At 74.3% G+C, this 57,671-nt stretch carries 46 protein-coding genes and 1 pseudogene (1 of these 47 running past the window's edge); 22 read left to right on the forward strand and 25 right to left on the reverse strand.

Annotation, left to right across the window (positions count from 1 at the left end; translation table 11 throughout):
- Positions 1-325: 325 nt before the first annotated feature.
- Positions 326-565 (reverse strand): helix-turn-helix domain-containing protein, encoded by a 240-nt coding sequence (locus tag Q5530_RS11170; RefSeq protein WP_415362094.1) that lies wholly within the window; start codon positions 563-565, stop codon positions 326-328.
- Positions 566-608: 43 nt separating this feature from the next.
- Between Q5530_RS11170 and Q5530_RS11175 the strand changes: the two genes are divergently transcribed.
- Positions 609-1,349, forward strand: coding sequence for an AfsR/SARP family transcriptional regulator (locus tag Q5530_RS11175; RefSeq protein ID WP_415362095.1), 741 nt, complete (start codon positions 609-611; stop codon positions 1,347-1,349).
- Here Q5530_RS11175 and Q5530_RS11180 read toward each other — a convergent pair.
- The 6 genes from Q5530_RS11180 to Q5530_RS11205 form a co-directional block, all read right to left on the reverse strand.
- Positions 1,340-2,521 carry a glycoside hydrolase family 88 protein gene (locus Q5530_RS11180; protein WP_415362096.1) on the reverse strand — a complete coding sequence of 394 codons (1,182 nt, stop codon included), beginning with the start codon at positions 2,519-2,521 and terminating at the stop codon, positions 1,340-1,342. The two genes, Q5530_RS11175 and Q5530_RS11180, sit on opposite strands and share 10 nt — an antisense overlap.
- A gap of 37 nt (positions 2,522-2,558) precedes the next feature.
- On the reverse strand, positions 2,559-3,251 hold the full coding sequence (locus Q5530_RS11185) for a hypothetical protein (protein ID WP_415362097.1): 693 nt from the start codon (positions 3,249-3,251) through the stop codon (positions 2,559-2,561).
- Positions 3,248-4,162 (reverse strand): carbohydrate ABC transporter permease, encoded by a 915-nt coding sequence (locus Q5530_RS11190; protein ID WP_415362098.1) that lies wholly within the window; start codon positions 4,160-4,162, stop codon positions 3,248-3,250. Before Q5530_RS11190 ends, Q5530_RS11185 begins: the two co-directional genes overlap by 4 nt.
- Complete coding sequence (locus Q5530_RS11195; protein ID WP_415362099.1) at positions 4,162-5,085, reverse strand: carbohydrate ABC transporter permease; 924 nt, start codon at positions 5,083-5,085, stop codon at positions 4,162-4,164. The genes Q5530_RS11190 and Q5530_RS11195 overlap by 1 nt, the downstream gene beginning before the upstream one ends.
- An 80-nt stretch (positions 5,086-5,165) precedes the next feature.
- A complete protein-coding gene (locus tag Q5530_RS11200) occupies positions 5,166-6,470 on the reverse strand; it encodes an ABC transporter substrate-binding protein (RefSeq protein WP_415362100.1) in 1,305 nt (434 codons plus the stop codon).
- An 82-nt stretch (positions 6,471-6,552) separates the two neighbouring features.
- Positions 6,553-8,538, reverse strand: coding sequence for a DUF2264 domain-containing protein (locus Q5530_RS11205; RefSeq protein ID WP_415362101.1), 1,986 nt, complete (start codon positions 8,536-8,538; stop codon positions 6,553-6,555).
- A gap of 409 nt (positions 8,539-8,947) precedes the next feature.
- On the opposite strand from Q5530_RS11205, the gene Q5530_RS11210 reads away from it, so the two are divergent.
- The gene (locus Q5530_RS11210) at positions 8,948-10,054 is read left to right on the forward strand and encodes a substrate-binding domain-containing protein (RefSeq protein ID WP_415362102.1); all 1,107 of its coding nucleotides are present in this window, start codon (positions 8,948-8,950) and stop codon (positions 10,052-10,054) included.
- A 9-nt stretch (positions 10,055-10,063) separates the two neighbouring features.
- Here Q5530_RS11210 and Q5530_RS11215 read toward each other — a convergent pair whose 3' ends face one another.
- On the reverse strand, positions 10,064-10,834 hold the full coding sequence (locus Q5530_RS11215) for an SDR family oxidoreductase (protein WP_415362103.1): 771 nt from the start codon (positions 10,832-10,834) through the stop codon (positions 10,064-10,066).
- Positions 10,831-11,670, reverse strand: coding sequence for a 5-dehydro-4-deoxy-D-glucuronate isomerase (gene kduI / locus Q5530_RS11220; RefSeq protein WP_415362104.1), 840 nt, complete (start codon positions 11,668-11,670; stop codon positions 10,831-10,833). Before kduI ends, Q5530_RS11215 begins: the two co-directional genes overlap by 4 nt.
- A gap of 129 nt (positions 11,671-11,799) precedes the next feature.
- Between kduI and Q5530_RS11225 the strand changes: the two genes are divergently transcribed.
- The 10 genes from Q5530_RS11225 (at position 11,800) to Q5530_RS11270 (ending at position 21,158) form a co-directional block, all read left to right on the forward strand.
- The gene (locus Q5530_RS11225) at positions 11,800-12,936 is read left to right on the forward strand and encodes a substrate-binding domain-containing protein (protein ID WP_415362105.1); all 1,137 of its coding nucleotides are present in this window, start codon (positions 11,800-11,802) and stop codon (positions 12,934-12,936) included.
- 164 nt (positions 12,937-13,100) lie between these two features.
- Positions 13,101-14,531, forward strand: a complete 1,431-nt coding sequence (locus Q5530_RS11230; protein ID WP_415362106.1) for an RICIN domain-containing protein — start codon at positions 13,101-13,103, stop codon at positions 14,529-14,531.
- Positions 14,532-14,834: 303 nt separating this feature from the next.
- Positions 14,835-15,554, forward strand: a complete 720-nt coding sequence (locus tag Q5530_RS11235; RefSeq protein WP_415362107.1) for a spermidine synthase — start codon at positions 14,835-14,837, stop codon at positions 15,552-15,554.
- A 205-nt stretch (positions 15,555-15,759) separates the two neighbouring features.
- The gene (locus tag Q5530_RS11240; protein ID WP_415362108.1) at positions 15,760-16,611 is read left to right on the forward strand and encodes a hypothetical protein; all 852 of its coding nucleotides are present in this window, start codon (positions 15,760-15,762) and stop codon (positions 16,609-16,611) included.
- A gap of 107 nt (positions 16,612-16,718) precedes the next feature.
- Complete coding sequence (locus tag Q5530_RS11245; RefSeq protein ID WP_415362109.1) at positions 16,719-17,240, forward strand: YbaB/EbfC family nucleoid-associated protein; 522 nt, start codon at positions 16,719-16,721, stop codon at positions 17,238-17,240.
- Positions 17,241-17,255: 15 nt separating this feature from the next.
- Positions 17,256-17,609, forward strand: coding sequence for a type VII secretion target (locus tag Q5530_RS11250; RefSeq protein ID WP_415362111.1), 354 nt, complete (start codon positions 17,256-17,258; stop codon positions 17,607-17,609).
- Positions 17,609-18,472: a hypothetical protein gene (locus Q5530_RS11255; RefSeq protein WP_415362112.1), complete on the forward strand. Its 864-nt coding sequence runs from the start codon at positions 17,609-17,611 to the stop codon at positions 18,470-18,472. The genes Q5530_RS11250 and Q5530_RS11255 overlap by 1 nt, the downstream gene beginning before the upstream one ends.
- 76 nt (positions 18,473-18,548) lie before the next feature.
- Entirely contained in the window at positions 18,549-19,946 is a 1,398-nt protein-coding gene (locus Q5530_RS11260) for an FAD-dependent monooxygenase (protein WP_415362113.1), read from the forward strand.
- Positions 19,943-20,545, forward strand: coding sequence for a TetR family transcriptional regulator (locus Q5530_RS11265; RefSeq protein WP_415362114.1), 603 nt, complete (start codon positions 19,943-19,945; stop codon positions 20,543-20,545). The genes Q5530_RS11260 and Q5530_RS11265 overlap by 4 nt, the downstream gene beginning before the upstream one ends.
- 244 nt (positions 20,546-20,789) lie before the next feature.
- Positions 20,790-21,158, forward strand: a complete 369-nt coding sequence (locus tag Q5530_RS11270; RefSeq protein ID WP_415362115.1) for a DUF3040 domain-containing protein — start codon at positions 20,790-20,792, stop codon at positions 21,156-21,158.
- 3 nt (positions 21,159-21,161) lie between these two features.
- On the opposite strand, the gene Q5530_RS11275 is transcribed toward Q5530_RS11270, so the two are convergent.
- A complete protein-coding gene (locus Q5530_RS11275; protein WP_415362116.1) occupies positions 21,162-21,323 on the reverse strand; it encodes a hypothetical protein in 162 nt (53 codons plus the stop codon).
- A 321-nt stretch (positions 21,324-21,644) separates the two neighbouring features.
- Here Q5530_RS11275 and Q5530_RS11280 point away from each other — a divergent pair, with 321 nt between their 5' ends.
- Positions 21,645-23,282 (forward strand): cellulose-binding protein, encoded by a 1,638-nt coding sequence (locus tag Q5530_RS11280; RefSeq protein WP_415362117.1) that lies wholly within the window; start codon positions 21,645-21,647, stop codon positions 23,280-23,282.
- A gap of 71 nt (positions 23,283-23,353) precedes the next feature.
- On the opposite strand, the gene Q5530_RS11285 is transcribed toward Q5530_RS11280, so the two are convergent.
- Positions 23,354-24,379: a substrate-binding domain-containing protein gene (locus Q5530_RS11285; protein ID WP_415362118.1), complete on the reverse strand. Its 1,026-nt coding sequence runs from the start codon at positions 24,377-24,379 to the stop codon at positions 23,354-23,356.
- A gap of 318 nt (positions 24,380-24,697) precedes the next feature.
- On the opposite strand from Q5530_RS11285, the gene Q5530_RS11290 reads away from it, so the two are divergent.
- The 4 genes and pseudogenes from Q5530_RS11290 to Q5530_RS11305 all read left to right on the forward strand — a co-directional run bounded on the left by Q5530_RS11290 (position 24,698) and on the right by Q5530_RS11305 (position 29,742).
- Entirely contained in the window at positions 24,698-25,744 is a 1,047-nt protein-coding gene (locus tag Q5530_RS11290) for a LacI family DNA-binding transcriptional regulator (RefSeq protein WP_415362119.1), read from the forward strand.
- Positions 25,745-25,867: 123 nt separating this feature from the next.
- Positions 25,868-26,378 (forward strand): annotated as a pseudogene (locus Q5530_RS11295) (2Fe-2S iron-sulfur cluster-binding protein).
- Entirely contained in the window at positions 26,375-27,361 is a 987-nt protein-coding gene (locus Q5530_RS11300) for an FAD binding domain-containing protein (protein WP_415362120.1), read from the forward strand. Before Q5530_RS11295 ends, Q5530_RS11300 begins: the two are co-directional and overlap by 4 nt.
- Positions 27,358-29,742, forward strand: coding sequence for a xanthine dehydrogenase family protein molybdopterin-binding subunit (locus tag Q5530_RS11305; protein ID WP_415362121.1), 2,385 nt, complete (start codon positions 27,358-27,360; stop codon positions 29,740-29,742). The genes Q5530_RS11300 and Q5530_RS11305 overlap by 4 nt, the downstream gene beginning before the upstream one ends.
- 32 nt (positions 29,743-29,774) lie before the next feature.
- On the opposite strand, the gene Q5530_RS11310 is transcribed toward Q5530_RS11305, so the two are convergent.
- The 3 genes from Q5530_RS11310 to Q5530_RS11320 form a co-directional block, all read right to left on the reverse strand.
- On the reverse strand, positions 29,775-30,506 hold the full coding sequence (locus tag Q5530_RS11310) for a polysaccharide deacetylase family protein (protein WP_415362122.1): 732 nt from the start codon (positions 30,504-30,506) through the stop codon (positions 29,775-29,777).
- Between the two features lie 114 nt (positions 30,507-30,620).
- Positions 30,621-31,490, reverse strand: coding sequence for an AraC family transcriptional regulator (locus tag Q5530_RS11315; protein WP_415362123.1), 870 nt, complete (start codon positions 31,488-31,490; stop codon positions 30,621-30,623).
- Between the two features lie 188 nt (positions 31,491-31,678).
- A complete protein-coding gene (locus Q5530_RS11320) occupies positions 31,679-33,280 on the reverse strand; it encodes an ABC-F family ATP-binding cassette domain-containing protein (protein WP_415362124.1) in 1,602 nt (533 codons plus the stop codon).
- Between the two features lie 267 nt (positions 33,281-33,547).
- Between Q5530_RS11320 and Q5530_RS11325 the strand changes: the two genes are divergently transcribed.
- On the forward strand, positions 33,548-34,495 hold the full coding sequence (locus Q5530_RS11325; protein ID WP_415362533.1) for a methyltransferase: 948 nt from the start codon (positions 33,548-33,550) through the stop codon (positions 34,493-34,495).
- 7 nt (positions 34,496-34,502) lie between these two features.
- Here the strand turns inward: Q5530_RS11325 and Q5530_RS11330 are convergent, their stop codons facing one another.
- The 4 genes from Q5530_RS11330 to Q5530_RS11345 form a co-directional block, all read right to left on the reverse strand.
- Positions 34,503-35,993, reverse strand: a complete 1,491-nt coding sequence (locus Q5530_RS11330) for a helix-turn-helix domain-containing protein (protein ID WP_415362125.1) — start codon at positions 35,991-35,993, stop codon at positions 34,503-34,505.
- A 306-nt stretch (positions 35,994-36,299) separates the two neighbouring features.
- Positions 36,300-37,547, reverse strand: a complete 1,248-nt coding sequence (locus Q5530_RS11335) for a type III PLP-dependent enzyme (protein ID WP_415362126.1) — start codon at positions 37,545-37,547, stop codon at positions 36,300-36,302.
- Complete coding sequence (locus tag Q5530_RS11340; RefSeq protein WP_415362127.1) at positions 37,544-39,109, reverse strand: AMP-binding protein; 1,566 nt, start codon at positions 39,107-39,109, stop codon at positions 37,544-37,546. Before Q5530_RS11340 ends, Q5530_RS11335 begins: the two co-directional genes overlap by 4 nt.
- 57 nt (positions 39,110-39,166) lie before the next feature.
- Complete coding sequence (locus tag Q5530_RS11345; RefSeq protein WP_380639957.1) at positions 39,167-39,412, reverse strand: acyl carrier protein; 246 nt, start codon at positions 39,410-39,412, stop codon at positions 39,167-39,169.
- A gap of 202 nt (positions 39,413-39,614) precedes the next feature.
- On the opposite strand from Q5530_RS11345, the gene Q5530_RS11350 reads away from it, so the two are divergent.
- Entirely contained in the window at positions 39,615-40,316 is a 702-nt protein-coding gene (locus Q5530_RS11350) for an MOSC domain-containing protein (protein WP_415362128.1), read from the forward strand.
- Between the two features lie 183 nt (positions 40,317-40,499).
- Here the strand turns inward: Q5530_RS11350 and Q5530_RS11355 are convergent, their stop codons facing one another.
- From Q5530_RS11355 to Q5530_RS11375, 5 genes are all read right to left on the reverse strand, one after another.
- Positions 40,500-41,672: a right-handed parallel beta-helix repeat-containing protein gene (locus Q5530_RS11355; protein ID WP_415362129.1), complete on the reverse strand. Its 1,173-nt coding sequence runs from the start codon at positions 41,670-41,672 to the stop codon at positions 40,500-40,502.
- 328 nt (positions 41,673-42,000) lie between these two features.
- Positions 42,001-43,404: an MFS transporter gene (locus Q5530_RS11360; protein ID WP_415362130.1), complete on the reverse strand. Its 1,404-nt coding sequence runs from the start codon at positions 43,402-43,404 to the stop codon at positions 42,001-42,003.
- A gap of 479 nt (positions 43,405-43,883) precedes the next feature.
- The gene (locus Q5530_RS11365) at positions 43,884-44,534 is read right to left on the reverse strand and encodes an SRPBCC domain-containing protein (protein WP_415362131.1); all 651 of its coding nucleotides are present in this window, start codon (positions 44,532-44,534) and stop codon (positions 43,884-43,886) included.
- A 321-nt stretch (positions 44,535-44,855) separates the two neighbouring features.
- The gene (locus tag Q5530_RS11370) at positions 44,856-45,305 is read right to left on the reverse strand and encodes an enediyne antibiotic chromoprotein (protein ID WP_415362132.1); all 450 of its coding nucleotides are present in this window, start codon (positions 45,303-45,305) and stop codon (positions 44,856-44,858) included.
- A gap of 59 nt (positions 45,306-45,364) precedes the next feature.
- A complete protein-coding gene (locus Q5530_RS11375) occupies positions 45,365-46,936 on the reverse strand; it encodes an FAD-binding oxidoreductase (protein ID WP_415362133.1) in 1,572 nt (523 codons plus the stop codon).
- 289 nt (positions 46,937-47,225) lie between these two features.
- On the opposite strand from Q5530_RS11375, the gene Q5530_RS11380 reads away from it, so the two are divergent.
- The gene (locus tag Q5530_RS11380) at positions 47,226-48,440 is read left to right on the forward strand and encodes a hypothetical protein (protein WP_415362134.1); all 1,215 of its coding nucleotides are present in this window, start codon (positions 47,226-47,228) and stop codon (positions 48,438-48,440) included.
- A gap of 90 nt (positions 48,441-48,530) precedes the next feature.
- On the opposite strand, the gene Q5530_RS11385 is transcribed toward Q5530_RS11380, so the two are convergent.
- Both Q5530_RS11385 and Q5530_RS11390 read right to left on the reverse strand, forming a co-directional pair.
- Entirely contained in the window at positions 48,531-49,820 is a 1,290-nt protein-coding gene (locus tag Q5530_RS11385; protein ID WP_415362135.1) for an aminotransferase class V-fold PLP-dependent enzyme, read from the reverse strand.
- Positions 49,817-50,557: a crotonobetainyl-CoA--carnitine CoA-transferase gene (locus Q5530_RS11390; protein ID WP_415362136.1), complete on the reverse strand. Its 741-nt coding sequence runs from the start codon at positions 50,555-50,557 to the stop codon at positions 49,817-49,819. Before Q5530_RS11390 ends, Q5530_RS11385 begins: the two co-directional genes overlap by 4 nt.
- A 674-nt stretch (positions 50,558-51,231) precedes the next feature.
- Here Q5530_RS11390 and Q5530_RS11395 point away from each other — a divergent pair.
- Both Q5530_RS11395 and Q5530_RS11400 read left to right on the forward strand, forming a co-directional pair.
- The gene (locus tag Q5530_RS11395; protein WP_415362137.1) at positions 51,232-56,688 is read left to right on the forward strand and encodes a carboxyl transferase domain-containing protein; all 5,457 of its coding nucleotides are present in this window, start codon (positions 51,232-51,234) and stop codon (positions 56,686-56,688) included.
- Positions 56,689-56,973: 285 nt separating this feature from the next.
- Positions 56,974-57,671, forward strand: the 5' portion of a protein-coding gene (locus Q5530_RS11400) for an anti-sigma factor RsbA family regulatory protein (RefSeq protein ID WP_415362138.1). 253 nt of this gene lie beyond the right edge of the window; the window shows 698 of its 951 coding nt (coding positions 1-698); its start codon is at positions 56,974-56,976; its stop codon lies off the right edge, out of view.

The raw sequence follows: 57,671 nt of genomic DNA on the forward strand, positions 1-57,671 counted from the left end.
GTCGGCTGAGCTGCGGTCGGCTGAGCTGCGGTCGGCTGAGCTGCGGTCGGCTGAGCTGCGGTCGGCTGAGCTGCGGTCGGCTGAGCTGCGGTGGCGCGACCGGTCGGCGCTCATCGCTCGCGATCTCCGCTGGGGCGGCCGGAGCTGGGGCGGCCAGAGCTGGAGGGGCCGGAGCTGGAGGGGCGAGGGCCGGGGTGGCGGCCGGGGTCACGACGGCCGGAGCCGGGGTGGCGGCAGGGGGCCCGGCGGCCTGGGAGGCAAGGGCCGACGCGCCGGCCGGGGCGGCGAGGGCCGGAGCGGCGGCGAGCGCGGCGCGGGCGGCGGTTCAGGCCGCGACCGTCTCGGCCGTGGCGTCGGCGGCCCGCAGGAACGCCACCACCACCTGCCTGCTGGGCGGGGTGGTGCGGGTCAGGGCGGTGTTGAGCGTGGAGGTGGGCAGCACGTCACCCGCCCGCGCCGCGCGGCGCTCCAGCTCCCGGTAGCTCAGACCGGTGCGGCGGCGCAGCTCGGCCAGCGCGGCGACGAACTCCGCCGGGTCGTCGGTGTCGGGACGAGGGCACCGCACGGGGCGACCCGGGCCCGGGTCGGGGGTCCGCCTCCTCGGCGGGGTGGAGGTGCTCGTGGACGGCCGGGCGCTCGACCTCGGCCACGCCGTGCGGCGCCACGTGCTGGGCGTGCCGGCGGCCGACGCGAACACCGTCGTGACCGCCGACCGGCTGGCGGACCGGGTGTGGGGGCACCGGCGGCCGCCCGGCAGCCGCAGCGCCGTCTACAGCTACGTCTCCCGGCTGCGCCACGTCCTGGCGCCCGTCCGGGGGCTCGACCTGGTCCGCCGGTCGGGCGGCTACGTGCTGGAGATGGACCCGGCGGTCGGCGACCTCCGCGCCCTGCGCGCGGCCTTCGCGGGCATCCGCGCCGGGGCCCCGGACAAGGACGCCCTGCGCACCGCCCTGGACCTGTGGGGCGGCGACGCGCTGCCCGCCCTCGACAGCCCCTGGGCGGACGACCTGCGCGCCACCGCCCGGCGGCAACGGCTCACGGTCCTGCACGTCCACGCCGACCTCGCGCTGGCCGCCGGCGAGCACGACCGGATCGCCGCGACCCTGGCCCGGCACGCCGCCGAGAACCCCCTGGACGAGCGCCTGGCGGCCCAGTACGTGCTCGCCGCCCACCGCACCGGCCGGCGGACCGAGGCGCTCGCGCACTACGACCGCTTCCGCCGGCACCTCGCCGAGGTGCTGGGGATCGGCCCCTGCCACGAGCTGCGGCACCTGCACCAGGTGATCCTGACCAGCGACCAGGCGGGACGGGCGCTCGACCCGTCCCACCCCCGGGCGGCTCACCAGTAACCGCGCCACCCGGACTCCAGGTGCCGGAACAGGGCTTCCAGGTAGAAGTAGTCGCCCCACAGGTTCCCCTCGTCCACCCCGACCAGCTTGGGCTTGTCGTAGACGCCGTGCCGGAGCAGGGCGTTGGACGTGTCGTCGTGGGCGGTCGAGTACGAGGTCGCGAGGCTGGTCAGGATGGCGTCGCCCTCGGCGCGGTAGCGCGCGGCGGCCCGCTCGTCCACGTGGTCGGCCAGCTCGTACAGACCGCACACGGCGATCGCGGCGGCCGAGGAGTCGCGCTCCTGCCCGCTGCCGTCGGTGAACACCAGGTCCCAGTAGGCCACGCGGTCCTCGGGCAGCCGGGTCAGGAAGTGGTCGGCGCAGCGCCGGGCCGCGTCGAGGAACGCCTCCTGCCGCGCGTGCCGGTAACCCAGGGCGAACCCGTAGGCGCCCCACGCCTGCCCGCGCGCCCAGCACGAGCCGTCCCGGTGGCCCTGCTCGGTCGCGCCCCGGAGAGGTTCGCCGGTGTCCGGGTCCCAGTAGTAGGTGTGGAACGTGGTGCCGTCCGGGCGGATCACGTGCCGTTCGAGCTGCTCGGTGTGGCGGACGGCGGCCCGCGCGAACGACCGGGAACCGGTGGCCTCGGCCGCCCAGTACAGCAGCGGCAGGTTCATCAGGCTGTCGATGATGGTGCGGCCGCGCTGGAGCGGGTCGCCCAGGTCGCCCCACGCCTGCACGATGCCCGCCGGCTCCAGGAACCGGTCCATGAGGTGGTCGGCGGCCCTGAGGGCGGCGTCGCGGGCGCGCGAGTGCCCGAGCAGCCGCCACGGGGCCACGCAGGACAGGGTGTAGAGGAAGCCCAGGTCGTGGGTGTCCAGGTCGATGCCGCGCTCGACGCGCTCCGCGAAGCTGTCGACCTGGGTCCGGGCGGCGAGCAGCACGGCCTCGTCCCCGGTGCGCTCCCAGACCAGCCACAGCATCCCCGGCCAGAACCCGGTGGTCCACCCGGCGTTCGCGCCCTCGGGCCGGCCGCCGCGCGGGGTGCGCGGCCGGTAGACGCCGCCGGTCGTGGTGTCGTCGGGGTACCAGCGGCCGAAGTCGGGGATGTTGCCGCGGACGGTCGCCGCGGCGGCGTCCCAGGCCGCGGCCAGGACATCGGTGGGGGGTGCGGCGCGGTCTGCTTCCGCGGACATGGTTCTCCCTCGGGACGGGTTGCGGCGGGCGCGGGGTTCAGCGCGCCGCGGCGGAGCGCGGGTCGGGCCGTTCGGCGCCGGCGCGCAGGGGGCTCAGGGTCGCCCGGCCGCTCACGCCGACGACGTGCAGCACCGGGCCGGTGAGCAGGGTGAGCGCGGGGACGGGCGCGGCGGCGACCGCGGCCGCCAGCACCCACAGGGCGGCCAGCGACACCAGCGTGAGGTGGGGCCGGCGGACGGCCAGGAACAGGCAGGCCCGGACCAGGCGGCGGACCGGCACGTCGGGTTGCTCGACCACCCCGGTCAGCGCCACCAGCGCGGTCGCGGCGGTGAGCACGACCAGCACCGCCAGGACCGGGGTGGCGACGGCCCCGATCGGCGTGCCCCAGGCCGCGCGCAGGTCCACGGCCAGCACCAGCAGGGCGGCGGTCGCGGCGCCGGACACGGCGGCGGCCCGGCGGGCGTGCCGGCGCCAGGCGCGGCAGAACCCGCGCAGGACCGGCGAGCCGTCGTCCCGGGCGATCGAGGCGCCCACGGCGTGCGCGGCGGCGACGGCCGGTCCCAGGACCGGGGCCGTGAGCACCAGCAGCGGCCAGGTGGTCGCGACCGGGGTGAACAGCAGCACGGCCAGGAACGGCGCGCTCGCGGTCACCACGAGGACGCCGGTGGCCAGCAGGCCGTGGACGGTGCCGAACACCCGGGCGTAGGTCTCGTGCGACACGGCCGTCACCCCTTCACCCCGCTGGTCGCGATGCCCTCGACGAAGTACCTCTGCCCGAGCAGGAACACCACCGCGACGGGCAGCACGGACAGCACCGAGCCGGTCATGATCAGCGCGTGCTCGGCGTTGTACTGGCTGACGAACGACTTGAGCCCCAGCTGGATCGTCCACAGGTCGGGGTCGCGCAGGTAGATCAGCGGCCCCAGGTAGTCGTTCCAGGTGGTCACGAAGGTCAGCAGCGCGAGGCTGGCCAGGGCGGGGACCGACAGCGGCAGCATGATCCGGAAGTAGATGCCGTACTCGCTCAGGCCGTCCACGCGCGCGGCCTCGCACAGCTCGTCGGGGATGGTGGCGTAGTACTGCCGCATCAGGAACACGCCGAAGGCGCCGAACGCCTGGAGGGCCACGATCGCCCACGGCGTGTTGGTCAGCCCGACCTCCGACATCAGGATGAACTGCGGGATCATGTACGCCTGCCACGGCACGGCGATCGTGCCGATGTAGAGCACGAAGAGCAGGTTGCGGCCCGGGAAGCGGGTCTTGGCGAACCCGTAGGCGGCGAAGCTGCCGGTGAGCAGCTGGAGCGCGGTGACGACCACCGACAGGAACACCGTGTTCCCCAACCACCCCAGCAGGTCCGACACCCGCCAGATCTCGACGTAGTTGGCCCACCGCGGCGAGTCCGGGAACCAGCTCACCGGGACCGAGAAGACGGCGTTGTCGGTCTTCAGCGAGGAGGAGACCATCCAGAAGAACGGCAGCAGCAGCGCGGCCGCCGCCACCGCGAGGACGGTGTGGCCCAGGACCCGGCCGGGCGCGGGGAGCCGCCCGGTGCGGCGGCGCGGCGGCGTCCCGGGTCGCGTCCCCGGGTCGACCGCGCCGGGCGGGGCGAGGTCGGGCAGCGTGTGCGGCGCGGCCATCAGGGGTTCCTCCTGCGGTTGACGGCGAACTGCACGACCGTGACCGCCGTGCAGAGCAGGAACAGCACGACGGAGATGGCGGAGGCGTAGCCGAACCGGTTCTCCACCAGGCCCTTCTGGTAGATGTACTGGGACAGCACCAGCGTCGACTGCCCCGGGCCGCCGTTGGTCATGACCAGGATCAGGTCGAAGACCTTGAAGCTGCCGATGGTGAGCATGACCGTGACGAAGAAGGTCGTGGGGCGCAGGCACGGCAGGGTCACGTTGCGGAAGCGCTGCCAGGCGGTCGCGCCGTCGATCCGGGCCGCCTCGTGCAGCTCCGGCGGCACGGTCTGGAGCCCGGCCAGGAACAGCAGCATGTAGTAGCCCATCTCCCGCCAGACGCTGACGACGACCACACCGGGCATGGCCCAGTCCGAGGACGCGGTCCAGCCGGGCGGGTCGTCCACCCCCACCAGGCCCAGGAGCTGGTTGACCGGTCCGGCGTCCCGGCTGAACAGCAGGTTCCACGCGATCGCGATGGCCACGATCGAGGTGACGTAGGGGAAGAACGCGGCGGTGCGGAAGAACGCCACGCCGCGCAGCTTCCGGTTGAGCAGCAGGGCCAGGCCCAGCGACAGCGCCAGCGTGAGCGGGATGTGGAACGCCGAGTAGTACAGGGTGTTGAGCAGGGCGCGGTGGAAGCTCGCGTCCCGGGCCAGGCGGGTGAAGTTGTCCAGCCCGACCCACCTGGCGGTGCCGAAGACGTTCCAGTTGGTCAGGGAGATGTAGAACAGCGCGACGACCGGGCCCAGGGTGAGCAGGCCGAAGCCGAGGAAGTTGGGCAGGACGAACGAGGCGCCCTGGAGTGACCGGCGCGCCCGGTACCACCGCTTGCTCCGGTCCGCCGGGGTGCGCGGACCGCCGACCGTCGTGGTGCTCATCGGCTCTGTGCTCCTGCGTGGGTGGGGTGCGGGAGGGGACCGGCGCGGGACCGGCGCCGGGGCACCGGACCCGCACGGGGTCAGCGGGACCCGAGCACCTCGCTGCGGGCCCGGTCGCCCGCCTCGCGCAGGGCCTCGTCCACCGGCGTGCTGCCGGACATGATCGCCGAGTGGGTGTCCTGGAGGATGTTCTGCAACGCGGCGGTTTCCGGTGAGACGGGGTTCTCCGCGCGGGTGTCGTGCGTGGTGAAGGCGAACCGGGACAGCTCGTCGCCCGGCACGCCCCGGACCGCGAAGTACGCCTGCGTCACCGGCTCGGTCAGCGTGGCGGGCGTGATGCCGATGGACGCCAGCGCGGTCGCGCCGCCCTCCCCCGCCACGAAGGACAGGAACTCCTTGGCCGCCGCCACCTCGCCCTCGTCGATGGCGGGGTTGATGCCGAGGCCGGTGGGGTCGCCGAAGGTGACCGGCCGGTCCTCGGTGCTGCCGTCGCGCTGCGGCGCGGGCGCGAAGCCCCACCGGAAGGGCTGCGCGTCACCGGACTCCTGCTGGGCGAGGAGGGTGGCGACGTACCAGCTGCCCATCACCATCATCGCGGCCTGCTGCGTGCCGAACTGCGCCTGGTACTGGAGGGTGTTGGTGGTGGCCGTGCCGTAGTCCACCTGCGCGCCGGACGCCTGCTGCGCCAGGGCGCGCTCGTAGTAGGGCTTGAGGTAGCCGTAGTCGCCGCTGTTCAGGTCCGCGCCGGGGGTCTGGGCCAGCGCCAGGCCCTGCACGGTGGACTGCCACACGTGCTGGTAGGCGGCCTTGGCCGGGGAGCCCGCGGCCTTCAGGCCCGCGGTCAGGTCGGCCGAGGCCCGCTCGTACTCCGCCCACGTCCAGGTGTCGGTGGGCGGCGCCACGCCGGCGGCGGCGAAGAGGTCCTCGTTGTAGTAGAGGTACCAGGAGTCCTGGCGGTAGGGCACGGCGTAGGCCACGCCGTCCACCTGGTAGTTGCCCAGGCCGTTGACCCGGTCCCCCAGGCCCGCCGCGACGTCGGACACGTCCAGCAGCTGCTCGCCGCTCTGGTAGGTGATGAAGTTCTTGAGGGTCTTGAGCGCGTACACGTCGGGCGCGCTGCCGGCGGCCAGGTCCGCGGTCAGCTGGGTGTCGTAGTTGGCGGCGTCGTACTCCTTGAACTCCACCCTCACGTCCGGGTTCTCCGCCTGGAACGCCTCGGCGAGCTTCGTGAACTCGGGGGTCGAGTTGAGGCTCCACGCGCTCAACGTCAGGGTGACCGGGCCGCCGCTGTCGGCGGTGTCGCTCCCGCCGCACGCGGTGGCGGTGAGCGCGAGGGCGGTGACGGCGGCCGTGAGGGCGGTCCGCCTGGGGTGCCGGTGTCGCATGGTCCTTCACTTCCTGGTCGGCCAACGGGAGGGCGGGTGCCGGCGCCGGGTGTGCGGCGCCCCGCCGGTCAGGGCAGTCCGGTCAGGGCAGTGCGGTGCGGGTCCGCACGCCGTCGGGCCACCGGGTGGCGACCCAGGTCGTCGATCCGTCGCGGTCGAGCCGCAGCCCGGGTTCGGCGGACCGGGGTCCGTCGTCGCGGGCCAGGTCCAGCAGGACGGCGCACCACTCGCCGGGCAGGACGGGGAAGTCCGCCCGGGGGACCGCGGCGACCGGTCCGAGGGGTCCGGCGTCGGCGCGGACGGACACGCCCGCGCCGGTCGCCCGGCCGAGCAGGACGGTGAGCGCCGACCGGGTCCCGCCGTCGGCGCGCACGGCCGGCGCCGGGCCGGGGGCGAGGTCGAGTTCCGCGCCCGCGACGGGCCACCCGGACAGCCGCAGCGCCGCGGGAGGGCGGTCCTCGGCGAGGTCGTCGACCCGCACCAGGCGCACCTCCCACGGGCCGCGCACGAGCGAGTGCACCGTGGCGGTCCCGGCGTCGTGGTGGCGGCCCGTCCAGCCCGACCCGTGGTGGACCTGCTCCTCGTCGGGCTCCAGCCAGCGCACCACGCCGGACGAGGAGCCCAGCCCCACGGCCACGCCGTCGGCGTCGACGACCCGGGTGGGGCTCGCGGCCATGCCGGACCGGTGGGACGCCCGGCCCTCGGCGTCGAGCAGCACCACGGCCTGGTCGTACGGGTCGGCCCAGCTCCCGGGGTCCAGCGGGGGGCAGGTCGCGGTGGAGTAGCCGAGGCGGGCGTACAGCGGGGAGTCGCCGCGGGTGTCGCCCGGGGTGGCGTGGTCGGTGCCGTGGTTGACCACCCGGACCACGCCGTCGGCGGCCGTGCCGGTGACCAGCCAGCCCGGTGCCGTGATCGCCCGCACGAAGTCGCCGCGCTCCACGGGCAGCGGCTGCTCGTCGGCCGTCCACACGGGGTGCTCGGCGGGCAGCACCAGCCCGAGCATCCCCTTCACCGCCCAGTACGGCGATCCCGGACCGGAGTAGGACTGGGCGATGCGCGGCCACGGGCCGTGCCAGCCCAGCGACAGCAGGCCGCGCTCGTCGGGGGCGCCGCGGTCGGTGAAGTGGCGGACCACGGCGGTCGCGGCGCGGCGCAGGACGCCGGGCGGGGTGGAGGGGACCTCGGCGAGGACCCCGACCCAGAAGGGCGCGGCGGCGGCGAAGCGGTAGGTCAGGCTGCGGCCCTGCACCAGCGGCGAGCCGTCCGCGCCGACCAGGTGGACGGCGTCGAGCAGGAAGCGGTCGAGCAGCCCGGTGTCGCGGGCGCGGCGGTCCTCGGCGAAGCCGGCCGCGCCGGGCATCCGGGCCCACAGCTGCGGGTAGAGGTGCAGCGCCCAGCCCACGTAGTGGTCGAACGCGCGCTCGTGGCCGTCGGCCATCCAGCCGTCCTCACGCCGGAAGCCGTCGTGGGTGGCGAGGTCCTCCTCCACGTCGGCGGCCGACCAGGGGCCGCCGACCGAGCGCAGGAACGCCTGCACGACCAGGCGGAACCACACCCAGTTGATGCGCGGGTAGGTCGGGTCGCCCACGGCCGGGGCGAGGTAGTCCACGACCCGCTCCCGCACGGCCGGGTCGAGCCGGTCCCACAGCCACGGCCGGGTCAGGTCCAGGGCCAGCGCCAGCGAGGCGGCCTCGACCTTCGCCTGCCCGTGCTCGTCGAGGCGCACCCAGCGCTCCGGAGAACGGGGGTCCGTGCCCGCCGCGATGCCCTCGGCGTACCACTCGGCCAGGTTGTCCGGGTCCGCGCCGTGTTCGCCGGCGAGCCGGAACGCGGCGAGCAGGAAGGTGCGGGCGAAGCCCTCCAGGCCGTCCACGTCGGCGCCGTAGCCGCCGGTCGGGCCGGGCAGCGAGATCCGCGCGTGGCTCGGGGAGCCGTGGGGGCGCACCGCGCGCAGCATCCCGTCTGCCGTGGCCGCCCACTGGTCGCGGGTCCACTGGTCACGGGTCCACTGCTCGCCGGTCCGCTCGGCGGCTGCTTCGGCGGCCCTCGGGAGGGGTTCCGGCGGCATGTGCCCGTCCTTCGTCGTCGGAAGACGTTCGATCACACGATGCGCAGTTACTTTCGTTTTTGATCGCTTTGCTCGTCAAACAGTAAATACGTGCACGAGCGATCGTGTCAAGGGTCACAGGGAGCCGGACCGTCCCGACCGGCCGCGGTACCGGGGCGCGCCCGGACCTCCGGCCCGGCCTGTCGGCGCGGGGGATCACCACCGGCCGGCCACATAATTGGACCCACGTCCGAACAACGGGAGGATCCGCGGTGACGAGAGCGCGCACGGGGAACGGCACGGTCGGCGCGGACCGGGTGCCGTCCGGGCCGGCGACAGCGCCCGGCGTGCCATCGCCCGGCGTGCCATCGCCCGGCGTGCCATCGCCCGGCGTGCCATCGCCCTGGGGCACCACTGCGGCGGGAGCGCCGTGAACCCCGAGTCCCGCACGCTCGCCGCGAGCCGGCGCGCGTCGATCCTCGAAGCGCTGCACCGGGACGGCGTGGTCCGGATCTCCGACCTCAGCGAGCGGATGGGCGTCACCCCCGTGACGCTGCGCCGCGACATCGCGCACCTCGCCGGGGAGGGCCTGCTGCACCGGGTGCACGGCGGCGCGACCCTGCGCACCGCCGACACCCCGTTCCCCGGCGCGGCGCCCTTCGACGCCGCCCGACCCCCGCACCTCGGCTCGGCCGGGATGCTGGTCCCCTCGCTGGACTACTACTGGCCGGAGGTCGTCCGCGGGGCCGAGGAGGAGGCGTCCGCGCAGGGGTTGCGCATCCTGCTGCGCGGGTCGTCCTACGAGAGCGCCGACGACCGGCCGCAGCTGGAGCGGTTGCTGGACCACGAGGACGTGTGCGGGCTGATCGCCGCGCCGAGCCTGACCGCGCCGTCCTCGGCCGCCACGATCGAGTGGCTGAGCACCATCGACACCCCGGTCGTGCTCGTCGAGCGCCTGGCGACGGTCGGCCCGCGCCAGGCGGTCGTGGAGTCCGTGGTGTCCGACCACGCCCTGGGCGCGGCCATGGCCGTGCACCACCTCGCGTCCCTGGGGCACCGCAGGATCGGCGTCGTCACCAGCGAGCACAGCCCCACCTCGCCGCACGTGCACCGCGGCTGGCTGGACGCGTGCGCGGAGACCGGCCTCGACCCGGCGTCCACCGTGGACACCGCCGTCCCCCGGCCCGGTGTGCCCGGCTGGGACGCCGCGCTGGACGCGGTGCTCGACGGGCTGGCGGCGACCGGGACCACGGCGGTGCTCGTGCACGCCGACACCGAGGCGATGGCCCTGGTCCAGCGCGCCGAGCAGCGCGGCGTCCAGGTGCCCGCCGGGTTGTCGGTGGTGGCCTACGACGACGAGGTGGCGGCGCTGTTCACCCCGGCGTTGACGGCGGTGCGCCCGCCGCGGCGCTCCATCGGGCGGGCGGCGCTGGCGCTGCTGGCGGCCCGGCTGCACGACCCCGACCGGCCGACGCACCGGGTGGTGATCACCCCGTCCCTGCGCGTGCGCGGTTCGACGGCCCCGCCGGCGGGCTGACCGGAGGGGTCATCGGGCCAGCCAGCCCCCGTCGACCGGGAACACGGTGCCGTGGACGTAGTCGGCCGCGCGGGAGCAGAGGAACAGCACGGCGCCGGCGATGTCGTCGGGCTCGGCCCAGCGGCCGGCCGGGATGCGCTCCAGGATGGACCGGGTGCGGTCCGGGTCCGCGCGCAGCGCGCCGGTGTTGTCGGTGGCGACGTAGCCGGGGGCCACGGCGTTGACGTTGACGCCGCGGTGGGCCCACTCGTTGGCCAGCGCCTTGGTCAGCCCCGCCACGCCCGCCTTCGACGCGGTGTAGCCGGGCACGGTGATCCCGCCCTGGAAGCTCAGCACCGACGCGATGTTCACGATCCGCCCCGAGCCGCGCGCCAGCATCGACCGGCCGACCTCGCGCGAGAGCACCCACGTGGCGCGCAGGTTGACCGCCAGCACGTGGTCGAAATCGGCGTCGGCGTGCTCGGCGGCGGGGGCGCGGCGGATCGTGCCGCCGTTGTTGACCAGGACGTCCACCTCCCGCGCGGCCAGCAGCGCGCCCAGCTCCGCCACCTGCCCGGGGTCGGCCAGGTCGGTGCGCACCGGGGTGAACACCCGGCCCTCGCCCTCCACCGCCGCCCGCGCCGCGCTGTCGCCCTCCGGCATCGAGGCGCTGACGCCGATCACGTCGGCGCCCGCGGCGGCCAGCAGCCGCGCCACCGCCAGGCCGATGCCCCGGCTCGCGCCGGTGACGGCCGCGACCCGGCCGGTCAGGTCGAACAGGCCCGACACCTCCGGGTTCACCGCAGCACCGCCGCGGGGTGCGGGTCCATGTCGTCGAAGGACTGGTTCTCCCCCGCCATGGCCCACACGAAGCTGTAGGAGGCGGTGCCCACGCCGCTGTGCAGCGACCACGGCGGCGAGATCACCGCCTGCCGGTCGGCCACCACCAGGTGCCGCGTCTCGGTCGGCTCGCCCAGCAGGTGCACCACCCGGGCGTCCTCGGGCAGGCCGAAGTACAGGTACACCTCCGTGCGCCGCTCGTGGGTGTGCGCGGGCATGGTGTTCCACATGCTGCCCGGGTGCAGGGCGGTCACGCCCATCACCACCTGGCAGCTGCGCACGCCGTCCTCGTGGACGTACTGGGTCAGCGTCCGGCGGTTCGAGGTCAGCGGGTCGCCCAGCTCGCGCACCGTGCCACCGCCCGGCTCGACCAACACCGTCGGGTACGCGGTGTGCGCGGGCGCGGAGAACAGGTAGAAGGCGGCGGGCGCGTCGGTGTCGTCGGAGGCGAAGGACACCTCTGCGGCGCCCCGACCGACGTAGAGGCAGGCGGTCGGCGCGAGCCGGTACTCCTCACCGTCCACGGTGACCGTGCCCGCGCCGCCGACGTTGACGATCCCGGCCTCACGCCGCTCGAAGAAGCGCTCCGCCCGGATCTCCGGGAAACCCGGCAGGCTCAACGGGCCGGTGCGCGGCACCACGCCCACCAGCACCACCCGGTCGTGGTGGCTGTGCACCGCCCGCACCTCGTCGTCGGCGAACAGCTCCTCCACCAGGTAGTGCCCCCGCAGCTCGTCCGTCGTCATCGACGGCACCTGCTGCGGCGCGGTCGCGTAGCGCTGCTCCACGAGCCTCACCCTCTCTCGCTGATCGTTTCACCGCTTGTCGACAAGAAACAGTCAATCCCAGTCACAAAGCGGAGGCAAGACTGTACGGTTTGTTGTTACGATCAGTTTCGATCACCAATCCGAGACGAGCAGGCGGTCATGGCGGACACACCCGGAGCGGACGCCAGGGGCGCGATGCTGCCCGCCGCGCGGCGGCAGTGGCTGCTGGAGCACCTGGCGGGCCGGGGCGTCCTGCGCATCACCCACATCGCCCGGATCATGGGCGTCACGCCGGTGACCGTCCGGCGGGACGTCAACGACCTGGCCGGCGAAGGTCTCGTCGAGCGCGTGCACGGCGGGGTCAGGCTCGTCACCGGCGCGTCCGCCGCCCTCCCCGGGCGCAGGCCGGACGCCACGCCCGCCATCGGGATGGTCGTGCCCTCGCTCGACTACTACTGGCCCGAGGTCATCCGCGGCGCGCAGGACGCCGCGCAGGAGAACTGCGCCCGGCTCGTCCTGCGCGGCGCGTCCTACCGGGTCGACGAGGTGCGCCACCAGGCGGAGTGGATGATCGGCAGCGGCGCGGTGGACGCGCTGCTCGTCGCGCCGCCCACCCGGGGCGCGGAGGCCGAGGAGCTCGTCTCGTGGCTGACGGCCCTGGCCGTGCCGGTGGTCCTGGTCGAGCGCTCCGCGGTGTCGGGCCCCTACCGCCGGCACGTCGAGTCCGTGCGCACCGACCACGCCGCGGGCGCCGAACTGGCGGTGCGCCACCTGCACGGCCAGGGCCACCGCCGCATCGGGCTCGTCGTCAGCGCGAGCAGCCCCACGTCCGGCCAGGTCCGCGACGGCTGGCACCGGGCAACCGCCGACCTCTCCCTCCCGCCCGCCCCGGAGGTGCTCGTCGCGGCCTACTACGAGCCGGGCTGGGGCGTGGACGTCGACCAGGTCCTGGACCTGTGCGCCGAGCAGGGCGCCACCGCGCTCGTGGTGCACTCCGACCGGGAGGCGGTGTCGCTGGTGCAGCGGGCCGAGGAGCGGGGCGTGCGCGTGCCCGGTGACCTCGCGGTCGTGGCCTACGACGACGAGGTGGCCAGGTTCGCCCACCCCTCGCTCACCGCCGTGCGCCCGCCCAAGTACGCCATCGGCGGCACCGCCGTGCACCTGGCGCTCGACCGCCTGGCGCACGGCGCGGACCGACCCGTCCGCCGGGTCGTGCTCAGCTCCGAACTGCTCGAACGGGATTCGACCGGCGTCCCCGCGCGAACCCCGCGCCAGGCCACCGGCAACCGTCCCTGAACGTTTTTCTTCGCTTCTCTGCGCCGATTTCCGTTTTTCTTCTCCGGCGACCTGATCACGGCTGGCTCGTGTCCTATTTTTCACTTCGCCCCTTGCTGCCGTCGGTCATGTCCTCTTAACCTGACTGAGATCGGAATCACACACCCTCCCTGCAAGGAGTTGCCGTGCCACAACGCCGTGGCTCCACCGCCGTGCTGTCGGCGGTCCTGCTCGGGAGCGCCCTGCTGGTCACACCGGCCGAGGCGGCTCCCGTCACCATCGCCAACGGAACGCAGTTCACCGACACGTCCGGGCAGGTCGTGCACGCGCACGGCGGCGGTGTCATCAAGGTGGACCAGCACTACTACTGGTTCGGCGAAAACCGGAACGCGGACAACACCTTCCGCGCGGTCTCCGTTTACCGGTCCACCGACCTGCGCACCTGGGAATTCCGGAAGGACGTGCTGACCCAGGCGTCGAACCCCGAGTTGGCGGTGGCCAACATCGAACGACCGAAAGTGATCTACAACAGTTCGACCGGCCGTTTCGTGATGTGGATGCACAAGGAGAACGGCAGCGACTACGGCGAGGCGAGGGCGGCCGTGGCCAGCTCCGCCACCGTCGACGGGGACTACACCTGGCACGGCAGCTTCCGCCCGCTGAACCACATGTCGCGCGACATCACCCTGTTCCGCGACGACGACGGCACCGGGTACATGATCTCCGCCGCCCGGGAGAACGCCGACCTGCACATCTACCGGCTCACCGCCGACTACCGCCAGGTCAGCACCAGGGTGCACGTGCTGTGGCCCGGCTCCTGGCGCGAGGCGCCCGCGCTGTTCAAGCGCAACGGCGTGTACTTCCTGCTCACCTCCGGCGCCACCGGCTGGGCCCCCAACCAGCAGAAGTACGCCACGGCGAGCAGCGTGGCCGGCACGTGGAGCGCGCTGGCGAACGTCGGCGACGGTACCGCCTACAACTCGCAGACCGCGTTCGTGCTGCCCGTCCAGGGCTCGCAGACCACCTCCTACCTGTACCTGGGCGACCGGTGGGCCGGCGCCTGGGACGGCCGGGTCAACGACTCCCGGTACGTGTGGCTGCCGCTGAGCTTCCCCAGCAGCACCACCATGTCGATGAGCTACGCGTCCCGGCTGACCATCGACACCGCCACGGGCACCGTGACCCCGGTGTCCTCCCCCGCCTACGCGCTGGCCGCCCGGCACAGCGGCAAGTGCCTGGACGTCCCCTCCTCCAGCCAGGTCACCGGGGCGCAGGTCAAGCAGTACCCCTGCAACGGCGGCAACAACCAGAAGTGGGAGGCGCAGAGCACGGGTGACGGCCACTACCGACTGGTCGCCCGGCACAGCGGCCTGTGCCTCGACGTGGACGCCGGCTCCACCGCCGACGGAGCCGTGGTCAGGCAGTGGACGTGCGGCAGCGGCGCCAACCAGCAGTGGCAGTTGCAGGACGCGGGCAACGGCTACGTCCGCGTCGTGGCCCGCCACAGCGGCAAGTGCCTGGACGTGGTCAGCGCCTCGACCGCCGACGGCACGCTGATCAAGCAGTACGCCTGCAACGGCGGCAACAACCAGCAGTGGACCAGGGCGAACGCCTGACGCGCGCGTGCCGGGGCGGGTGGTCCCGACCGCCCGCCCCGGTTCCCCCGTGCTCCCGATCGGTGCGGCACCCGCGCAGACGTGCCGCACCACCGGCGGGCCGGTGGTGTCCACAACGGACGTGCAACCCGGCGGGCTGCCGACTGCCGGCCGACCACCGCCCCCCGACCTCGCGATCACCTTGCGATCGGCCTCCCCGCGACCGGCGCGCGCCGCTGCTGCGATCATGGCGCCGCCCGGCCTCGGTCCCCGAGGACCACCGCGGTGCTCGGCAACGACCGACGAGGGAAGAGGGACGACCGGATGGGTGCGCGTTTCCAGGAGCTCGACTGGCGCCGGACACCGCTGGGCGAACTCGTCCTGCGCCGCCGCTGGGACCCGGTCTTCGACCGGGAGGTCCACGAGATCAAGCTCAACGACGAGTTCCTGATGTCCAGCCTGTTCACCGTCTCCGAGGTGGAGCTGGCGCGCAAGGCCCTCGCCGGCCTCACCGGGCCGCTGGACGTCCTCGTGGGCGGTCTCGGGCTCGGCTACACCGCGCGCACCGTGCTGGAGCACCCGGGCGTGCGGTCCCTGCTGGTCGTCGACGCGCTCGCCGAGGTCATCGACTGGCACCGCCGGGGCCTGGTGCCCGGCGGGACCGAGCTGGCCGGCGACCCCCGCTGCACGCTCCTGCACGCCGACCTCTTCGCCCTGGCGCGCTCCGCCGACGGGCTCGACCCGGCCACGCCCCACCGGCGCTTCCACGCGGTGGTCGTCGACGTCGACCACTCGCCCCGGCACCTGCTGCACCCGGACAACGCCGATTTCTACGGCTCCCCCGGCATCCACCGCCTCACCCAGCGGCTCCACCCCGGCGGCGTGTTCGCCCTGTGGTCCAACGAACCCCCCGACGACGGCTACACCGCAGCGCTGGCCGAGCACTTCGCCCACGCGGTCGCCGAAGTGGTCCGCTTCCCCAACCCCCTCCAGGGGCGCGACGCGACCAGCACCGTCTACCTGGCGACCACGTCGGCCGGGTGACCGCCGGCCGGACCCCCGGTTTGCGCCGGCACCCCGCGGTGCGGCATCTTGGCGCGCGACGTCGAGGAGTCCGGTCGGCACACCCACTCGTGACCGCGGTGGGCTGTTCGACGTGGACGGAGGACCCCATGCGTTTCCGGTCGACGTGCCGGCCCTCACCGCACCGGACCACCCGGTGGTCCAGGCCCCCGCGGGCGGTGGCGGCATGAGGGTGCTCCCGGGCGCGATCCCCGGTGTGACCGACCCGGGCGCGGTGGCGGCGCTGCAACCGCGGTGGGCGCGGACGACGCGGCTGCTGCGGTGGTCGGCGGTGGTGCTGCCGTGGACCGTGGCGGGCGTCTGCGCGGTGTTCGCCGTGGTGGCCGGGTCGTGGTGGGCGGTGCTGCCGGTGTCGGCGGCGGTGGCCGCGGCCTGGGTCGGGGTGCTGCGGCTGCGGCGGGGGTCGGCGGAGCCGTCGTCCTGGTTGGCCTCGGCGTTCCTCGTCGCGGGGTGCCAGGTGCTGCTCGGCGTCGTCCCCGGGTCCGGGCTGGCGCTCTCGCACTCGTCCTCCTCCGGCGGGCGGGCCGCCGCGGGCGTGCTGTTCGTCGTCGCCTGGGCGTGCGCGATCTCGTCCTGCGTCCTCGCCCACCGGGCGAACCGGGCCCTGACCACGCCCGTGGTGCCCGAGCTGGGCGCCACCGAACTCACGCTCACGCTCGCCGTGCGGTTCGCGCTCGCCACGCCGGACCTGGCCTCGGCGCGGCTCGACGTCGGGGAGGACCGGCTCACCTGGTCCGCCCGCCTGCACCGGGGCCGGGGCGCCGGCCCGCGCGCCGAGCGCGTCGTGCCCTTCGCCCACCTGCGCGACGTCGTGGTGATCGCGCTGCCGCCGCGCCCCACCCCCGTGACCTGGCTCCAGCTCCCGGACGGCACCGTGCTCCACGCCCCGCCCGGCCCCGCGCTGCTGGTGCGCACGGCCGCCGGCGAGTGGGTGCTGCCCGTGGACGACGCCCCGCTGGTGCGGGAGCTGGTGCTGACCCGGCGGAACCGCTGGGCGCGGCGGCCGGCCACCCCCTGATCGGGCGAACCTGGCGAAAAGCCCGCGAGGTCACCGGCGAGCGGTTAGCGTGCGAACCCGCCACGACCACCGCGACGACGTCCCGCGACCATCCGGAAAGGACTCCTGTGATCAACCCCGACCCCGCGAAGGCGGCGGAGGACCTGGACAGGTGGGCCGCCGGTCTTGAGCAGCGGGCGCAGCGGTACCTGCGGCTGCAACAGCAGATGAACGCCACCAGCGCCAGCGCCTCGTCGCCCGACGGCACCGCCCGGGTCACCGTGGACAGCAACGGCGTCCCCACCGACATCGCGCTGACCGACCGCGCGCGGGGCGCCGAGCCGGCGGCGATCTCGGCCCAGGTCATGGCCGCGATGCGCAACGCCCAGGCGAAGCTGCGGCAGCAGGTCCAGGACCTGGTCGCGGCGACCGTGCCGGTGGACGACGCGCCCGCGCGCAACATCGTCGCGCAGTACCGGGAGCGGTTCCCCGACGAGGTCGTGGAGCCGGACGCCGGCCGCGAGGTGCACCGGGAGCTGCGCATCGGCCAGGTCGAGGACGACGCGCCGCCGCCGCAGCCGCCACCGCGCCGACCGCCGGGCGGCGACGGACCCGACGACGGCTGGGAAGACCGGTCGTTCCTGCGCTGAGGAGGGTGAAGGACCATGGGAGACGGGTTCACCGTCGACTCCGGGGAGCTGGCCGCCCAGGCCGGCGCGCTCGACGGGTTCGCGACGCGGGCGGACACCGCCACCGACGCGGGCCGCCACGTCACGAGCCTGGACGACGCCTACGGCCTGCTGTGCCGGCCGTTCGCCGACCTGCTCAAGGACCCGCAGCAACGCGGGGTGGACACCCTCCAGGCCACCTCGGAGAGCCTGCGCCAGCTGGTGACCGACCTCGGCGACACCGCGAAGACCTACCGCGAGGCGGAGGAGAAGGTCTCGGCGGTGCTGCGGGCGCTGGTCAGGTCGCTGGAGGCCGTGTCGGCGGCGCCGCGCGTCGGGGGAGGCAACTGATGGTCGACGTGGACGGCTCCAGCACCAACCCGCTGGTGGACGAGCGGTCGGACCTGCGGAACAACTACCTCCAGGACCTCAACCCCCTGGAGAACATGGGCGCGCCCGACGCCGAGCAGGGCACCGGTTTCATGACCGGCATCACCGCGTTCGAGGCGGGGTGGACCATCGCCCAGGGCATCGACCAGAACGACCTGGGCCTGATCATCTCCGGCGTGGCGGCGGGCGCCCTGGACGTGGCGAGCGCGGCCGTCGACCCGATCGCCTACGTCGCCGGGCAGCTGTTCTCCTGGATGCTGGAGCACGTCGAGCCGGCGCGGGCCGCGCTGCACGCGGTGACCGGCAACCCGGACATGGTCAAGGGCTACGCCCAGACCTGGACCAACATCGAGCAGGAGATGCTCGCGCTGGGCGAGGAGTTCCGGGAGACCGCGCGCGGCGGGGTGCCCTCCTGGACCGGGGACGCCGCCGACGGCTACCTGCGCAAGGCGGAGGCGATCGCGGGCATCGCCCAGGGCGCGGCGGGCGGCGCGCACGGCATCGCGGGCATCACCCTGGCGATGGCCGAGGTGGTCGGCGGCATCCGGGTGGCCATCCGGGACCTGCTGGCGACCCTGGCGGGCGCGCTGGTGAGCTGGGCGATCGAGCTGGCCTGCACGCTGGGCGCGGCGGCGCCGGTGGTCGTGGCCCAGGCCACCGCCAAGATCGCGCAGGTGGTGCGCCTCGTGGCGAACATGCTCAAGGCGCTGGGCAAGGCGCTGTCGAGCGCGCTGACCTGGCTGGTCCAGCTGCGCGACCTGTTCGACGGCTTCTGGCGCGCCCTCAACGAGCTGAAGAAGAGCCAGGCGACCGCACCGGCGTGAAATCCGGCGCCCGTTCCGACTGGGCTCGCGGCGAACTGTTATTGACTAACACTTGTTAGTGACTAACACTACCCTCATGGCAGTGGTGGTGGTGGTGGGCGCCGGACCGACCGGCTTGGCGGCGGCGTGCGGGTTGGCGGTGCGGGGCGTGCCCGTCCGCGTGGTGGACGCGGCGGACGGGCCGGCCCGGACGTCGCGGGCGCTGGGCCTGCAACCGCGCGGCGCGGAGGTGCTGGACCGGCTCGACGCCCTGGGCGACCTGCCGGAGCGGTCGGTGGGCGTCGAACGGGTGGTCGTCCACGTCGGTGGCCGCCGCGTCGGGGAGCTGCGGGTCGGGGAGCCGACGGAGCTGGTGCGGCGACCCGGTCTGCTGGTGTCCCAGGCCGAGGTGGAGGCCCGGTTGCGGCGGCGGCTGGACGGGCTGGGCGTCCGCGTCGAGTGGGGCACGCGCGTCGAGGGCCTGGCGCGGGAGGACGGCCGCGTCGTGCTGGCCACGTCCGCCGGCCCGGTCGACGCGGGGTGGGTGGTCGGGTGCGACGGCGCGCACAGCGTGGTGCGCGCGGCCGCCGGCATCGGGTTCCCCGGCGTGTCGCTGGTCGAGGGCTTCGTGCTGGGCGACGCGCGGGTGGACCTGCCGCTGCCGCGCGACGCCGTGGGCGTGTGGGTGCGCGGTGGCGGGATGTTCTCCGCCTTCCCGCTGCCCGGCGGGGTGTGGCGGTTCATGGCGCCCGCGCCCGGCACCCTGGTTGCCGACGTGCCGGCCGTCCTGGCGCGCCTGGCCGAGCGGCACGCCGGGCTGCGGATCGGGCCGGCGGCGGAGTGGGTGTGGACGTCGGTGTTCCGCATCCACCGGCGGCTGGCCGACCGTTACCGCCGGGGCCGGGTGCTGCTGGCCGGGGACGCCGCGCACGTCCACAGCCCCTTCGGCGGCCAGGGCATGAACACCGGTCTGGGCGACGCGGAGAACCTGGCGTGGCGGCTGGCCCTGGTGGTCCCGGGCCGGGCCGGTCAGGGCCTGCTCGACGGCTACGAGGCCGAGCGCCGGCCGGTCGCGTCCGACGTGCTGGCCTCCACCAGCGGCCTGACCGGCCTGGTGCTCGGCGAGTCCGCGCCCGCCCGCGCGGTGCGCGACCGGGTGCTGTTCCCGCTCCTGGGGCTCCCGCCGGTGCGGAGGCTGGTCTGGGAGCACGCGTCGCAGCTGAGGACGGGCTACGCCCGCTCGCCGTTCGGCCGACGACCGCGCGTCGGCGACCGCGTCGCCGGGGCCGCCCGGCTCACCGGGTTCCGCTGGACCCTGGCGGCCCCGCCGGACAGCGGGTGCGCGCCGGTGGCCCGGGAGGTGCTGGGCGACGTGCGCGAGGTGCACCGCGACGGCGAGGCGCTGCTGGTGCGCCCGGACGGGCACCTCGCGTGGCGCGGCCGGGCCGAGCCGGACGCGCTGCGCCGAGCGCTGGCGGTCATGCTTGACCGGTGACCACGGACCAGACCCGGCCCGCCGGGGGACTGCGCGAGCAGCGCAAGGCGCGCACCCGTCGCGCGATCCGGGAACACGCGCTGCGCCTGTTCCTGGCCCAGGGCTACGACGAGACGACGGTGGAGGAGATCGCCGCCGCGGCCGGCGTGTCGCACATGACCTTCTTCCGCTACTTCCCCACCAAGGAAGCCGTGGTCGAGGACGACGACTACGACCCCCTGATCGCCGCCCTGGTGCGCGAGCGGCCCGCCGGGGAGGACCCGGTCACCGCGCTGCGCACCGCCCTGCGCACCGGCCTGGACGCGGTACTGGCCTCCGACCGGGACGCCCTGTACACCCGCACCCGCCTGATCGTCACCACCCCCGCCCTGCGGGCGCGGCAGTGGCTCAACACCGACGCCACCGGATCGCTGCTGGCCGGAGCGCTGGCCGAGCGCGAGGGGGTCCGGGTGGACCTGCGGCTGCGGGTGATCGCGGCCGCCACGACCGCCGCCCTCGTCACCGCCCTGAACGCCTGGGTCGACGGCGGGGGCGCGCGGGACCTGCGGGACCTGGTCGACGAGGCGTTCGCGGCCCTGGGCTCGGGACAGCGGTCCTGAACGGCGCGCCGCCACCACCGACGAGCGCACCGGACTCCTGAACCCCGGCGCGGCGGACCGACTTCCCGAGCGGGAACCGCAGTCCTGCGGCCGGGGAGTCGCTGCTTGCCGGTGTCCGGCAAGGAACGGGGCTTCCGCTCGGCCGCGTTCGCCCCTTTTGCCCACCGCCCGGCCAGGAGAGCATCAAGGGGAACGGCGGCCGAGGTGTCGGCCGCCGAGCCGGGGGGCGAGGGGAGGGGCCGACATGCGGTGGTCGCTGTGGCTCGTGCTGATCGGATTGCTGCTGGCCTCGCTCACCCGCACCCCACCGGTGGCCACCGCCCTCGCCACGGGCCTGGTCACCGCCGGGTTCGGCGCGCAGCGCCGCTTCCGCGACCGGCTCCCCCACCACCGCTGCGGCGTGGCGGGGTCGGGACGCGCCGCGCTCCTCCTGGCGCCCGTCGTGCTGAGCCCCCGGGAGCGGGAGCTGTTCCGGGCGATCGAGGGTCGGCTGGAGACCGAGGACCCGGATTTCGCGCGACGCCTGCGCTCCCTGACCCGGCCGCGCACCGCCCCCGGACCGGGCGAACCCCTCCCGCCGGACGCCGACGGCCCGAACCGCCGCGACGCCTGACGCTCAGCGCCCGCCCGTCCGGTAACGCGCGAGCAGGAGCAGCACCACCCCCGCCAGGGCACACCCCAGCCCCGTGAACACCGCCGCGCGCGGCCCCTGCTGGATCGCCGCGCCGGCGATCAGGACGAGGGTCACCAGGCCGAACACCGCCGCTTTCCCCGCCATCACCGCTCCTGTCCTCCGTGGCCGAGCCCCGTCGCGCCGACCGCGACCCCAAGGGGGCCAGGGCAACGGTAGCGATCTCCGTGGGGACCACCGCGTGATGAACCGCGCTGGACAACACCTGCCGAAAGTTTCGGGACACCGAAACCGGGCTTGCCGCACCATCTTCCCGTGCCCGAGCAAGGCATTCGGCCGCACCACCGGCAGATGAGACGCAGCGGTGTTGACAACTTTCGGCAATCGGTCCGAAACTTTAGGCAGTCGGTACGTGATCAGCGGTCGCGGTCGCGACCTACCACCCACCTGTCTCAAAGGAGAGCACCGGTGATCATCAGCTTGGGTCGCTTCAAAATCCGTTCGACGGTCATCATGCTGGCGATAGCGGCGTTGACGCTCGCCGGAGCGCTGGTGGCGACGGCCAAGACCACGCCCCTCCGGACCGCCGCCGGTGACGTGTCCATCGCCGCGGTGGAGGACGACGGCGCGGACTGCCCGGTGACCCTGCCCGGGTCGACCCCGTCGAACTCGCGGTTGCCCGACCCGTTCACCCGCGTCAACGGCACCCGCATCGGCACCAAGGCCGACTGGCGGTGCCGCCGGGCCGAGATCCGGGAGACGGCCGAGCGCTACGTCTACGGCGACAAGCCCGCCAAGCCCACCAGCGTCACGGGCACGGTCTCCGGCTCCGGCATCACGGTCAACGTCTCGCACAACGGCCGCACGGCCGGGTTCTCCGCCACCGTGCAGCTGCCCAGCGGCACCGGCCCGTTCCCGGCGGTGATCGTCTACGGCGGCTTCGGCGGCGACACCGCCACCATCCGCTCCTCCGGCGCGGCCGTGATCAGCTTCGACCCGTACTCCGTGGGCCGTGAGGGCACGCCGCGCAACAACAAGCAGGGCGCGTTCTACAGCATCTACGGCAACACCAGCTCCACCGGCCTGCTGGCCGCCTGGGCGTGGGGCGTGTCCCGCATCATCGACGTCATCGAGTCCAACGGCGGCAACGTCCTGCGCGCCGACATCGGCGTGACCGGCTGCTCGCGCTTCGGCAAGGGCGCCTTCGCCGCCGGCGTGTTCGACCAGCGCATCGCCCTGACCATGCCCATCGAGTCGGGCACCGCCGGCCTGCCCATCTACCGCGGCGTCAACGCCGAAGGCGGCCAAACCCTCTCCAGCGCCTACGGCGAGCAGCCGTGGTTCGGCGACGCCTTCGGCTCCTACACCGGCAACCCCAACGGCCTGCCCATCGACACCCACTCGTTGGTCACCATGGTCGCCCCACGCGGCCTGTTCATCATGGACAACCCCCACATCGCCAACCTGGGCCCCAGGTCCGCCAGCGTCGCCGCACTGGGCGGCGCCGAGGTCTACAAGGCACTCGGCGCGCAGAACAACATCCTCTACCACTCCAACGTTTCCGACGGCAACCACTGCGCCAACCGGTCGGAGTGGCGCACCCCGCTCCAGCAGGCCATCGGCAAGTTCCTGCGCAACACCGGCAGCTTCACCGGCGGCATCACCATGCACAGCAAAGCCACCGGCAACCTCTCCCAGTGGCGCGACTGGACCACCCCGACGCTGACCGACGGTCCGGGCGGCACCACCACGACCACCACCACAACCACCGGCACGACGACCACCACCGACACGACCACGACCACGACCACGACCACCAGCAACCCCCCGGGCGGCGGGAGCTGCACGGCGACCTACGCCGAAGGCCAGAAGTGGAGCGACCGCTTCAACGGCCAGGTGACCGTCTCCGGCACCGACGACTGGGTGGTCACGGTCACCCTGTCGTCCCCGCAGAAGGTCATCGCCACCTGGAACACCAGCGCGAGCTGGAACTCCGCCGGCAACGTGATGACCGCCCGTCCCAACGGCAACGGCAACGTGTTCGGCTTCACCGTCCAGCACGGCGGCAACTGGAACTGGCCCGCCCTCTCCTGCCGGGCCGGCTGACGACCGGATGACGACCCGGTGACGCCGGCGGGGGTCCGGGCGACCGGACCCCCGCCGGCGTCACCGGGTCGTCAGGGGTGGCGGGGCGGGGCGGTGCTCCGCCGCACCACGAGTTCGGTGGCGAGGTCGATCCGCTCGTAAGGCGGGCGCTGCCCCCGGGCCAGGGTGATGGCCATCTGCGCGGCGACGGCGCCCATGTCGCGCAGCGGCTGCCGCACGGTGGTCAGGGGCGGACCGCTCCACTCGTTGATCGACAGGTCGTCGTAGCCGACCACGGACAGGTCGTCGGGAACCGACAGGCCCAGCTCGTGGGCCGCGCGCATGACGCCGAGCGCCTGGTAGTCCGAGCCCGCGAAGACGGCGGTCGGCCGGTCCGGTCGGCCCAGCAGCTCCAGGCCGTGCCGGTAGCCGCTCGTGGCGCGGAACTCCCCGTAGCGGACGTGGTCGGGCGCCGCCGACAGCCCCCCGGCGGCCAAGGCGCCGCGGAACCCCTCCACGCGGGCGCGGCTGCACGGCAACCTCATCGGCCCGGAGATCACCGCGATGCGCCGGTGCCCGAGCTCGACCAGGTGGCGGGTCGCGGCCTCGCCGCCCGCCCGGTTCGCCGAGCCCACCACGGGCACGCCCGGCGGCTGCTCCTCCGCGGGGTCCACGAAGACGAACGGGACGCCGGCCGCGGTCAGCCGCCTGCGCTGCCCGTCGCCCAGCTCGACCACCACGAGGACCACGCCGAGCGGCCGGCGGTCGAGCAGGTCGTCGAACCAGTCGTCGCGGGGCCGGTGGTCGCCGCCGAGCTCGGAGAGCACCAGGGCCGCCTGCTCGGCGGAGAGCACCTGCTCGACCCCGCGGATGATCTCCATGGCCCACTCGGAGTGGATGTGGTCGAACACCAGCTCCAGCAGCGAGGGCCGGGTCGGCAGGCGGTCGGGCGCCGTCCGGTGCGGGTGGCGCTCCGCGGCCCCTCCCCCGCCCGACCGGGCGTCACCGGCGGCCGACGACGTGCCCAGCCCCGCCAGGACGGGCTCGCCCGGGGTGCCGACCCGCTGGTCCGGCACCCGCTGCGCACCTGAGCTCCACGACTGCGGCGACGTGCTCATGCCTGTCCCTGTCCGCGAGATGGTCTGACGAACGACGAAGAACGACGGCGGCGCGGGACCCTGGTCGGGCCGGCCCGGCTGGTCGGCCCGGGGTGACCGCACCCCGGCACACCCACGGTACGACGCGAACCGGCGAGCGCCCGTTGAGACGCGATGTTGCGCGGAAGTTTCGCCGCGCCAAGGGCTTCCGCCGCGGACGCGGCCCGCGCGAGCCGGTGGCATTGACACGTTTCGGGGCATTGCCCGAAACTTCAGGCGGGCACGGTGGGTGACCACGACCGCCGACGCCTCCCCGCTCACGGAAGGAGAGGCCCGCGCATGACCCCGGCGTCGAGGCCCGCGCCGGGCTCCTCCGACCGCGGCGGTGCGACGATCGCCCAGATCGCCGGCCTGGCCGGGGTCTCCACGGCCACCGTCTCGAAGGTGGTCAACGGCCGCGCCGACGTCGCCCCCGACACCCGGGCCGCCGTGGAGCACATCATCCACGAGTACGGCTACCGCCGGCCGAGGAAGGGCGCCCGCCCCACCCTCGTCGAACTCGTCCTGCACGAGATCAAGGGCGCCTACGGCATGGAGGTCATCAAGGGCGTCGAACGCGTCGCGGTGGAGCACGAACTGGCGCTCGTGGTCTCCGAGCTCCAGGAGAGCCGGGTGCCCGGCCGCAACTGGATCGAGGCGGTCCTGGCCCGGCGTCCGGCGGGGGTCGTCGCCGTCATGGACGGTCCCACGCCCGCCCAGCAGGAACAGCTGCGCAGCCGGGGCATCCCCCTCGCGCTCGTCGACCCCGCCGGTGAACCCGGCCCGGAGCTGCCCTCCACCTCCGGCGACAACTGGGGCGGCGGCCTGGCCGCCACGCGCCACCTGCTGCGGCTGGGGCACCGGCGCATCGCGGCCATCACCGGACCACCCTCGTCGCTGCCGAGCCGGGCGCGGCTCGACGGCTACCGCACCGCGCTGGACACCGCCGGCGTGGCGGTCGACCCCGGCCTGGTGCGGGTGGGCGGCTTCCACCTCGAGGACGGCCTCGCCCGCGGCCTGGACCTGCTCACCCTCCCCGACCCGCCCACGGCCGTCTTCGCGTTCAACGACGCCCAGGCGATCGGCGTCTACCAGGCGGCCCACCGGCTGGGGCTGCGCGTGCCGCGGGACCTGAGCGTGGTGGGGTTCGACGACCTGCCCACCGCGACCTGGGCGATCCCCGCGCTGACCACCGTGCGCCAGCCGCTGCGCGACATGGCCGCCACCGCCACCCGGGTGGTCATCGACCTCGCGCGGGGCGCCACCGCCACCGGGTACCGCTCGATGTTCGCCACCGAGCTGGTCGTGCGCGCCAGCACCGCGCCGCCGGGCGCCGACGAGCACTGACGGGCGCCGACGGCCACCGGCAGGCCCTGACGGGACCGCCCCGCGTCCTTGCCAAACGGAACAGTGCTCCGTATCGTTGCGGACCGGTGTTCCGGTTGTTTCGACCTACCGCGGGGAGCGAGCGTGGTCGACAGGCGTGGTCCGATCCTGATCAACGGCACCGCGGTCGACCCGCCGGCCGACCCGCGCGTGTCGCTGCTCGACCTACTGCGCGAGGGGCTCCACCTGCACGGCACGAAGAAGGGCTGCGACCAGGGCGCGTGCGGGGCTGGTCGACGGCGAGCGCATCGTGTCGTGCCTGGCGCTGGCGGTGCAGTGCGCGGGACGGGAGGTCGTCACCGTCGAGGGGTTGGCCGGCGAGGACGGCCCGCACCCGGTGCAGCGGGCGTTCCTGGAGCACGACGGCTTCCAGTGCGGCTACTGCACGCCCGGCCAGCTCTGCTCGGCGGTGGGCCTGGCGGCAGAGGTGGCGCGCGGGGCGCCGAGCCACGTCACGGCCGACCTGTCGGCCGAGCGGGTCGCGCTCACCCACGACGAGCTGCGCGAGCGGATGAGCGGCAACCTGTGCCGGTGCGGCGCGCACAACGGCATCATCGCCGCGATCGCCGAGACCTGCGCGGAGGCGGCGGGATGAGGCCCTTCACCTACACCCGGGCCGGCGACGAGGCCGAGGCCGTCCGATCGGCCGCGGCGCCCGGCGCCCGCTACCTCGGTGGCGGCACGAACCTGGTCGACCTGATGCGCGGCACGATCGAGCGACCGGCCGCGCTGGTCGACGTGACGGGCCTGTCCTCGGGCATCGAGGAGCGCGGGGACGGCGGCCTGCTGATCGGCGCGGCGGCGCGCAACACCGCGGTCGCCGAGCACCGCGCCGTCCGCACCCGCTTCCCGGTGCTCTCCCGCGCGGTCCTGGCGGGCGCGTCGGCGCAGATCCGCAACATGGCGACGGTCGGCGGCAACATCCTCCAGCGGACGCGCTGCGCCTACTTCTACGACCGGGTCGGGTCGCGCTGCAACAAGCGGGACCCCGGGCAGGGCTGCGACGCGGTGGACGGGATCAACCGCACCCACGCCGTCCTGGGCGCCTCCCCCGCCTGCGTCGCCACGCACCCGTCGGACCTGTGCGTGGCGCTCGCCGCGCTCGACGCGGTGGTGCGCCTGCGGGGTGTCCGGGGCACGCGCGCGCTGCCGCTGGTGGAGCTGCACCGGCTGCCCGGCGACCACCCCGAGGTCGAGACCGTCCTGGAACCGGGCGAGCTGATCACCGCGGTCGAGCTGCCGCCGCCGGACCCGGGGGCGCGCTCCGCCTACCGCAAGGTCCGCGACCGGGCGAGCTTCGCGTTCGCGCTGGTGTCGGTCGCCGCCGTGCTGGTGGTGGAGGACGGCGTCGTCCGGGATGTGCGGCTGGCTCTCGGCGGCGTCGCGCACAAGCCGTGGCGCGCGAGCACCGCGGAGCACGCGCTCCGGGGTGGGCCCGCCACCGTGCGGGCGTTCCGCGCCGCCGCGGAGGCCGAGCTCGCCGTCGCCACCCCGTTGCGCGACAACGGGTACAAGGTCGAACTCGCGCGGCGCGTCGTCACCGCCGTCCTCGGCGAGCTGGCGGGGGGCGACGCGTGAGCGGCGTGGGCGCCGTGGACGGCACCGCGCCGGGCCCGGCGGGCGAGGTCCCCGGGCCGGGCCCGGAGAGCCGGTGGCCGGGTGGCGACCCCGACCCGGAAAGCCGGGAACCAGGTAGCGACCCCAACCCGGAAAGCCGGGAGCCCGACGACGAGCCCGCCCCGTCGACCCGGCCCGACCGGGGGTGGATCGGCGCGCCGGTGCCGCGTGTCGAAGGGCCGCTCAAGGTGCGGGGCGAGGCGACCTTCGCGGCCGAGGTCGTGCTCGACGGCATGGTCTACGCCGCGCTCGCCTTCAGCACCACCGCCAAGGGGCGGATCGCCGCGCTGGACACCGCCGAGGCCGAGGCCGCACCGGGGGTCGTGCTGGTGATGACCCACCGCAACGCGCCCCGGATGCGGCCGATGCCGCAGTTCGACACCAGCGAGAAGGCGGCGGGCTACGACACCCTGCCGATCATGCAGGACGACCGCGTCCACTGGAACGGCCAGCCGATCGCGGTCGTGCTGGCGGGGACGCAGGAGCAGGCCGACCACGCCGCGTCGCTGGTCCGCGCGACCTACGAGGCGGAGCCCGCCACCACCTCCTTCGCGCGGGCGAAGGCCGCCGGCACCGAGGCCGGGTGGTTCCGCGGGCCGCTGCACCTGGAGATCGGCGACGCGGAGGCCGAGCTGGCGGCGGCGGCCGTGTCGGTGGACGCCACCTACCGCACGCCGCCGCAGAACCACGACGCCATCGAGCCGCACGCGGCGACGGTGGTGTGGCACGGCGACGACCTGGTGGTGCACGACGCCTCGCAGTCGGTGGCCCACACCGCCTGGTCGCTCGCCCACGTCCTCGGCGTCGACGAGGAGCGGGTCCGCGTCATCTCCCCCTTCGTGGGCGGCGGCTTCGGCGGGAAGCTCCTGTGGCAGCACCAGGTGCTGGGCGCGGCGGCGGCCAGGCTCGCCGACCGGCCGGTGCGGATCGCGCTGTCGCGCGAGGGCGTGTTCCGGGTGGTCGGCGGTCGCGCGCCCACCGAGCAGCGGGTGGCCATCGGCGCCGACCGCGACGGCCGGTTCACGGCCCTCGTCCACACCGGGACGCAGGCGACGACCCGGCACAACGCCATGCCCGAGCCGTTCACCGCGCCGGCGCGCAGCCACTACGCGGCGGGCAGCGTCAAGCTCGACGTCCAGGTGGCGTACCTGGACGTCGTCGCCAACAGCACCATGCGGGCGCCGGGTGGCGCGGTCGGCAGCTACGCCCTGGAGTGCGCCGTGGACGAGCTGGCGTTCGCGCTGGGGGTGGACCCGATCGAGCTGCGCCTGCGCAACGAGCCGGACCGGGACCCGGCGGACGGCAGGCCGTTCTCCTCGCGGCACCTCGTCGAGGCGTGGCGCGCGGGCGCGGAGCGGTTCGGCTGGGACCGGCGCGACCCGACCCCCGGCGCGGTCCGCGAGGGCGAGTGGTGGGTGGGCACCGGTTGCGCGACCGCGTCGCACCCCTACGTCCGGATGCCCGGCGGAGCCGTGCGGATCACGCTGACCGACCGGGGCCGCGCCCTCGTGGAGGTCGCCGCGCACGAGATGGGCATGGGCACCGCCACCGCGCAGACCCAGGTCGTCGCCGAGCTGCTGGCGCTCCCGCCGGACCGGGTGTCCTTCGCCTGCGGCGACTCACGGATGCCCGGCCTGGTGATGGCCGCCGGGTCGCAGCAGACCGCGTCGATCGGCGCGGCCGTGATCGCGGCCCGGCGCGTGCTCATCGCCGAACTGCTCGAACTCCTCGACGACGGGTCACCGCTCGCGGGGCTCGCGGCGGAGGAGGTCGGCGCCCTCGACCGCGGCCTGGCCAAGCTCGACGACCCCTCCCGGCACGAGAGCTACGCCGCCGTCCTCGCCCGCGCCGGACGTGCCGAGGTCGTGGTCGAGGCGAGCGGTCCCCCACCGCTGGAGGCGGCGACCTGGTCGATGCACTCCTTCGGCGCGATGTTCTGCGAGGTCCGCGTCAACGCGGTCACCGGTGAGGCGCGGGTCAGCCGCTTCCTCGGCTCGATGGACTGCGGGCGGGTCCTCAACCCCAGGACCGCCGCCGCCCAGGTCCGGGGCGGGATCGTCATGGGGCTGGGCGCGGCGCTGGTGGAGCGGACCGATGTCGACGAGCGCACCGGCCGCGTCGTGAACGCCGGTTTCGCCGAGCACCACGTGCCCGTGCACCTGGACGTGCCGGAGATCGACGTGATCTGGACCGACGTCCCCGACCCGCGCGCACCCCTGGGCGCGCGCGGCATCGGCGAGGTCGGTGTCACCGGGACGGCCGCCGCGGTGGCGAACGCGGTCTTCCACGCGACCGGCAAGCGCGTCCGCGACCTGCCGCTGACCCCCGACCGGCTGCTGTGACGGCCACCTGTCACCGAACGAGCAGCGGCGGGTCAGCTGCGGAACCAGGCGCGCCGGTACTGCCGCCCGACGGTCAACGCCTCGCCCAGGGAACGGCCGACCAGACCGCGTTCGCCGTAGGCCCCGAGCAGCCTGCGGGTCAGGTCGCCCCGGTCCACCGCCGGCGCGGGCCCGTCCTCCACGCCGTCGGCGGGACCGGCGAAGCCGTCGTGGCCCAGTACGATCGACCCGGCCCGGCTGTCGCGCACCGCGCCGGCCACCCGGTCGGCCTGCGGCACGTCCTGCCAGTCGCGCAGCACCGGACCCCACAGCACCGGCACCAGCCCGTCCCGCGTCACCGCGCGCCAGGTGCGCGGCGACTGCGTGCCGTACGGCGGGCGGAACCAGGTGACGCGGCGGCCGATCAGGTCCTCCAGCTCGGCCCGGCCGGCCCTGGTGCGCCGCTCGACCTCATCCGACGACAGGCCGGTGAGCCGGCGGTGGTCCACCCCGTGCAGCGCGATCTCGTGCCCCGCCGACACCATGTCCGCGAGCAGTCCCGGAAAGCGCCGGGCACGGGTCAGCAGCACGAAGAAAGTCGCGGTGGCGCGGAAATCGGCGAGTGCCGCCAGCACGCCCTCCGTGCCGCCCGGCTCGGGGCCGTCGTCGTAGGTGAGCACGACGTGCGGTGCCTCGGTCCGCACCCCGCACACCGAACCGGCGATCCCGCCGAACAGCCGTTCCACCGGCTCCGCGAGCTTGCGCGCCCGCGATGGAGCAGTCATCGGCCCGTCCCCCCGTGGTCGCGAAAAGCCCATGGTAGGCGGGGATTTTCCGGATCAGGCCGCACAATGCGGTACCGGCCGGCCGCCTCCCGGGGGACACGGCCGGCCGGGTGTTCACGCCGGTTCGACGGGCAGCCACAGCTCGCAGGTCGCGGTGCTGAAGTCGGCCGCGCGGTCGAGCACCGCGACGATCGAGGGCCCCGGCCGCGAGCGCCACGGGTTGGAGGGGAACCACTCGGTCGCGGTCGCGGCCCAGGCCGTCTGGAGGGCCTCCGGGTGGGGCCCGGAGGTGCGGAAGACCGCCCACCGGCCGGCCGGCACCTCGATGGCGTCGAGGTCGCCGGGGACCGGGGTGTCGCCGGTCAGGGCGACCCCGTGCAGGTAGGTCAGCTCACTGCCCTCGGTGGCGTCGGGGTCCAGGTCGTCGCAGACCTGGAGCAGGCCCCGCGGTTCGGCGTCGCCGAGGGACTTCAGCCGCTGGTGCTCCTCCGGCGGCAGCGCGGCGATGTGCCGCTGGATGTGCGGGTTGACGCCGTGGTGGATCAGCGGGACCCGGGCGGCGTGCCCGACGAGCCGGAACGCGGGGTGGTCGACGAGGCGGGTGTCCATGGGGGTTCTCCCTTCAACGGTCAGGCGGAACCTGAGCTGCGGTTGTGAGCGGAGGGGGCCCCCGTCCCGGCGGACGTCACCGGGGCCCGCGCCGTGGACGGCCCGGAACGCGCGGCCGAACGCCTCGGTCGAGCCGTAGCCGTGCCGGACGGCGATGTCCAGCAGGTCGCCCCGGCCCCGCACGACGTCGGCGGCGGCGACGGTCATGCGCCGCCGGCGCACGTACTCCGACAGCGGCATCCCCGCCAGGGACGAGAACATCCGGCGCAGGTGGTACCCGGTCGTGCCGAGTTCCCTGGCCGCCGAGTCGACGTCGAGCTCCTCGCCGAGGTGCTCCTCGACCAGGTCGACGAGCCGGTTGAGTGCCGAGATCATGGGACCTCCTTCCGGGTTCCACCTTGACCGACCGGGCCCCGGACGCGCCCGATCGCGGCGAACCGATGCGATCGGACGGGCACCGGGACCGTTTCGCAGGGCTGTTTCGCGGGACCTCCGCACCGGGCCGTTCCACGCGGTTCGCCGCACCGGACCGCGCTCACCGGATCGCGCTCACAGCGCCGCTTTCACAGCGCCAACCGCGGCCAGGGCCCGGTGTCGCGCAACAACTGCCGGTCGTGCGTGGCGATCACCACCGCGGCCGGGGTGGAGCCCAGGGCGTCGGTCAGCTCGTCGACGAGCGCGGCCGACAGGTGGTTGGTCGGCTCGTCCAGCAGCAGCACGTGCGGGCGGACCGCCAGCACCAGCGCCAGGTCCAGCCGCCTGCGGGCGCCCACCGACAGCTCCGCCACCGGCCTGCGCCCGTCGTACCCGTCGAGCAGGCCCAGCTCGCCCAGCCCCGGGCCCGGCACGCCCGACCGGGCCAGCCGCTCCTCGTACAGCTCCACCGCCGTGCGCCGGCCCGGCGGGTCGGACTCCTGGCCCAGCCGCCCGACCCGCACGGACCGGCCGCGGGTCACCGTGCCCGCGTCCGGCGCCAGGTCGCCGGCCAGCACGGTCAGCAGGGTCGACTTGCCCGCGCCGTTGGGCCCGGTGACCACGAGCCGGTCCCCCGCGTCCAGCGCCAGGTCGACCGGGCGCGCGAGCCTGCCGGCCACGCCCACCCCGGCGGCCCGCAGCAGGGTCGCGCCGCCGGGACCGGGCAGCTCCGGCATCGCGAACCGGGACGGCGGCGGCGGGACGGCCACCACGTGCGCGGTCAGCTCCTCCTGCCGCCGGTGCACGGCCCGGACCAGGCCGGGCGCCCGGGTGGCGCGGGTGTGCCTGCCGTGCCCCTTGGCCGGCCGCCAGTTGTCGCGCAGCCGGTTCCGCGTCGCGGCCAGGTCGTCGGCCAGGCGCTGCCGCTCGGCCACCTGCTCGGCGTGCAGCGCCTCCCAGCGGGCGCGCTCGGCCCGGCGGGCCTCGACGTAGGCGGGGTAACCGCCGCCGTAGTACCGCGGCCGGCCGTCGGAGGACGGGTCGAGGTCGACCACGGAGGTGGCCACGTCGGTCAGCAGCGCCCGGTCGTGGCTGACCAGCACGACGACGCCCGGGTGGGCGCGCAGCCGCTCGGTCAGGTGGTCGAGCCCTGCCGCGTCGAGGTGGTTGGTGGGCTCGTCGAGCAGCAGCACCGGGTGCCCGGCGCCGAGCAGGCAGGCCAGCCGCACCCGGTGGCGCTGCCCGACCGAGAGGGTGCCGAGCGGGCGGGCGCGGTCGTCGACGGCGTTCAGCGCGGCCAGCGAGACCTCGACCCGCCGGTCCGCGTCCCACGCGTCGAGCGCCTCGGCCTCCGCGAGCGCGACGGCGTAGGCGTCGTCCGCGCCGGGAGCGCCGTCGGCGAGCGCGTCGGCGGCCTCCGCCAGGCGGGCCAGGGCGCCGCGCACGGCGGTCAGTTCGAGGTCGACCAGGGCGCCGACGGTGTCGCCGGCGCCGAGCGGGAGCTGCTGGTCGGCCACGCCGACCGAGCCCGCGCGGCGCACCTCGCCGCGGTCGACGGGCAGGTGGCCGGCGAGGACGCGCAGCAGGGTGGTCTTGCCGCGACCGTTCTCCCCGACGACGGCGACCCGGTCACCGGCGGCGGCGACGAGGTCGACCCCGGTGAGCACGGGCCGCCCGCCGAAGGAGAGGTGGACGCCGGACGCGCGGACGTGCGCCGCGCGCACGGGTGCGGGCGGGAGGGGTGAGGACATGAGGGGACTTGCCTCCGACGAGAGGTGATGAGCGGGAAGGGCGAACTCCGGTACCGCGGTTCGCGGTACCGGCGGAGGCGTCGTCCCTCAGAGGAAGAACAGGTGCTGCATCACGAGCGCCAGGGTAGGACAGCCCCGGTGGTCGGCGCACCCGGGTTTTCCCCCGGGCGGCGGGTTTTCCGTTGACGCACCTGCCACAGTGGACTCGTGGGGTGGGACGACGAGGACGCGAACCAGATCCGCCGGGCCGCCGGGTTGGCCACGCCGATGGCGCTGCGGGTGGCGGTGACGCTGGGCCTGCCGGACCGGCTGGGCGGGGACGGCGCTCCCACCGGGGACCTCGCGGCCGAGCTGGGCGTGTCCCCGGTCGCGCTGGAGCTCCTGCTGACCCACCTGACGACCCTCGGCATCGTCGAGCGCACCCCCACCGGCCACCGGACCACCGCCTACGGCGAGAACCTCCGCGCCGACGCCGACAACGGCCTGGCCAACCTGCTCGACCTGGGCACCGCGGGCGGTCGCGCCGAGCTGGCGTTCGTCGAGCTGGCCCACAGCGTCACCACCGGCCGCGCGGCCTACCCGCACCGCTACGGGCGGGACTTCTGGACCGACCTGGGCGAGCACGCGCGCCTGCGCGAGTCGTTCGACCGGCAGATGACGCACCGGTTCGAGGCGCAGCTCCCCCGGGTCGTCGCCGGTGTCGACTGGTCCCGGTTCACCACCCTCGTCGACGTCGGCGGCGGTCGGGGCGGCCTGCTGGCCGCGGTCCTGACCGCGCACCCCGGGCTGCGCGGCCACCTGGTCGACCTCGAACCGACCGCCGCCGAGGCCCGCCGCACCTTCGGCGCCCACGGCCTCGACGAGCGGGCGCGGGTGACGGCGGGGAGCTTCTTCGACCCGCTCCCGGCCGGGGCGGACGCCTACCTGCTGTGCGACGTCCTGCACAACTGGGACGACGAGCACGCCGGCCTCGTGCTGGCCCGCTGCGCGGAGGCCGCGCGCCCCGGCGGGCGCGTCCTGGTCGTCGAGGGGATCGGGGGGCTGCCGGCCGGCAGCGAGGGCGGCCTGGCCATGCTGGTGATCTTCGGGGGCCGCGAGCGGCGGCTCGACGAGTTCCGCGCGCTCGCCTCACCGCACGGCCTGGTCCTCGACACCGTGACCGAGCTGACCGGGCAGCGCTGCCTGCTGGAGTTCCGGTTCGCCGACGACGGGTGAGGACGGGTCACCCCGGCGGCGAGCCGGGGTGCGCCAGGAGCGCGTGGTGCAGGTCGTAGCGGTCCGACGGGCCGTCCACCAGCGACCGGCCCAGGAGTTCCTCGACCCGCGAGAGGCGTTTGCGCAGCCCGTGCGCCGAGATCCCCAGCGCGGCCGCGGCGGGGGCCGTCCGCAGGTCGTGGTGGAACCAGGTCCGCACGGTGGTCAGCAGCGTCGCCCGGTTGGCGGGCAGCAGCGGGACCAGCCGGTCCTCGGCCCAGCGCCGGACCTCCGGGAGGTCCAACAGCTCGGGGAACCCGATCACCCCCACCTCCGCGTCGGGGTGCGGCCGCTCGTCGATCAGCTGCACCGCCAGGTGGAGCCGGGCCTGGACGTCGAACCGGGTGAGGTCGCAGCGCAGCTCGGCGCCGATGCGGTGCAGGCGCGCGGCCAGCGTGTTGCGGTGGACCTTCAGCTGCGAGGCCGCACGGGCGCCGAAGTCGAGCCACGACAGCAGCGTGACCAGCAGTTCGAAGGCGTCGGGGTCCTGGGTCCGGGCGGGCCGGTGCGCCAGCAGCGGTGCGAGCGTGCTCGCGGCCCACGCCTGCCCGGCGTGGCCCAGCAGCTCGCCCAGCTCGCCGCGGGGCGAGAACCGGGCGTACCGCTCGGGCCGGCGGCGGGCCACCGACAGCGCGTGGAACGCCTGCTTGTACCCGACCGGCACGTCCCGCAGCACCACTTGCAGCCCGACGCCCATCCGGGTGTCGGGGACGGCCTCGGTCAGCTCCCGGATCAGGTGCGTCGCCGGTGGCGCGCCGGCGGGCCCGGCCGGGGCGATCACGATGACGTGCCCGCTGTAGACCGGGCACGGCACCACCCAGGCGGCCTCGCCGAACACGTCCCGGCACCGCGCGGAGAGCCGGCCGCGGGTGTTCGGGGCGCCCGAGACGAGGTACACCCGCGCCAGGTCGGGCAGCGGCGGGCGGAGGACCGCCGCGGTCCGGCGGGCGCCGGACAGGTGCCCGACCATGAGCAGGTGCAGCACCGCTTCGCGCACCGCCGCGTCGGCGGCGTCGAGCCGCTCGACCCGCTGCTCGGCGATCGCGGCGCGGCGGCACAGCCGGAGCGGGTCCACCGCGGCGGCCAGCAGGCTCCGGTGCGCCGCGGTCAGCGGGCCCCGGCGCGCGACGACGAGGACCGGCCGCGCGGGCGGTGGCCCGACCGGCAGCACGGCGATGTCGTGCCCGTCCGCGTGCACCGCGGCGGAGTCGACGTCCCCGGCGCGCACCCGGTCGACGTCCTCGGCGACCACGCGGAGCAGCCGCTCCGCGCCCGGCGGGACGGCGACCGCCTGCTCCTCGTGCGGCCCGGTGAGCACGACCTCGCCGGCCAACCGGCGGGCGAGCAGCTCCAGCACGCGCCGCACGCCGTCCGGTCCGGTCGCCTCCTGGTACAGCAGCCGCAGGTGGTCGTCGTCGGTGTGGTGGTTCGCGCTCGTCCGCGTGGGCCGGCTCGGCACTCCGGGCAGCTCCCCCGTCCGTGGTCCTCCCCGCCCGGGACCGGGGTGGCGCAGGTGGGTCGGCGCAGCGGGAGGTGACCGGATGCCGGACGCACTGTGCACACCGGCACTGGGGCGGCTCGCCCCGGGAGTCTAGCGTTCCCGGTGACCGTGACCGACCCCCGAGAGGGTCGGCTCGGGTGCCCGGGACGGGGGACCTCCGAGGGGGGCCGGTTCACCGCGGGGCAGAACCGTGGGGTGTCCCGGACCGCTGGGGGAACCCGGGGCACCCCACGTCCACCTCGCGGACCCGGTCAGCGGACCCGGTCAATCGGCGGACGGGCCGACGGGGACCCGGTCGTGCCGCAGCCTCGACGCGGACACCACGTGCCCGCCCCGCACCACCAGCTCGACCGGCGCGGGCCGGCTCAGGAACGCCAGCAGGCTCGCCGTCACGCCGTAGGCGCCCGCGTTGGGGATCGCCACCACCTCGCCGACGCCCAGGTCCGGCAGCCCCACCTCGCGCGCCAGCACGTCACCGGGCGTGCACAGCGGTCCGACCAGGCTGGCGACCTGCGCCACGTCGTCCCGGTCCGGCCTGGCCGCCAGGGGCATCAGCCGGCCCAGGCCCGCCATGCCGCCCAGGGCGTTGATCCCAGCGTCGAGCACCAGGAACCGCCGACCCCGGCTGACCTTCACGTCGACCACCGAGCACAGCAGCTCGCCGCTGTCGCCGACCAGGTAGCGGCCGGACTCGCAGGCCACCAGCGGATCGCCCGCGCGCCAGTGCGGGAAGTGCAGGTCCAGCGCGGCGGACAGCTCCACGCGCAGCTTGTCGTAGACCGGCCGCGCCCCCGGCACCGCGTAGGGCGCGGCGAACCCGCCGCCGATGTCCAGCAGCCGCAGGGGCAGCCCCGTCCGGTCGCGCAGCCGCGCCGCGGTCGCCAGGCTGTGCTGGAACTCACCGACCAGGCTCGCCTCGTCCCTGGCGTTGCTCAGCGGGAACAGGTGCAGCCCGGTGATCCGGGCGCCCGGCACCGAGGTCAGCTCGTCGACCAGGTCGGGGAGCACCTCGCTGTCGAAGCCGAACTGCGAGGGCGCGCCCGTCATCCGGATGCCCGTGGCGGCGTGGCCGGCGGCGCTGTTGACCCGCAGCAGGCAGTCCGCGACCACGCCGTGCGCGGTCGCCACCGCGCCGATCCGGCGCAGGTCCCCGACCGATTCCGCGGAGAACGCGCGCACGCCCGCGCGGACCGCCTCGGCCAGTTCCGCGCGGGTCTTGCCCGGCCCGGTGTAGAGGGCCTGGGCGGGGTCGTAGCCGGCCGCGAGCGCGGCGGCCAGTTCGCCGGTCGAGCTGAGTTCCGCGCGGCACGGCGGGCCGTCGCCCTCGCGCAGGGCTCGCGCCACGTCCGGGTGCGGGTTGGCCTTGAGGGAGTAGAACAGCGCGCACTCCTCCGGCAGGCTCGCCCGCAGGTCGCGCCGCGCCGCCCGGACGCGGTCCAGGTCGTAGACGTACAACGGGGTGCCGTAGCGCCGGACCCACTCGGCGTGCCGGCTCACCGCGTGCCGGCTCACCGCCCGCCGCCCGCGAACAGCAGCGCCAGGTCGCCGCGCGCGTTCTTGCCGTTCGGGGTGAGCGGCAGCTCGGGCAGCACGTGGCAGACCGCGGGCACCTTGGCGGGCTCCAGGCGGGCGCCCAACTCGTGCAGCACCTGGTGCGGCGCCAGGTCGGTCGCGACGCAGATGGCCAGGTCGCGGCCCTCGGTGGGTGCGAGCACGGCCGCGGCCCGCACGCCGGGCACGTCCATCGCCGCCGCCTCGATCTCGACGGTGCTCATCCGGGCCCCTCGGCGCTTGAACAGGTCGTCGCGTCGGCCGGTGAACCAGAGGTTGCCCACCTCGTCCAGGCGGCCGTAGTCGCCGGTGTGGAGCACGGTGCGGTCGCCGTCCCGGCGGAAGGTGCGCGCGGTCAGCTCGGGCGCGCGCCAGTAGCCGGCCATGACGTGGGGACCCGCCACCACGACCTGGCCGACCTCGCCGGGAGGCAGCGGGCGGCCCTCGTCGTCCACCACGAACACCTCCGTGCCGGGCAGGGCGGGACCCACGGAGCCGGGCAGCTCGCGGTCGCGCTCCGGCGGCATGATCGTGATCCGCTTGCACTCGGTGGTGCCGAACATGCGCACCACCCGGGCGCCGGGGAACGCGGCGCGCAGGGCGTCGGTGGTCGCCTCGGGCAGCGCGGCGCCGGTGTTGGTGAACATCCGCACCGGCGCCGCCGGCCCGGACCCGCGCGCGGCGAGCGCGACCGCCATCGACGCCAGCGACGGCACGACCGGCACCACGGTCGCCCCGCAGTCGCGGATGGCGTCCAGCAGCCGGAACTCCGGCTCCGCGCCCGCCAGCACCACCTCGGCGCGGGCGAGGGCGGCGAGCAGCACCTGGTAGAGGCCGTAGTCGAAGGACAGCGGCAGCCGGCAGAACACCACGTCGGTGTCCCGGTAGCCCAGGACGGCCTGGACGGCGGCGGCGGCGAACCGCACCCGCCCGTGCGGGCACATCACGGCCTTCGGCGCGGCGGTGCTGCCGGAGGTGTAGATGAGCAGGGCGAGGTCGGTGCCCGCGACCCTCACCCGTTCGGGCAAGACGTCGTGCGCGGACGACCCGGGCACCTCGGACCCGGGCACCCCCGGCCCGGCCACCCCCGGTCCCGCCACCTCCAACCCCGCCACCTCCGCCCACGCCTCCCGCAGGCCGTGCACGGGCACCGGCGTCAACGCGCGCACCGCGTCCACCTCGGCGTCGTCGACCACCAGCAACGCCGGTTCGGCATCGGCGACGACCGACCGCAGGTGGAACGCCTTCATGGCGGGGTTGACCGGCACGAACACCGCGCCGCACCGGGACGTCCCGTGCAGCAGCGCGACGAACTCGAGCGAGTTGGGCAGCCGCACCAGCACCCGGTCGCCGGGGCGCACGCCCCGCGCGGCGAGCCAGTGCGCCACCGCGAAGCTCAGCCGCCTCAGCCGCGAGTAGGTCCAGGAACCCGCCGCGTCGCGCACCGCGGTCCGCTCCGGGGCCTCGGCGGCCGCGTCGTCCACCAGCCCGTGCAGGGTCCCGTCCAGGACACCGTCCGACAAGGTCTTCCCTTCCGTTGGGCGCGGGTCCGCGCAGGGGTCGCTCGGTCGGCGGCCCCGTCAGCCCCGGGCCCGGGACAGCGTGATGGCCTCCCACAGCCGCCCGGGGGTCTCGAAGGTCTCCACGGCCAGGTGGGCGCCCTCGAACCTGATGTCGTAGGCCGTCTCGACCTCGGTCAGCAGCTCGATCACGGCCATCGAGTCCAGGCCGTAGTCCCTCAGGCCGCTGTCGGGCTCCAACCGCTCACCCGCCCCGAGGAAGGGCAGGTGCCGCACGACCAAGTCCTCGAAATCCTGGTCCCACACAGTGCGATCTCCCTTTCGTCGGGTGCGGCCGGACCGCCGGTTCGCGGGGAAAGTAACGAGTCGCCGCCGAGCCCGCAGCGCCAAGAGCACCTGGTTCACCACTTCGGGTGGTCATCACCCGGTGGTGGTTCGACGAAGTGGATAGGGCTGCTATCCATCTCGTGGCATGATCTTCCGGTCGGCCCGATCACGAGGAGGTCCCGTGCCCACCGCGAACGGCGCACGAGTGCTGGTCGTGTCCGTCGGCGCGGTGCGACCGCTGCCCTGGCACGGGCGCACCGTGGCGTCGGGCATCCGGAAAGCCCCCGTCCCGGGCCCGGTCGAGGTCACCGGGCTGGGCTTGGCGGGCGACGAGCAGGGCGACCGGAAGCACCACGGCGGGCCGGACAAAGCGGTCCTCGTCCACCCCCACGAGCACTACCCGGCGTGGGCCCGAGAGCTGGGCGACCTCACCCCGCCGGCGTTCGGCGAGAACCTCACCACGTCCGGGGTCCTGGAGGGCGACGCCGTGCTGGGGTCGGTCTACGCCGTCGGCACCGCCCTGCTCCAGGTGACCCAGCCGCGCCGGCCCTGCTTCAGGCTGGCCGCCCACCACGGCGTCGAGGACCTGGCCGTGCTGACCCAGCGCAGCGGCCGGACCGGGTTCTACTGCCGGGTGCTGCGCCCCGGCCGGGTGGCCGCCGAAGACCTCGTCGAGCTGGTCCACCGGCCGCGACACGGCATCACGGCGGCCGAGGTGCACCGCGTGCTCAACGTCGACCGCGCCGACCGGACCGCCGCCCGCGCCCTGCTCGACCACCCCGGTGTGCTGCCGGCCCCCTGGGTGGCGCTGCTCCGCCGACGCCTCGACGGGCAGCTCGACGACCAGACCGACCGCCTGCACGGGCCGGCGCCGGACCGGTGACCACCGCACCCACGCCAGAGGGGTCCACGTGAGCACCACCGAGCACGCGACCGGGCACCGGCGACACGGCTGAGCCGGCCGGCACCGCAGAACCGGACGGCCCTGCCGGCCAGGACCGACGGACGAGGGGCCCGGTTCCGCACCTCGGAACCGGGCCCCTCGTCGGGGTTCGTGCGGTGGGGCTCAGCTGCCGGCCCGGCACCCGCTGATCGCCCCGGCGCAGTTGTCCGGCGCGTTGCCGCTGATCAGGCCACCGGTCACGGTCATGGTGCCACCGGCCAGGTTGGCGATCCCGCCGCCGGGCGCACCGGCGGTGTTGCCCCGCACCGTGCTCTTGATGACGCGGAACAGGCCGCCCGCGCCGTTGACCAGCCCGCCGCCCGCACCGGCGGCCCGGTTGCCCGACACCTCGGTGCGCTCCACGGTCACCACGGCGCCGCTGCCGTTGAGCACGGCCGCGCCCGACCCGTCGGTGGTGTTGCCGAGCACCTTGCTGTCCTTGACCGTCACGGGCCCGCCCGCGACGACCACGACGCCACCGCCCTGGTTGTCGGCGATCGTGCTGTTGACGACGTCGAGCTTGCCGGTGTTGGTGAGCGCGCCGCCCGAGTACGGCGACACGTTGTCGCGGACCTGGCTGCCGGTGATGGTCATCGAGCCCGCGCTGTTGACCACGGCGGAGCCGGCGTCGGCCCGGTTGCCGGACAGGGTGGAGTTCTGGAGCACGACCTTGCCGTTGCTGCTGCCGATGCCCCCGCCGTAGAGGGAGGTGTTGTCCTTCACCACGCTGTCCACCAGGGTCAGCGTGGCGGCCACGCCCGAGCTGCTGATGCCGCCGCCGTTGCCGGTGGACGTGTTGCCCGACACCTCGGTGCGGACCAGGCGCACCGCGCCACCGCTGTTCTCGATCCCGCCGCCGAAGGTGGAGGTGTTGCCGGTGATCTTGCCGTCCGTCACCTCGACCGAGCCGCCGTAGGCGTTCACGATGCCGCTGTTCGTGCTGCCCGTGACGGTGACGCCGGACAGCGCCAGCACGCCCCGGTAGCGGACGTCGAAGACCGAGTCGCCGCCGCTGAGCACGAGCCCGCCGGCGGGTGCCGTCAGGGTCAGCTTGCCGGTCAGCGGTTCGAGGCCGTCGGGCCCGACCGACACCGTGCAGCCCTCCGCGTCCATGGCGATCTCCTGGGTCACCGCGGTACCGGCGTTCGCCTGCCGGATCCAGTCGTTCAGCACCGTCCCCGACAGCGTCGCGCACACCATCGCCGTCGGCTCCGCCGACACGGGCGGAGCCACCACCACGAGGGCGAGCGTCGCCCCTACCGCGCCATTGAGCATCCGCCTGCGCGACGCCTGCATGAGCACTCCCCGTTTCGTTTCGTGCACCCACTGTCCGATGTGGAGACTACTATTCGAAACGATACCGCGCTATGGCCCGTGACCAGGGGAGTTCCAGTCCAGTAACGGAAGAACACGAGCCGTAATCGTCCAAAACGCACCGGTGGCTACGAAGACGCATAGCATTGTGCGTCACAGTCGAACAATGTCATCACGTGGAGTCAGCAAACGAACGCGGTCCGCATCGGACACCCGGGGGATGACCGGCCGATCCGTCGTTCCGGCGATTTCCCCACGAGCGAAGTCCATTATCCGCGAGGAATTCACCGAAAGCGGCCCGGCCGGTCCGTCAGCGAGCGGGGTGCGGGGTGCGCACGGTGAGCGCGGCCAGCACCGCGACGGCCGCCACCACCGCGGTCGCGACGCCGAAGGCGGCGGCGGTCCCGGAGGTGGTCACCACCGCGCCCGACCCGCCACCGGCGCCGGCCACGGTCACCAGCACCGCGACGCAGAGCGCGGTGCCCAGCTGGGTCGTCATGTTGAGCAGCCCCGAGGCGAGGCCCTGCTGCCGGTCGGGGACGCCGGCGGTGCCGATGATGGTCACCGCCGTGTAGAAGGCGCCGCCCCCGACCGCCACGAGGAGCATCCCGGGCAGCAGGGCGTCCCAGGTCCCGTTCGCCGCGGAGGCCCGCATGAGCAGCGCGGTCCCGACCGCCATGACCGCCGCCCCGCCCACCAGCGCGCGCTTCGCGCCGTACCGCGCGACGAGCCGCGACGTCGAGGTCGCCGAGAGCGCGACCCCCACACCGAACGGCACGAAGAACAGCCCCGCCGCCAGCGGCGTCAGCCCGGTGGCGTCCTGGAGCTGCAACGACAGCAGCGAGGTCGACGCGCCGAACGTGCCGTTGCCGAGCAGGCCGAGCGCGTTCACCGCCCCGACGTTGCGCAGGCGGAAGACCTGCAACGGCAGCAGCGGGCGGCGCAGCCGGCGGTCCACCGCGAGGAACACGCCGACGCCGAGGCAGCCGAGGGCGACGAGCACCGCGGCGGACGTGGCCGTCTCGCCGCCGGCGAGGACCGTGCAGCCGTAGATCACCAGGATCAGGCCGGCGATCCCGGGCACCGCGCCGAACACCTCCGCGCGCGGGCGCTCCACCCGCTCCCCCGGCGCGCCGAGCACCTGGAACGCCGCGACCACCGCCGCCACCACCAGGGGCACGTTCACCAGCAGCACCGCGCGCCACCCGAACCCGTCGGTCAGCACGCCGCCGAGCAGCACGCCCAGGCCGAACCCGCTGGCCGAGGCGGCGACGAACCAGCCGATCATCCGGTTGCGGTGCGGTCCCTCCGGGAACGTCGTGGTGATCAGCGCGAGCACGGCCGGCGCGACCATCGCCGCCCCGACGCCCTGCACCGCGCGCATGGCCACCAGCACCTCGGGAACCGGCGCGCAGCCGCCGGCCAGCGAGGCCAGGCCGAACACCGCGAGCCCGGTCACCAGCAGCCGGCGCCCGCCCAGCAGGTCGACCAGCCTGCCGCCGAGCAGCAGGAAACCGCCGAACGTCACGGCGTACGCGCTGGCCACCCACTGCACGCCGGACGTGCTGAACCCCAGCGAGCCGCGCATGTCCGGCAGCGCCAGGTTGACGATGGAGAAGTCGAGCAGCAGCAACAGCTGCGCGCCGCACAGCAGCACCATGGCCACGCCGCGCCGAGCCGTCGCCGAGCCGTCGCCGACCCGCGCCCCGCTCACCCGGCACCGCCCGCACGGGCGCTGGAGTCGGTCCCGGCCGTCCAAACCCCCCACGAATTCATATAGGCAATCGCATGCACGTTCGCATGCTGGTCACCAGGGGTTCGGACCTGACCTGAACCGGGCATCGAGCCTCCCCACCGGGCCGCGGTTCACGAGACCCGCGTAGCACAGGTCGGTATGCTATAGACCACTTAAGTGAAAGTCACGACCTCCTTCGGACCACGCATCGGGTTGACCTCGCGCGAAAGACGGGCCGCGCACCGGCGCCGGACCTCGCCCACGGCCTCGTCCGTCGACCCGCGACGCCGGGCTCGGCGGGGGTCCGGGACCGCTCTCCCCCGCCGACGCCACCGCGTCGCGCGCTGCCCGGTCCGTGGGGACCCGTGCCCGCGGCGGGAGCACCGCGTGTCCGGTGTGGACGGCGGATGCCGGTCACACCGGACCGCGGCCGCGCCCACCGGCGTGGAGCAGCGTCGTTACAGGGGTTGCTCGACGCCCGTGAAGTAGAACTCCGTCGTGCGCTTCTCGGCCGCGCGCGCGTCGGTCTCCGGGATGCCGTCCTCCACGGCCAGGTCAGCCCACCGGCAACTGCTGTCGGCGAAGAACTGCCTCGCGTCGTCGGTCACCTCCCACACCTTGCCCTCCTCCGCGAGCACGGCGCCGGTGGAGACGTGTAAGGCCAGCCCGAGGAACATGCAGTCCCAGCCGACACCGGTCGCACCGGGACCGAACTGCGCCCAGCGGTAGGCCGCGACGTCGGCGGTGTGCACGAGGGTGAGGCGGGAGCGCTCGTCGCCGACCGCCTCCATCCGCACCTCGATGCGCGAGATCCGGTCCTTGAACTCCCAGGAGGAGGAGAACCCGTGCGGCGCCTCGCAGGTCGCGATGGTGCCCGCCGCGTTGCCCTCGATCTTGAACCGGCCGCCGACCCGGAGGTCGCCGGACACCGCGGGCAGCCAGCGGACCAGCCGCTCCCGGGTGGTGCAGGCGGCCCACAGGTCGGCGACGTCGGTGGCGTACTCCTGGCTGAGCGTCGCCACCACGTGCCATCTTTCGCCGTTGTCGGCCGTGCTCAGGGACCGCTCGACCGCGTCGAGCTGCCCCCTGGTCTTGATGTTGTCCGTCATGTCTTCCCCGCTGTCCGTGGGTTGTTCCGCTGCGGGCGGCTTCGATCCACGCCGCACCGTGCGGTCGGGACGTGCACCACGCACAGGGCGCGTTTCCACCGGCGTCGGCCGTTCACGGACGCGTGCCCGCGGTGTCCCGGGGACACCGCTCGACCGGCACGCGGAACCCGCGCTCGTTCGAGTCCACTGCGGGTGTGCCGCGGTCCTGGCCCGTCCGGCAGGTGAAGGTCGCGCCCTGGGGCGCGGCGGGAGCGCCGGGCTCCGGCTCCCGATGTGGCGAAGCCGGGGCCCGGCGGTCGTTCGGGTTGTCCCTCGCGGCGTTTACGCGAAGGCGAGCACCACGCCGGAACCCTCCTGGCGGTTGCCGACGGCGACGAAGCAGCCGGGCTTGACCGACGCGCAGTCGACCGGGCCGATCGGGTTGCCGTTCTCGTCGTGCGCCTCGAACACGCGGCGCACGTTGAGCCGGGTCTTGCCCTCACCACCCTCGCCCAGGATCAACGACTGGGTGTGGCTCCAGTCGCAACCGACCACGGTCTCCGTCACCTGTGCGCACTGCTGGGTGAACACCGCCGACCTTGGTTTGAAGCCGGAGATGTCGACCGTGACGTCGATGGTGGCCGGCAGGGCGGCGGAGGGGGACACGACGACCTTCGCCGCGAGGGCCTGCGGCTGGGCGACGGCGGTCGGCACGACCGCCAGCGACAGGCCGAGGGCCGCCGCCGCGGCCAGCCCGAACTTGACGCGCGCGGAACCGGGTTGAGCCTTCATGGTTTCCTCCAACTCGATGTGGACATCCGTTCTTCATTCGGTTGGTCGGTGGGGGGTGGCTAGTCCGGCAGCCGCACGGACAACGCGTGGCGGAAGACGTCGCGCGGGTCCCAGCGCTTCTTGACCGCCTGGAGGCGCGGGTAGTTCCCCTGGTAGTACAGGGAGGTCCACGGCGCCCCGGAGGCGTTCCACACCGGATCGGCGAGGTCGGCGTCCGCGTAGTTGATGTAGGCCCCCTCGCTGGCCTCGCCCGGTACCGGGACGCCGCCGGAGTCGGCGTAGAGGTCGCGGTAGAGCCCCCTCACCCAGGCGAGGTTCGCGGCGTCCTCCGCCTCGGTGCGCCAGCTCGCGCCGCAGATCATCTTGAGCACGGAGCCCCGGTGCGCGAGCGCCGTCGCCCCCGCCGGCACCGAGTTGACCCGGCCGCCGGCGGGCAGCAGGATCACCAGCGCGTTGGGGTTCGCGGGCGCGGCACCGTCGAGGTACCGGTACAGCGTGGAGATCTGCCCGTCGGAGTACGCCTTGCGCAGGAAGGCCGACTTCGCCTTGTACCGCCGGGTGTCCCGATCGCCCCACTTGCCCGCGCCGGGGTAGGTCATCCGGTAGAGCCAGGGCACCGACTGCCGCCGGTCCACCACCGGGGCCACGCCCATCCGCGCGGTGATCTCGCCGAAGTGCGCGTTCAGCAGCCCGGCCGCGTCCGGCAGCGAGTCGTCGATCATCGCGGTCAGCGACACGAACCCGCCCGCCCGGTGCCCGAGCACCAGCCAGCCGGAGAGGTTCGCGTACGGGGAGTGGGCGGAGCTGTTGCGCTCGAACCACGCTCCGTGCTCGCGCACGAGCGCGTGGAAGGCTTGCTCGGTCAGCGAGTCCCAGCGCCACATGAGGTCGCCGACGAGCCACCGCGCGGGCGGCTTCGGCAGCAGGGCGGTCGGGTCCGCCGACGCCACGTCGGGATCGCGGAGCCAGTACTTCGTCACGATGCCGAAGTTCCCGCCACCGCCGCCGGTGTGCGCCCACCACAGCTCCCGGTTCGGGTCGTGGCGGTCCCGCGAGGCGACGACCGCCCGCGCCCGGCCCGAGCGGTCGACCACGACCACCTCCACCGCGTGCAGGTAGTCGACGGTGGCGCCGAAGCGGCGCGACAGCGGTCCGTGACCCCCGCCGACGATGTGCCCGCCGACGCCGACCTCCGGGCAGTCCCCACCGGGGAACGCCACGCCCCAACGGCTGTACAGCGACCGGTACGCCTCGCCGAGCGTCGTGCCCGGCTCGATCGAGAACGCCCGCTTGGAGCGGTCGAACTGCACCTGGTCCATCAGCGACAGGTCCAGCAGCACCTTGATGTCCGACGAGGTGGTGAAGTCCTCCCACCCGTGGCCACCGCTGCGCACCGCGATCCGCCTGCCCCTCGCGACCGCTTCCGACACGGCGTCGACGACCTGGCGGGTGCTGGTCGCCACCCGCACGTGGTCCGGCCTGCCGACGAACCTGTGGTTGTCACCTCGCAGGAAAGCGTCGTACCGCGGATCACCGGCGGCGATGGTCGCCGCCCGCTCCTCGCCGCCGGCCACCAGCCGCGGCTCGGCGTCGGCGCTCACCGCACCACCGAGCAGGGTTCCGGTTGCCACGGCACCGGCCATGAAACCTCGCCGGTTCAACTCCGTCACGGTCACGCTCCCGTCGTGGGGTCGCGCCCGATGCTCGAAGTCCACATCGGACGCGAGTAACTGTATAATAGTTAACCAATATAGATGGCCCTTGTCGAGGCCCTCACCGCCGCCACGGGCGCTGACGCACCCATTTGCGCACTAATTTAGCCCGTTCGGCCTAAAATTTGCCCGTGATCTCCACACCCATCCGTGACGACGAGCAGCTAGCATCACTTCGAATTTTGTACCCCGCAAGGATGAGGTGGCCATGCGCCTGCCCTGGGCACGTTCCGCGAGTCGACGAGCATTCACCACGGCGCTGGTCGTCGTCACCGGGTTGGTCGCGACGACCTCCGGCGCGCACGCCGACCCGCGAGGGCGGGATTCGGTGTCGTGCGCGGAGGTGACCGAGTCCACCGTGAACGACTGGATCCGCCGGGCCAACGGCGGCGCGGCCGTGCTGAGGAAGGTGAACACCGGCACGCGCGGGTGCACCGTGCCCGTCGGCCCGACCGGGCTGGAGCCGCTGAGCGGCCGGCTCACCCTCACCGCCGTCGGCGCCAACCTCACCCTGCACGGCGGCGACTCGGTGTTCGACGTCCGCAACGGCGGGGTGCTGACGATCAACCGCCTCACCCTCTCCGGGGCGACGTCGAGCGCCGTGGTGAACAACTACGGCGGCACGGTGTTCGTGAACAGCAGCACGATCACCGGCAACCACGCGTTCTTCGGCGGCGGCCTGGTCAACAGCGGCGGCACGATGACCATCAACGACACCACCATCACCGGCAACACCTCGCAGGGCCAGGGCGGCGGCCTCGGCAACAGCGGCTCGACCGGCTTCCTGGTGGTGACCAACTCGCGGATCACCCGCAACAACGGCCTCTACGGCGGCGGCCTCATCAACGCGGGCGCCACGACGTACGTCATCGGCAGCGAGATCAGCGAGAACACCTCCGACGGCGCGGCCGCCGGCGTGGTCAACAGCGCGGGCTCGCTGAGCGTCATCGGCAGCACGGTCTCGCGGAACACCGTGCTGCGGTGCCCCGGCCCGTCGCTGTGCGGCGGCGGTTTCACCAACGCGGGCAACCTGACCATCCTGCGCAGCGTGGTGTCGGGGCACAACGAGTCCGCGATCGGCAACCTGGGCGGCGGCGCCCTCCAGGTGACCAACAGCAAGGTCGAGGACAACTCCGCGCCGGGGCCCGGCGCCGGGGTCATCAGCGCGCTCGGCGGCGTGGTGACGATCAAGGACAGCGAGTTCACCCGCAACCGCTCGGACGCGTCGGGCGGCGCGGTGGCCAACACCGGCGGTGGCGTGATCACGCTGGAGCGCAGCCGGATCACCGGGAACAGCGCCGCGCTCGGCGGCGGTGGCCTGGCCAACCTCGGCAACGGGATGGTCACGGTCACCACCGGCAGCGTCGTCACCGGCAACGCGCCGGACGACTGCACCGGCGTGGTCGAGGGCTGCCAGTCCTGACCAGCGGTCCCGTCCACCACGAGGGGGCCCGGCCGGCGGCCGGGCCCCCTCGGGCGGATCAGGACCCGCGTCGGTCCACTGTGAACGGTGCTACAGGAACCGCTCGGTGGGGTGCTCGGTCGTCCAGACGCCGGCCTTGACGGTGCGCAGCGCCCGGGACACGAACTCGACCTCCTCCACCGTGTTGTAGACGCCGAAGGAGAGCCGCACGGTGCCGACCGGGTCGAGGGTGTCCACGAACGTGTTCGCGCAGTGCACCCCGGCCCGCATCGCGACGCCGTGCCGGTTGAGGTGGTCGCCCACGTCGTAGGGGTGGATCCCGTCCACCACGAGGGACACGATGCCGCTGGGGTCGGCGGCCGGGTCACCGACCACCCGCACCCCCGGCACGGCGGAGAACGCCTCGACGGCCGTGCGCACGAGCAGCTCGTCGTGCCGCCGGATCTCGGTCCACCCGATCGCGTCCAGGTAGTCGAAGGCGGCGGCGAGCCCGACCGCGCCGGCGATGTTCGGGGTGCCCGCCTCCAGCCTGGCCGGGACCCCGACGTAGCGCACCGGGTCCTCGAACGTCACGTCCTTCACCGTGCCGCCGCCGACCTGCCACGGCGGCAGCCCGGCCAGCCGCTCCCGCTTCCCGTACAGGACGCCGGTGTACATCGGCCCGTACACCTTGTGCCCGGAGAAGCAGTAGAAGTCGGCGTCCAGGTCGCGCACGTCGACCTTGCGGTGCGGCACCGCCTGCGCGCCGTCGACCACCACGGGGACGTCCCGGCGGTGCGCGGCGGCGACCAGCTCGCGCACCGGGTTCACCGTGCCCAGCACGTTGGACACGTGCGTGAGGGCGGCCAGCCGCACCCGGGGTCCGAGGGCCTCGGCGAACCGGGCCGGGTCGACCCCGCCGCCCTGCTCCGCGTCCACCACGACCAGCTCCGCGCCGGTCGCCTCGCAGAGCCGGCGCCACGGCAGCAGGTTCGAGTTGTGCTCCATGCCGGTGACCACGAGCTGGTCGCCCTCCGCCAGCACGGCGCGGCCGAGGGTGTCGGCGAGCATGTTCACCGCCGCCGTCGTGCCGGAGGTGAACACCACCTCGTCGGTGTGCTCGGCGTTGATCGCGCGCTGCACGACGGCGCGGCTCTCCTCGTACGCGTCCGTCGCCTCGAAGGCCAGGCGGTGGTAGCCGCGCCCGACGTTGCTGTTGGCGGTCTCGTAGAAGGTGACCAGCGCGTCCAGCACGGCGCGGGGCTTCTGCGTCGTCGCGGCGTTGTCCAGGTACACGAGCGGGTTGCCGTCGAACGACCGGCCGAGTATCGGGAAGTCCTCCCGGACCCGGTCACCCGCTGCGGTCTGGGCACGGTGGCCGGGGCTCACCACGTTGGTCACACGGACTCCTTGGTGTCGCTCGTGACGAACATCCCCGTGAACTCGTCCAGGAACGACGGGGGGAATTCCAGCACCTTCTGGTCCGAGTACCGGCGCGGTTCGCCCCGCTCCAGGTGCGGCCCGAAGAAGTACCAGCAGATCTGGGCGACCTGTTCGGAGAACAGCACCGGGTGCACGTCCGGCGAGTACATCCCCATGTGGCAGAAGGCCGCCCGGAACTCGCCGCGCGAGGAGAAATCGTTGTCGAACATGACGTGCCCGAAGATGTCGTGCACCGCGCGGAAAACGTCGTTGTACCGGAAATCGACCCCGCCGATGCTCAGGCCGGTGGGGGCCAGCATGGGGTGGTAGCCGGTTTCACCCTCGCCGTGCCCGGAATCGGTGAGGTAAACGTGGAGCACGCCGGTCGAGAGGACCGACGCCCGCAGGTCGGCGGAATCCCGGTACGGCTGCCCCGGGCGGACCCACGGTTCGACGGTGATGCCGACCCGCCGGATCACCTCGTACTGCTGGAGCGTCTCCCACTTGAACCGGTGGTAGAGCCGGCTGAGGCGGGCGTCGTAGGCCAGGTGGGGGGCGCGGTCGAACCACCGCGCGACCCGACGGCAGTAGTCCGGGTTCCACCGCATGGTCGCCCGCCTGCGTCCGCTCAGCGGTTCGTCCCGGCCCGCGCCGTCGTGGGACGAGCGTGCGACGTAGGCATCGGCCGCGTCCGCTAGTCGCCTCTCCAAAACCATCGTCGCTCCCGACAGTACGCGCTGCCACCCGACACGCCCTGATAAGTATCAGATTTTTTAGTCAATGGCAACCTGGTACCCCCTGCGGACCTTCCGGTCAAGGACTTCGCCACGCGTCGCACCTCCTCGTGCAACTGTCCGCAGTGCAGGTGAGACCCACCGTACCCGCTCGAAGCCCGGCTGCGTCCGACTCGACGCGGCGCCCCACAACTACTTAATATATAAGTAGCCGAAACTTCCCTCCCGAAGCCGACGCCAAAGCGCCGCGACAGCCGGGCGCCACGCCGGCGAAGGGGTCCCGGACCGGGTCGCGACGGCCGGGTGGGGTGAAGAAGAACCGAACCGCGTCGACAGGGCGTGGAAAACCCCCTCAACCCCTATCGGCGCCCGGCGGCCGGAGAGCGGCGGTCACCGGGCAGCGGGAACGAAACCGCAGGTCACGGGCGTCACGGGGATCGTTCCGGGACCGGTGGGCGTGGAGCCGGGGTCGCCGCCGCGGCTATTAGGGGGCCCTGTACTGCACCGCCGACGGGGTCTCCCCGCCGGCGGGTTGGCCATACTCGTCCCGAGCCCACCCCGGCACAGCACCGGCCGGGCCACCAGGCAGAGTGTGGACGCGACCTGAACGGACGCCCAGGCTCGTGGTTCACGTACAGAAGGGAATGGTCGGTCGGATGTTCCGCCGTATCGCGATCGTCAACCGGGGAGAGGCCGCGATGCGGCTCATCCACGCGGCCCGGGAACTGGCCGAGGAGACCGGCACGGCGATCGACACGATCGCCCTGCACACCGACGTGGACCGCGGTGCCGCGTTCGTCCGCGAAGCCGACGTCGCCCACGACCTGGGACCGGCGTCCGCCCGCCCCTACCTCGACCTGAAGGTCCTCAAGAAAGCCCTGGTGGAGACCCGGGCGGACGCGGCCTGGGTCGGCTGGGGCTTCGTCGCCGAGGACCCGGCGTTCGCCGCGCTCTGCGAGGAGGTCGGGGTCACCTTCATCGGCCCGAGCCCCGACGCCATGCGCAAGCTCGGGGACAAGATCGGCGCCAAGCTGATCGCCGAGGAGGTCGGCGTCCCGGTCGCGCCGTGGAGCCGGGGCCCGGTCGAGTCGCTGGACGCCGCCCTGGAGGCCGCGGCCGGCATCGGCTACCCGCTGATGCTCAAGGCCACCGCGGGCGGCGGCGGGCGGGGCATCCGCGTGATCACCAGCGACGCCGACCTGGCCGACGCCTACGAGCGCACCAGCCAGGAGGCCGCGCGGGCGTTCGGCAGCGGGGTCGTGTTCCTGGAGCGCCTGGTCACCGGGGCCCGGCACGTCGAGGTGCAGGTCATCGCGGACGGCCAGGGCACGGCGTGGGCGCTGGGGGTGCGCGACTGCTCGGTCCAGCGGCGCAACCAGAAGATCATCGAGGAGTCGGCCTCCCCCGTGCTCGACGCCGACCAGGCCGCCGAGCTCAAGGCGTCCGCCGAGCGGCTGGCCGTCGCGGTCGGTTACCGGGGCGCGGCCACCGTCGAGTTCCTGTACCACCCCGGTGACCGGGCGTTCGCCTTCCTGGAGGTCAACACCCGGCTCCAGGTCGAGCACCCGATCACCGAGGCCACCACCGGGTTCGACCTGGTCAAGGCCCAGCTGTGGGTGGCGGCCGGCAACCGGCTGGAGGGCGCGCCCCCGGTCGAGCGCGGGCACGCCGTCGAGGCCCGGCTCAACGCCGAGGACCCGGACCGCGACTTCGCCCCGTCACCGGGGCGCATCGTCCGGCTCGACCTGCCCTCGGGGCCCGGCATCCGGGTGGACACCGGTTTCGGCGAGGGCGACACCATCCCGGCCGACTTCGACTCGATGATCGCCAAGATCATCGCCCACGGCCGCCACCGGGCCGAGGCGCTGGGCCGGCTGCGCCGGGCCATGGCCGACACCACCGTGGTCATCGACGGCGGCGCGACCAACAAGAGCTTCGTCCTGGACCTGCTCGACCAGCCCGCGGTCGTCGACGCCACCGCGGACACCGGCTGGATCGACCGGGTGCGGGCCGAGGGCGGGCTCGTCGCGCACCGCCACTCCGCCGTGGCCGTGGCCGCCGCCGCCATCCAGGCGTACGAGGAGGAGGAGAGCGCCGAGCAGCAGCGGCTGCTGTCCACCGCGTTCGGCGGCCGCCCGCAGGTGCGGCACGAGTCCGGCCGCGGGCTGGACCTCAAGCTGCGGGGCGCCTCGTACCGGGTCCGGGTCACCCGGGTCGGCGCGCAGCGGTTCCGGGTCGGCATCGAGGCCGGGTCCCAGGTCCGCACCGCCGACGTCGAGTTGGACCGGTTCGACGAGCACGCCGGGCAGATCCGCGTCAACGGGACCCGCCACCGCCTGCTCGTGGGCACCACCGGACCCGTGGTGCTGGTCGAGGTCGACGGCGTGGCGCACCGGGTCAGCCGGGACGAGGGCGGCGTGCTGCGCTCCCCCGCGCCCGCGCTGGTGGTGGCCACCCCGGTCGGGGTCGGCGCCGAGGTGGAGGCCGGCGCGCCGGTGCTGGTCCTGGAGAGCATGAAGATGGAGACGGTGCTGCGCGCGCCGTTCGCCGCCCGCGTGAAGGAGTGCGCGGTGGCCGTCGGCAGCCAGGTGGGGACCGGCGCCCCGCTGCTGCGGCTGGAGCCGCTCGCCGAGAACGACGCCGCCGACACCGCCGCCGCCCAGCAGCCGGTCGACCTCGACCTGGCAGACCTCCCGGACGCCTCCCCCGCCGACCGCGCCGAGCGCGGCCTCCAGGAGCTGCGCGGGCAGCTGCTCGGCTTCGACGTGGACCCGCACGACGACGGCAGGGTGCTGCGGGACTACCTCGCCGCCCGGCGGGAGGCCACCGAGGCGGGCCGGCGACCGCTGGCCGGCGAGGTCGTCCTGCTGACCGCGTTCGCCGACCTGGCCGAGCTCAGCCGCAACCGCCCGGCGGGCGAGGACACCGGCGGCGAGGGCCACGTGCACAGCGCCCGCGAGTACTTCCACACCTACCTCCAGAGCCTGGACGTGGAGCGGTCCGGCGTGCCGGAGCGGTTCCGGGACAGGCTCGCCAAGGCGCTCGGCCACTACGGCGTCACCGGCCTGGACCGCACCCCGGACCTGGAAGCCGCCGTGTTCCGGATCTTCCTGGCCCTCCAGCGGGCCTCGGCCGACGCCGGGGTGGTGGTCGCGCTCCTGCGGGCCTGGCTGGACGAGGCGCCGCCGGACGACGCGCTGCGCGAGACGGTCGGGCTCGCCCTGGAGCACCTCATCTCGGCGACCCAGGTGCGCTTCCCGGTGGTCTCCGACCTCGCGCGCGGCGTCGTGTTCGCCTGGCTGGGCCAGCCGCTGCTGCGCCGCAACCGGGCCCGCAGCTACGCCGAGGTCCGCCGGCACGTGCGGTACCTGACCGCGCACCCGCGGGCCGAGGACCGGGACGAGCGGGTCGCCCGGATGGTGCGCACGACCGAGCCCCTGGTGCGGCTGTTCAGCCGGTACCTGGAGCGCAGCACGCTCGACGACGCGCTGATGCTGGAGGTGCTGACCCGGCGGTACTACGGCAACAACCGCCTGGTCGACATCCGGACCAGCACGATCGGCGAGCGCACCTTCGTGACCGCCGAGCGCACCGACTTCACCGTGGTGTCCACCGCGACCCACCACGCCGAGCTGGGCGAGGCGCTGCGGGGCCTGGGCGCCCTGGCCTCGGACAACGGTCCGCTGGAGGCCGACGTCTACCTGGCGTGGCGGGACCAGCCCGAGGACGCCGCCGACCTGGCCGCCGCGCTGGCGGCCGTGGTCGCCGCGCACCCGCTGCCCGAGCAGGTCCGCCGGCTGACGCTCACCGTCGCGGGCCGCGGCGGCGCGGCCATGCACCAGCACGTCACGTTCCGCCCGTCGGGCGCCGGGATGGCCGAGGACCGGCTGCTCCGGGGCCTGCACCCGTACATCGCGCAGCGGATGCAGCTGGCGCGGCTGCGCGAGTTCGACCTCACGCGACTGTCCTCTTCCGACGAGGACGTGTACCTGTTCCACTGCGTCGCCCGGGACAACCGCGCGGACGAGCGGATCGTGGCCTTCAGCCAGGTCCGGGACCTGGTGGCGCTGCGCGACCACGAGGGCCGCCTCGCCGCCCTGCCCACCGCCGAGGACACGCTGGCGACGTGCCTGGACTCGATCCGGCGCGCCCAGTCCCTGCGGCCGTCGTCGGCGCGGTTCAACACCAACCGCATCGTGATCTACGTCTGGCCCACCAGCGACATCACCGCCGACGAGCTGGAGCTGCTGGCGAAGCGCGTCCTGCCCACCACGGCCGGTGCGGGCCTGGAGGAGATCGAGTTCATCCTGCGGCAGCGGTTGGCGACCGGCGAGCTGGTGCGGATCGCGCTGCGGATCTCCTTCGACGCGGGCGGCGCCCCGGCGCTGACCATCGGGGAGCCCTCCGACGCGCCGATCCCGCCGCTGGACGGCTACCGGCTGAAGGTGCTGCGGGCCGGCAGCCGCAACACGGTGTACCCGTACGAGATCACCGGCATGATCGGGGAGTTCACCGAGCACGACCTCGACGAGCACCACGCGCTGGTGCCGGTGGACCGCCCCAGGGGCCAGAACACCGCGGCCGTGGTCGCGGGCGTGGTCAGCACCCCGACCGCGCGCCACCCGGAGGGCGTGACCCGGGTCGTGCTGCTCGGCGACCCGACCGACTCCCTCGGCGCGCTGTCCGAACCGGAGTGCCGCCGGGTCGTCGCCGCGCTGGACCTGGCCGAGCGGCTCGGGGTCCCGGTGGAGTGGTACGCGCTGTCCGCGGGCGCCCGGATCTCCATGGAGTCCGGCACCGAGAACATGGACTGGGTGGCGGCCGCGCTCAAGCGGATCGTCGAGTTCACCCAGGCCGGCGGCGAGATCAACGTGGTGGTCGCGGGCATCAACGTGGGCGCCCAGCCGTACTGGAACGCCGAGGCCACGATGCTCATGCACACCAAGGGCATCCTGGTGATGACCCCCGACTCGGCCATGGTGCTCACCGGCAAGCAGTCGCTGGACTTCTCCGGCGGCGTGTCCGCGGAGGACAACTTCGGCATCGGCGGGTACGACCGGGTCATGGGCCCCAACGGGCAGGCGCAGTACTGGGCGCCGGACCTGGTCTCGGCCCGGGACGTGCTGATGGCCCACTACGAGCACACCTACGTCGCGCCCGGCGAGGACGGGCCGCGCCGGGTGGGGACGAGCGACCCGCACGACCGCGACATCACCGGCTACCCGCACCAGGCGGTGGGCAGCGACTTCACCACCGTGGGGCAGATCTTCTCCCCGCTGGACAACCCGGACCGCAAGAAGGCGTTCGACATCCGGTCCGTCCTGCGCGCGCTGTCCGACCAGGACCGACCGGTGCTGGAGCGCTGGGCGGGCATGGCCGACGCCGAGACGGCGGTGGTGCAGGACGCGCACCTGGGCGGCATCCCGGTCTGCCTGCTGGGGATCGAGTCCCGGCCGGTGGAGCGGCGCGGCTTCCCGCCCACCGACGGCCCGGACACCTACACCGCGGGCACGCTGTTCCCGAGGTCGTCGAAGAAGGTGGCGCGGGCGATCAACGCGGCCAGCGGCAACCGGCCGGTCGTGGTGCTGGCGAACCTGTCCGGGTTCGACGGTTCGCCCGAGTCGATGCGCGAACTCCAGCTGGAGTACGGCGCGGAGATCGGCCGGGCCGTGGTGAACTTCCGGGGACCGATCGTGTTCTGCGTGATCTCCCGCTACCACGGCGGCGCGTTCGTGGTGTTCTCCAAGGCGCTGAACCCGAACATGACCGTGCTCGCGGTGGAGGGTTCCTTCGCCTCGGTGCTCGGCGGCGCCCCCGCGGCCGCGGTGGTGTTCACCCGGGAGGTCACCGCGCGCACCGCGGCCGACCCGCGGGTGCGGGAGTTGCAGGCCAGGGCGGCGGCCGCGGCCGGCGCCGATCGGGCGGCGCTGACCGCCGAGCTGGACGAGCTGCGCTCGTCGGTGCGGGCCGAGAAGCTGAGCGAGGTCGCGGGCGAGTTCGACCGGGTGCACAGCATCGGGCGCGCGGTCGAGGTCGGGTCCGTGGACGCGGTGGTCCGGGCGGCCGAGCTGCGGCCGCGGATCATCGAGGTGCTGGAGTCCCGGCAGGGGTAGTGGGTGTTGTGCGGTGAGGGGGCGGTGCTGCGGCGCCGCCCCCTTGTCGCTCGTCGGGACTGACCCTGCTCAGAGCGTCCCGCCGCGCGCATGGGTCGAGCCGAGGCACCTCGGGCACGACGTGCCCGCGCCGCCCGACACCGACACCGACACCCCGCGAATCCACTACACTGCGCGTACCTCGTGGCGACGGCGTTGCGACCGCCGTCGTCCGGTCCCGCTCGATCCTTCGAGGTGCAGGACCCGAACCGGTTCGCGCGGAGCGGGTGCCATGGAACGGGCAGCATGAGGACCGGCACGGATTCCCGACCGCGCGGTTACGACCACGCCGCGGTCCACTACCGCTCCCACGACGAACTCCTGGCCGTGGCGGTGCCGTTCGTCCGCGCCGGGCTGGACGCCGGTGAGGCGACCGTGGTGTCGCTGGAGCGGCACAAGGCCGAACTGGTGCGGGAGGCGCTGCCGGACGCCTCGGACGTGGCGTTCCTGACCTCCGACGACCTCTACGCCCGGCCCGCCGTCGCGATCAAGTCCTACCGGGGGCTGATGGCCGACCTCGTGGCCGGTGGCGCGCGGCGCATCCGCATCTTCGGCGAGGTCCCCCCTTCGGGCCTGGGCGCCGGCTGGGACTGGTGGGCGCGCTACGAGGCGGCGGTCAACCACGTCTTCGACGAGTTCCCGCTGCGCAGCATGTGCGGCTACGACACGCGCACCACCCCGCGGCGGGTCCTGGACGACGTCGCGGCGACTCACCCGTTCGTGGTCACCGCCGACGGCCGGCGCCTGGTCAACGAGCGCTACGTCGACCCGCCCTCGTTCCTGACCGCGCCGCGACCGGTGGCCGACCACCCGCTCCAGCGCACGCCGCCGCTGCTCGAACTGGTCGACCCGACCCCGGCCGCCGCCCGCCGGGGTGTGCTCGACCACGACCGGACCGGGCTGCCCCGGGCCGAGGTCGAGGACCTGGTGCTGTCGGTGAGCGA

Origin of the sequence: Saccharothrix sp. BKS2 (assembly GCF_047689505.1) — a bacterium.
In the GTDB taxonomy this organism is placed as follows: Bacteria; Actinomycetota; Actinomycetes; order Mycobacteriales; family Pseudonocardiaceae; genus Actinosynnema; species Actinosynnema lopnurensis.

Coding starts and splice junctions, on each gene's coding strand:
- Q5530_RS11180 (WP_415362096.1), bottom strand. CDS start 2,521: ATGTCCGCGGAAGCAGACCGCGCCGCACCCCCCACCGATGTCCTGGCC.
- Q5530_RS11190 (WP_415362098.1), bottom strand. CDS start 4,162: ATGGCCGCGCCGCACACGCTGCCCGACCTCGCCCCGCCCGGCGCGGTC.
- Q5530_RS11195 (WP_415362099.1), bottom strand. CDS start 5,085: ATGAGCACCACGACGGTCGGCGGTCCGCGCACCCCGGCGGACCGGAGC.
- Q5530_RS11200 (WP_415362100.1), bottom strand. CDS start 6,470: ATGCGACACCGGCACCCCAGGCGGACCGCCCTCACGGCCGCCGTCACC.
- Q5530_RS11205 (WP_415362101.1), bottom strand. CDS start 8,538: ATGCCGCCGGAACCCCTCCCGAGGGCCGCCGAAGCAGCCGCCGAGCGG.
- Q5530_RS11225 (WP_415362105.1), top strand. CDS start 11,800: ATGGCGGACACACCCGGAGCGGACGCCAGGGGCGCGATGCTGCCCGCC.
- Q5530_RS11235 (WP_415362107.1), top strand. CDS start 14,835: ATGGGTGCGCGTTTCCAGGAGCTCGACTGGCGCCGGACACCGCTGGGC.
- Q5530_RS11240 (WP_415362108.1), top strand. CDS start 15,760: ATGAGGGTGCTCCCGGGCGCGATCCCCGGTGTGACCGACCCGGGCGCG.
- Q5530_RS11250 (WP_415362111.1), top strand. CDS start 17,256: ATGGGAGACGGGTTCACCGTCGACTCCGGGGAGCTGGCCGCCCAGGCC.
- Q5530_RS11255 (WP_415362112.1), top strand. CDS start 17,609: ATGGTCGACGTGGACGGCTCCAGCACCAACCCGCTGGTGGACGAGCGG.
- Q5530_RS11260 (WP_415362113.1), top strand. CDS start 18,549: ATGGCAGTGGTGGTGGTGGTGGGCGCCGGACCGACCGGCTTGGCGGCG.
- Q5530_RS11270 (WP_415362115.1), top strand. CDS start 20,790: ATGCGGTGGTCGCTGTGGCTCGTGCTGATCGGATTGCTGCTGGCCTCG.
- Q5530_RS11275 (WP_415362116.1), bottom strand. CDS start 21,323: ATGGCGGGGAAAGCGGCGGTGTTCGGCCTGGTGACCCTCGTCCTGATC.
- Q5530_RS11285 (WP_415362118.1), bottom strand. CDS start 24,379: ATGAGCACGTCGCCGCAGTCGTGGAGCTCAGGTGCGCAGCGGGTGCCG.
- Q5530_RS11290 (WP_415362119.1), top strand. CDS start 24,698: ATGACCCCGGCGTCGAGGCCCGCGCCGGGCTCCTCCGACCGCGGCGGT.
- Q5530_RS11300 (WP_415362120.1), top strand. CDS start 26,375: ATGAGGCCCTTCACCTACACCCGGGCCGGCGACGAGGCCGAGGCCGTC.
- Q5530_RS11310 (WP_415362122.1), bottom strand. CDS start 30,506: ATGACTGCTCCATCGCGGGCGCGCAAGCTCGCGGAGCCGGTGGAACGG.
- Q5530_RS11315 (WP_415362123.1), bottom strand. CDS start 31,490: ATGATCTCGGCACTCAACCGGCTCGTCGACCTGGTCGAGGAGCACCTC.
- Q5530_RS11320 (WP_415362124.1), bottom strand. CDS start 33,280: ATGTCCTCACCCCTCCCGCCCGCACCCGTGCGCGCGGCGCACGTCCGC.
- Q5530_RS11325 (WP_415362533.1), top strand. CDS start 33,548: ATGGCGCTGCGGGTGGCGGTGACGCTGGGCCTGCCGGACCGGCTGGGC.
- Q5530_RS11355 (WP_415362129.1), bottom strand. CDS start 41,672: ATGCAGGCGTCGCGCAGGCGGATGCTCAATGGCGCGGTAGGGGCGACG.
- Q5530_RS11365 (WP_415362131.1), bottom strand. CDS start 44,534: ATGACGGACAACATCAAGACCAGGGGGCAGCTCGACGCGGTCGAGCGG.
- Q5530_RS11370 (WP_415362132.1), bottom strand. CDS start 45,305: ATGAAGGCTCAACCCGGTTCCGCGCGCGTCAAGTTCGGGCTGGCCGCG.
- Q5530_RS11380 (WP_415362134.1), top strand. CDS start 47,226: ATGCGCCTGCCCTGGGCACGTTCCGCGAGTCGACGAGCATTCACCACG.
- Q5530_RS11390 (WP_415362136.1), bottom strand. CDS start 50,557: ATGGTTTTGGAGAGGCGACTAGCGGACGCGGCCGATGCCTACGTCGCA.
- Q5530_RS11395 (WP_415362137.1), top strand. CDS start 51,232: ATGTTCCGCCGTATCGCGATCGTCAACCGGGGAGAGGCCGCGATGCGG.